Source organism: Streptomyces lateritius (genome assembly GCF_014649715.1).
GTDB classification, from domain to species: domain Bacteria; phylum Actinomycetota; class Actinomycetes; order Streptomycetales; family Streptomycetaceae; genus Streptomyces; species Streptomyces lateritius.
In genome coordinates this window covers 60,427-111,837 of record NZ_BMTO01000001.1, presented here as the reverse complement: position 1 = coordinate 111,837, position 51,411 = coordinate 60,427, and the positions used below count along the sequence as shown (strand labels likewise).

Here is a 51,411-nt window from a genome sequence, read left to right as displayed (position 1 = left end):
CCGCGGTCGCGGCGGCCGTCGTGCTGACGCCGGCCGCCGCCGCCCCCGCGCACGCCGCCGGCTACCGCTACTGGTCGTTTTGGGAGAGCGACGGCACCGGGAAGTGGGCGTACGCCACGCAGGGCCCGGCGACCGCCCGCCCCGCCGACGGGGACGTGATCGGCTTCCGCTTCGCCGTCAGCGAGGACGCGAACGACGCCGCCCAGCCCTCCGCCGCCCCCGACTTCGCGGCGATCTGCGCCGGTACGGAGAAGGCGGAGAAGAAGGCCGGCACCAAGCGGGTCGCGGTCGTCATCGACTTCGGCGGTCCGCTGGACGCCCCGCCGGGCGAGACACCGCCGGACAAGCTCCTCAAGGCGGGCTGCCCGCGGGTGCGGGAGGACGCGACCAGCGCGGAGGCGCTCGCGGCGGTGGCCGCGCCGCTGCGGTACGACAGCGCGGCGCTGCTGTGCGGCATCGCGGGCTACCCGGCGAAGGGCTGCGGCGACCAGGTCGCGGGGACATCGCCCCGGCCCTCGGGATCGGAGCGCTCCACCGGACAACCCACCGCGACCGTCACCACGAGGGCGGACGGCGAGTCCGGCGGGCCCTCCGTCGGCGCCCTCGCCGGTGGTGTCGCCGTGCTCGCGCTCGGGGGCGCCGCCGTCTGGAAGGCCCGCCGCCGCGGATGAGCCCGGCCCCCCGCATGATCCGCGCCCCCGAGGCGAACCGCTCCAACGCCCTGCACGCCGGCGCCTGGTGGCTCTGGGCCCTCGGCCTGGCCGTCGCCGCCTCCCGTACCACCGACCCGCTCCTCCTCGGCCTGATCGTGGGCGTCGCCGGCTATGTCGTCGCCGCCCGCCGTACGGACGCGCCCTGGGCGCGCTCGTACGGGGCGTTCGTGAAGCTGGGCCTGTTCGTCGTCTTCCTGCGCGTGGTCTTCTCGGTGGTCCTCGGCTCGTCCGTCCCGGGCACGCACGAGCTGTTCACCCTGCCCGAGGTGCCGTTGCCCGAGTGGGCGCAAGGGGTACGGATCGGGGGCCGGGTCACCGCCGAGCAGATCGTCTTCGCGGTGTACGACGGCGCCAAGCTGGCAACCCTGCTGATCTGCGTGGGCGCGGCGAACGCGCTCGCCAATCCGGCGCGGCTGCTCAAGTCGCTGCCGGGCGCCCTGTACGAGGTCGGGGTCGCCGTCGTCGTGGCGATGACCTTCGCGCCGAACATGGTGGCGGACGTGGTGCGGCTGCGAACGGCCCGGCGGCTGCGGGGGCGGCCGACGGGCGGGGTACGGGCGGTGCTCCAGATCGGACTGCCGGTTCTGGAGGGCGCGCTGGAGCGGTCGATCGCGGTGGCGGCGTCGATGGACGCGCGCGGTTACGGCCGTACGGCGTCGGTGCCGTCGGCCGTGCGGCGCACGACCGACGTGCTGACGCTCGGCGGGCTGCTCGGCGTGTGCGCGGGATCGTACGGTCTGCTGGCGGCGGAGGGCGCGGGGTACGGACTGCCGCTCGTCGCCGGTGGTCTGGCGGCGGCCGTGGCCGGGCTCCGGCTCGGCGGCCGCCGCGCGGTACGCAGCCGGTACCGGCCCGACCGGTGGGGCGCGCGGGCGTGGCTCGTGGCCGGGTCGGGCGTGGCGGTGGCGGCGCTGATGGTGTGGGCGAACGCCTACGCGTACGAGGCGCTGCACCCCGGGGTCGTCCCTCTGGTGGCGCCGGAACTGCCGTTGTGGCCCGCCCTGTCCGTCCTGGTGGGCCTGGTGCCCGCGTTCGTCGCCCCCGTCCCCGAGGAGTCCCGAGTCCCGTGATCCGCTTCGAGAACGTCTCGGTGACGTACGGGGACCCGGGCGGCGCGCCCACGCTCCGGGACGTGGACCTGACCGTCCCGGAGGGGGAACTGGTCCTGCTCGTCGGCCCGTCGGGCGTGGGCAAGTCGACGCTCCTGGGCGCGGTGTCGGGACTCGTCCCGCACTTCACGGGCGGGACGCTGAAGGGCCGGGTGACGGTCGCCGGCCGGGACACGCGGACGCACAAGCCGCGCGAACTGGCGGACGTGGTCGGCACGGTGGGGCAGGACCCGCGCGCGCACTTCGTCACGGACACGGTCGAGGACGAACTGGCGTACGGCATGGAGTCGCTGGGCCTGGCACCCGCGGTGATGCGGCGCCGGGTGGAGGAGACCCTGGACCTGCTGGGGCTCGCGGAGCTCCGCGACCGGCCGATCGCCACGCTGTCCGGCGGCCAGCAGCAGCGGGTGGCGATCGGCTCGGTCCTGACACCGCACCCCAAGGTCCTCGTCCTGGACGAACCGACGTCGGCACTGGACCCGGCGGCGGCGGAGGACGTCCTGGCGGTGCTCCAGCGCCTGGTCCACGACCTCGGCACGACGGTCCTGATGGCCGAGCACCGCCTGGAGCGGGTGGTGCAGTACGCGGACCAGGTGCTGCTCCTGCCGGAGGGCGTCATGGGCCCGCCGACGGACATCATGGCGATGTCCCCGGTCCACCCTCCGGTGGTGGCTCTGGGCCGCCTGGCGGGCTGGACCCCGCTCCCTCTGACGGTCCGCGACGCGAGGCGGGGGGCGGGTCCCCTGCGGGAGCGTCTTACGGGGCTCCGCCCCGAGCCCCGGCCCTCGAACGGCGGGCGGGCTGGGAATGCGGCCTCGCCGGCGTTCGAGGCGCGGGGGTCCGGGGGCGGAGCCGCCGGTTTCCGGTTCTGGCGGCGCCCGACCCGCGAGGCCCTCCTCTCGGACGCCCTCGTCGATGTCCGCGCCCTCGGCGTCCGCCGCGGCCGCGTCGAAGCGCTGCGGCGCGTCGAGCTGACCGTGCGGCCCGGCGAGACCGTCGCCCTCATGGGCCGTAACGGCGCCGGAAAGTCCACCCTCCTCGGCTCGCTCGTCGGCATGGTCGAGCCCACCTCCGGCAGCGTCCTCGTGAGCGGCCGGGTCCCCCACCGCACCGATCCGCGCGAGCTGATCCGGCAGGTCGCTCTCGTACCGCAGGAGCCGCGCGATCTGCTGTACGCGGACACGGTCGCCGCCGAGTGCGCCGCCGCCGACACCGACGCGGGCGCCGCGCCCGGGACCTGCCGGGCCGTCGTGTCCGAGCTGCTGCCGGGCGTGGCGGACGACACCCATCCGCGCGACCTGTCGGAAGGGCAGCGCCTCGCGCTTGCCCTGGCCGTCGTGCTCACCGGTCGACCGCCGCTGCTCCTCCTCGACGAGCCGACCCGAGGGCTCGACTACGCGGCCAAGACGCGTCTCGTGGCGCATCTGCGCGGCCTGGCCGCCGAGGGGCATGGCATCGTGCTGGCCACGCACGACGTGGAGCTGGCCGCCGAGCTGGCGCACCGGGTGGTGATCCTGGCGAGCGGCGAGGTCGTCGCGGACGGCCCGACGGCCGAGGTGGTCGTCTCCTCCCCCGCTTTCTCGCCGCAGGTCGCCAAGATCCTCGCCCCGCAGCCGTGGCTCACGGTCGAGCAGGTCAGGGAGGCCCTGTGACCCCCTCGCCGAGCACCTCACCGAACTCCTCACCGAGCACCTCCTCACGCGCCTCCGCGCGACCCATCCGGCTCGGACCGCGTGCGGTCGCCGCCCTCGTCCTCATCTCCCTGATCGGGGCCATGGCCTTCGGCTGGCCGCTGCTCGCGGACTCCTCCGCCGCCCTCACCTCGCACTCCGCCGACGCGCCCTGGCTCTTCGCCGCCCTGCTGCCGCTGCTCGTCGCGGTCGTCGTCGCGACGATCGCCGACAGCGGGATGGACGCGAAGGCGGTCGCGATGCTGGGCGTGCTGGCCGCCGTGGGGGCCGCCCTGCGGCCGCTCGGGGCCGGGACGGCCGGTCTGGAGCCGATGTTCTTCCTGATGGTGCTGAGCGGCCGGGTCCTCGGGCCGGGCTTCGGCTTCGTCCTCGGCGCGGTGACGATGTTCGCGTCGGCCCTACTCACCGGCGGTGTGGGGCCCTGGATGCCGTTCCAGATGCTGTCGATGGGCTGGTTCACCATGGGCGCGGGCCTGCTGCCCGGCCCGGAGCGGCTGCGGGGCCGCGCCGAGCTGCTGATGCTCTCCGCGTACGGCTTCCTGGCGGCCTTCGCGTACGGCACGATCATGAACCTGTACGGCTGGACGATCGTGCCCGGTCTGGCCTCCGGCGTCTCCTTCGTGTCCGGCGACCCGCTGCACGAGAACCTGCCGCGGTTCGCCGCGTACGTCGTCGCCACCTCCCTCGGCTGGGACCTCGGCCGCGCCGCGCTCACCGTCGTCCTCACCCTGACCGTCGGCGGCACTGTCCTGAAGGCGCTCCGGCGGGCGACACGGCGGGCGAACTTCGAGGCCCAGGTCACATTCGAGGGGCCTGGAGGGGCCCCTCGCGGTGAGGCGCCCCACAGGACGTAGGTCACGTACGAGCCGGAATAGGAGTGGGACAGGTCGGGTCAAATCGCCCCATAACCCACCGCCACCTGCGGGAACATCCGGCCGACGGTCGACCGTCTCCGGGACGTTCGCCCTGGATGCGAAAGTGCCTAGTACAGGGGGTCGTTGCGCCAGGCTTCCCGCCCTGCTTGTCTGGTGGACGTCGCCAGGCAGCCGCCGCTCGTCGCAGCGCCTCGGACAGGCCGAATCCCACGATCTCCGGGACCCCCCGGGCTCTGGTTCCGGCTTGCCGAAAACGTCTGGTGCGCCCCTTGCCCCCGACGTTAGGTCGCTTCGTGTTCCGCTCGCTCTCCACTCGTGTCTCGTCCCGCAAGAAGACCTTCGCCGCCTCCGCAGCCGTGCTGCTGGGCGCCTCGGGTGCGGTGCTCGGCACGACGTCCACGGCTTCGGCCGCGACTCCCCAGGAGATCGCCAAGCAGATCGTTCCGGCTTCGCAGTACCAGGCCTTCAGCAAGATCGTCTCCCACGAGTCCGGCTGGAACCCTGCCGCCACCAACTCGTCCAGCGGTGCCTACGGCCTCGTCCAGGCCCTCCCGGCCTCGAAGATGTCCTCGGCCGGCTCCGACTGGAAGACGAACCCGGCCACCCAGATCAAGTGGGGCCTGAACTACATGAACGAGCGCTACGGCAGCCCGAACGCCGCCTGGGCGTTCTGGCAGGCCAACGGCTGGTACTGAGCCGACAGCAGGTAGCCGGCGCGTAGCGGTCAGCCCGTGGCGGCCGGCAGCCACACGCGAGGTCCCGCCCTCCTTCCGGAGGGGCGGGGCCTGCCGCGTTTCAGGCCTAACCGGCCGCCGCGCCCAGCAGCCTCAGGGTGTGGGGCCACAGGTCGTCCATGACCCCGGGGTCGTTCTTGAGCTTGGCGAAGAGGACCATGCCCTCGAGCTGGGCGACCACCGCCCGGGCGGTGGCGACCGTGGCCCGCTCCGCCGGGACGGCGCCCTCGGCGGCCGCCTCGGCGAGGACGGCGGCGACGAGTTCGATCTGCTCGTCGAAGATCTCCTCCAGGCGGGCCCGGACGCCGGGCTCCTGGGTACTGAGCTCCAGAGCGAGGTTGCCCAGCAGGCAGCCGTCGACCGTTCCCGAGGTCTCCTTCGTGCGCCGCTGCACGGCCGCCATGGCGTCCAACAGGCGCCGCAGCCGGTCGAGGGCGGGCGCGGAGCGGGCGAACTCGCCGGTCCAGCAGGTGCGTTCACCCTGCCAGTAGGCGTCGACGACCTCGACGGTCAGGGCCTGCTTGGACTCGAAGAAGTGGTAGAAGCTGCCCTTCTTCACCTCCGCCCGGGCGCAGATCTCCGCGACGCCGAGGCTGCCGTAGCCACGGCTGCGCATGAGGTCGCCGGCGGCGTCGAGCAGTCGTTCGCGGGCCGTACTGGTCCTTCCCATGGCGTCACTATACGGGCGGTCAACTACTACCGGCCCGACCGGTGTGGTTTTTAGTTGACCGGTCGTCTAGTGTCCTCGGCATCGACGGGCGTCCGGCCCGCCGCGACGCAGGAGGCCACGCATGTCCGCCGTACCCATCACCGTCGCCGTCGTCCATCACAGCGGGTACGGGCACACCGCCCGCCAGGCCGCAGCCGTGGCCGAGGGCGTCGGCTCCGTGCCCGGAGTCCGCGCCGACCAGCGTGATGTGTCGGTGCTCGACGACGAGCTGTGGGCGGCCCTCGCCGCGGCGGAGGCGATCGTCTTCGGCTCCCCCACCTACATGGGCTCCACGTCGGCCGTCTTCCAGCGGTTCGCCGAGGCGAGCGCGCCGGTCTGGGCCGCGCGCGGCTGGCAGGACAAGCTCGCGGCCGGCTTCACCACCTCGGCCGGGGTGAACGGCAACAAGGACAACGCCCTGCTGTCCATGACCGTCTTCGCCGCCCAGCACGGCATGACGTGGGTGCCGCTGGGCCTCGCGCCCGGCTGGATCTACTCCTCCGGGGGCAGCCCCGAAGACCTCAACCGGCTCGGCGGCTTCGTTGGCGCCATGGCCCAGTCGCCCTCCGATCTCGGCCCGGAGCAGGCACCCGGCGCGTCCGACCTGCGCACGGCCCGGCACCTGGGCGAGCGCGTGGCGCGGGCGGCGCTGCGCCAGGCCCTGGGTCGCGAGGCCGAGAGCGCCCTGGCGGTGACCGCGTGAGGCCGGGGCGTCTCGGGGAGTCCCTCGGGATCGAGCTCCCCATCGTCCAGGGGCCTTTCGGGGGTGGGCTCTCCTCGGTCGAGCTGGCCGTCGCGGTGTCGGAGGGCGGTGGACTCGGCTCGTACGGGGCACACCTCCTCGCCCCGGAGGAGATCACCGACCTCGTGGCCCGCCTGAAGGCGGACACGGACCGGCCGTTCGCGGTGAACCTGTGGGTGCCGCTGGAGGACGGCACGGCGCTCCGGCCGTCCGAGGCCGAACTCGCCGCGCACGTGGCGCGGTTGAAGCCGTACTACGACGAGCTCGGCGTGACCGCGCCGACGGCCGCCGGCGTGGCGGCCCGGCCGGATTTCGACGCACAGCTGGACGCCCTGATCGCCGCAGCCCCGCCGGTGATCAGCCTGGTGATGGGGTTGCCGGCCCCGCGGCTCGTCGAGGAGACGAGGCGGCTCGGTATCGCGCTGATCGGTACGGCGACGACGGTGGACGAGGCCGTGGCCCTGGAACGTTCGGGCGTGGACGCGATCGTCGCGTCCGGCACCGACGCGGGCGGCCACCGGGGCGCCTTCCTGCGTCCGGTACGGGAGTCACTGGTCGGCACGTTCTCGCTGGTTCCGCAGGTGGTGGACGCCGTGACAGTGCCGGTGGTCGCGGCGGGCGGGATCGCCGACGGCCGCGGGATCGCGGCCGCGCTCGCCCTCGGCGCGGACGCGGTCCAGATCGGGACGGGCTTCCTCGTCTCCCGCGAGTCGGGTGCGAGCGCCGTCCACAAGCGGGCACTCGGCACGCCGGAGGCCCGCACGACGGTCCTGACCCGCCTCTTCTCGGGCCGTACCGCGCGCGGGATCCCGAACCGGTTCGTCCGCGACATGGCGGCCCACGAGGATCACGTACCGCCGTATCCCGTGCAGAACGCCCTGATGCAGCCGATCCGCCGAGCGGCGGGGGCGCAGGGGCGGCCCGAGTACGTGAACCTGTGGGCGGGCCAGGCGGCGGCGCTTGCCCAGGAGTCGCCCGCGGCGGGGGCGTACCTCGCCGATCTCGTCGAGGAGGCGGACCGGTTGCTGAAGCGCTGACGCGCTGACGCGCTGACGCGCTGACGCGCTGACGCGCGACGGGGGACGCGCGACGGAGAGAGCGGTTCCGGACGCGTCGGCCGTCCGGAACCACTCCCCCGACCCCGCGCCGGCTACAGCCGCTGGATGATGGTGCCGGTGGCCAGCGCCCCGCCCGCGCACATCGTGATCAGCGCGAACTCCTTGTCCGCACGCTCCAGTTCGTGCAGCGCGGTGGTGATCAGCCGTGCTCCGGTCGCGCCGACCGGGTGGCCGAGCGCGATGGCGCCGCCGTTGACGTTGACCTTCGTCAGACCGTCCAGGTCCCCTTCGAACTCCTGGGCCCAGCTCAGCACCACCGAGGCGAAGGCCTCGTTGATCTCGACGAGGTCGATGTCCCTCAGCGACATCCCGGCCTTGCCGAGCACCGCGCGGGTGGCGTCGATCGGCCCGTCGAGGTGGAAGTGCGGGTCGGAGCCGACCAGCGCCTGGGCGACGATCCGGGCGCGCGGGCGCAGCTTGAGGGCGCGCGCCGTGCGCTTGGAGGCCCACATCAGGGCGCAGGCGCCGTCGGAGATCTGGGACGAGTTGCCCGCGGTGTGGACGGCGGTCGGCATGACGGGCTTGAGCCGGGCGAGCGCCTCCATGCTGGTGTCCCGCAGCCCCTCGTCGCGGTCGACAAGCCGCCACATGCCCTGCCCGGCGGCCTGTTCCTCCTCGGTGGTCGGGACCTGGACGGCGAAGGTCTCGCGCTTGAAGCGCTCCTCGGACCAGGCGATCGCGGCCCGCTCCTGGGAGAGGAGGCCGAGGGAGTCGACCCGTTCGCGGGTGAGTCCCCGGCGCCGGGCGATGCGCTCGGCGGCCTCGAACTGGTTGGGAAGGTCGACGTTCCACTCGTCCGGCCAGGGCTTTCCGGGGCCGTGCTTGGAACCTGAGCCGAGCGGGACGCGCGACATGGCCTCCACGCCGCAGCTGATGCCGATGTCGACGACCCCGGCGGCGATCATGTTGGCGACCATGTGGCTCGCCTGCTGCGAGGAGCCGCACTGGCAGTCGACGGTGGTGGCGGCGGTCTCGTAGGGCAGGCCCATGGTGAGCCAGGCGTTGCGCGCCGGGTTCATGGACTGCTCGCCGGCGTGGGTGACCGTACCGCCGACGATCTGCTCGACGCAGTCGGCGGGGATGCCGGTGCGGCCGAGGAGCTCGCGGTAGGTCTCACCCAGGAGGTAGGCGGGGTGGAGATTGGCGAGCGCGCCTCCGCGCTTGCCGATGGGGGTGCGTACGGCTTCGACGATGACGGGTTCCGCGGCCATGAGCTCGTCCTCTCCTCGCCCCTGGCGGGGTGTCCCGGCACCTCGCCACAGGGAACTAGTACGCGTTCTAGTTCTCCGTGCAGTCTTATGACTGCTACCGCCGGTACGCAAGGGTCGTGCACACACCCGCGTGCACCGTCTCGCGACAACAGTTCCCGCTCCGGGCCTTGCGGCTTGTAGAACTCGTTACTACCTTTCGGACACCTCGCACCTTCTGATGGATCGTCAGACAAGCGCCTCCCGGACAAGCTCGTCTCAGACATGGAGTGTGTTGCCGATGCCCTGCCCTCACCTCCCCGAAGGGTTCGACGCCACCGACCCCGATCTGCTCCAGAGCCGCATCCCCTTCCCGGAGTTCGCGCAGCTGCGTCAGACCGCGCCTGTCTGGTGGTGCCCTCAGCCGCGCGGTGTCACCGGCTTCGACGACGAGGGCTACTGGGCCGTCACCCGCCACGCGGACGTCAAGTACGTCTCCACGCACCCGGAGTTGTTCTCCTCCACCGAGAACACGGCCGTCATCCGCTTCAACGAGCACATCACCCGGGACCAGATCGAGGTCCAGAAACTGATCATGCTCAACATGGACCCGCCGGAGCACACCCGGGTCCGCCAGATCGTCCAGCGCGGCTTCACCCCGCGCGCGATCCGGAACCTGGAGACGGCCCTGCGCGCGCGGGCGCGGGCGATCGTCGAGGAGGCGAAGCAGAACGCCGGCGCGCGGAGCTCGGGGAGCTCGGGGAGCTCGAACGGCCGGGGCGGCGCGGAGGGCGGGGGCGCGGACGGCGCGAACGACGCGGAGGGCGGGGACCGTGGGGACGGGTCCTTCGACTTCGTCACGCAGGTCGCCGTGGAGCTGCCGCTCCAGGCGATCGCCGAACTCATCGGCGTACCGCAGGAGGACCGCTCCCGGATCTTCGACTGGTCGAACAAGATGATCGGGTACGACGATCCCGAGTACGCCATCACGGAGGAGATCGGCGCCGAGGCCGCCATGGAGCTCATCGGCTACTCGATGAACATGGCCGCCGCCCGCAAGGAGTGCCCGGCCGGGGACATCGTGACCCAGCTGGTCGCGGCCGAGGGCCAGGGCAACCTCTCCTCGGACGAGTTCGGCTTCTTCGTGCTGCTGCTCGCGGTGGCCGGGAACGAGACGACCCGCAACGCCATCAGCCACGGCATGCACGCCTTCCTGACGCACCCCGACCAGTGGGAGCTGTTCAAGCGCGAGCGGCCCGCGACCGCGGCGGAGGAGATCGTGCGCTGGGCGACCCCCGTCGTCTCCTTCCAGCGGACGGCGACCCAGGACACCGAGCTCGGCGGCCAGAAGATCCGCAAGGGCGACCGGATCGGCCTGTTCTACTCCTCGGCCAACAACGACCCCGAGGTCTTCGGCAACCCGGAGGACTTCGACATCACCCGCGATCCGAACCCGCATCTCGGCTTCGGCGGCGGAGGCCCGCACTTCTGCCTCGGCAAGTCCCTCGCCATCAACGAGATCGAGCTGATCTTCAACGCGCTCGCGGACGTACTGCCCGATCTCACCCTCGTCGGCGAGCCGCGCCGGCTCCGCGCGGCCTGGCTGAACGGGATCAAGGAACTCCGGGTCCGCGTGGCCGGCTGACGTGGGAGGCGGGGGCACATCCCCCTACGCCCGGCCCCCGCCGCTCTCGCCGGATCTCCGTCCGGAACCGGATCTTCGTCGGCCGCGTCTGACCCCGCATGCGGGGGACACAGAGAATCCTGGCCATGCTCGTCGCGCTGCTCGCGCTGCAGTCGGTCTCGCTCGTCGCACCGGCCCACGCGTGCGGCTGCGGGGCCATGATCCCGGACCGGTCGCAGCGGATCGGCGTCGACCGGGAGACCTCGGCCGTGCGCTGGGACGGCCGTACGGAGCAGATCGTCATGCGCTTCACCGTGCGCGGGAACGCCCAGCGGGCCGCCTGGATCATGCCCGTGCCCGGGAGGGCGGACGTCGAGCTCGGCGACCCGGAGCTCTTCGACGCGCTCGAAGGCCTGACCCGGCCCGTCTACCGGGAACGGCACTATTTCTGGCCACGGGGCCGCGACTGGCCCTTCGCCGACGACGACACGGACGGCGCGGGCGCCGCGCCGCCCGGCAGGAGCCCGGCGGACGTCGCGGTCGTCGGACGCGAGCGGCTCGGTCCCTTCGACGTGGCGCGGCTGACGGCCACCGACCCCGAGGCGCTGAGCGGCTGGCTGGAGAAGAACGGCTTCGAGCTGCCGGACCGGCTGGCCGGCGAACTGGAGCCGTACGTCGAGCAGAAGTGGGAGTACGTCGCGATCCGCCTCGCACCCGCTGCCGAGAACGGGACCGACGGTGCCGTGCTGCGAGGCGAACTCGACCCGCTGAAGATCACCTTCGCGAGCGACCGGCTCGTCTACCCGATGCGGCTCTCGCGGCTGGCGCGGACCCCGCAGTCCCTCGGCCTGTACGTCCTCGCCGACCACCGCATGGAGCCGCGCGGCGACATCGGCGGAGCGAAGCCCGAGATCACGTACGCGGGCGCGATCGCCGGCCGTTCGGGTCCCGTCGCGGAGCTCACCGGCGGGCGGCCGGCTTTCCTCACCGCCCTCGACCAGGACTTCCCCGAGCCGTCACGCATCGACGGCGACCACGAACTGAGGACGGTCGCCGACGCCCCGTACCAAGAGGTCGTCCACACCGACCGGCTGCTCACCGTCGGCGGTGGCATCCCGGTCTGGATCCTGGCGGTGACCGGCGCGCTGGTGGCGGCGGTCGGCACCGTCGTGGCGGTACGGTTCCGGCGAGCGCGTGCTGGGGTACGTTCGGCCGCATGACCAACGATCAGTGGACCGCCGTCGACCGCTACATCACGGATCTGCTCGCCCCCGCCGACGACGCGCTCGCCGCCACCCTCGCCGACTCCACGGCCGCCGGACTCCCCGAGATCGCCGTGGCTCCCAACCAGGGCAAGCTGCTGAACCTGCTCGTCGCGACGCAGGGCGCCCGCAGCGTCCTGGAGATCGGCACGCTCGGCGGCTACAGCACGATCTGGATGGCCAGGGCGCTGCCCGCCGACGGCCGGTTGATCACGCTGGAGTACAACCCGGTCCACGCGGACGTGGCCCGCGCCAACATCGCCCGGGCAGGGCTCGACAAGATCGTCGAGGTCCGGACGGGCGCGGCCCTGGACACCCTGCCGCGGCTGGAGGAGGAGGGCGCGGGCCCGTTCGACCTCGTCTTCGTCGACGCCGACAAGGTCAACAACCCGCGCTACGTGGAGTGGGCGCTGAAACTCTCCCGCCCCGGCACGGTGATCATCGTGGACAACGTCGTGCGCGGCGGCGGGGTCGCCACCCCGCATCCGGACGACGCGGCGATCACCGGGACCCGCGCGATGTTCGAACTCGTCTCGCGCGAGCCCCGGTTGGACGCGACGGCGTTCCAGACGGTGGGGACGAAGGGCTACGACGGGCTGCTGCTCGCCCGCGTCGTGGAGTAGGCGGGGCCGGTGGAGTGGCCGGGGGCGCTCGACCGCCAGCCGACGAGGAGCGGCACCTCGCCGGAGGCGTCGAGCACGACCACTCCGAAGGGCCGGTCGAAGGCGATCCGCTCGACGACCCGGTGCCGGGGCGGGGCGGCGCCGCGGGTCATCGCGACGGCGGTGACGGCGGCGGCCTCCACTCCCTCCTCGGCGACCTCGACGAGGGCCTCCTGCGCGGCGGCGGAGATCCACAGCGGCCGCTCGGCCGAGAGCCCGGTGAAGTCGGCCTCCGGCCGGGTCGCCAGGCCGACGCCGAGTGCGCCGAGCCGGGCGTGCACATCGGTCTTCGTACGGAGCGAGAAGCGTGGCAGGGCGAGGTCGACGGCCTCGGCGGCGAGGTGTTCCCGCCGGGTGGGGGGCGCCCAGGCGGCGGCCAGCACCTCGGCGGCGCCCACCCCCGCACCCGCACCGGCGCCCTTCGGTCCGAGGACGAAACGGACCAGCGCTCCCCGCTCCCCCTCGCACGGCAGCTCCACCACGGTGACCGCGCCCACGCCGGCCGCACCCACGCCCGTCGCGCTCACCGTCCAGACCCACCGTGCGGGCAGCCGCTGATGCATCGTCGGTACGGCGACGGTGGCGCCTGCGGCGTCCGTGAAGGGCTCGTCCCGCGTGAGGGCCGGCGCGAACCGGGCCTGCCAGGAAGCCTTCAGGGCGAGGGCGTTGACGAGGACGAGCGCCTCGGACCCGTCCAGGGAGAGCGGTAGCCGGTCGATCCGGCCGGCGGTGGCCTCCCGTACCCAGGCGTCGAGCCGCGCCTGGGCGTCCCGGCCCAGCGGCCCGGATCCCACGTCCGGCAGTGCCCGGGTCCAGGAGGGGAGCAGCGGAATGCCGCTCCACACGCCGGTCGCCATGTCCAGCGCGTCCGTCCCGGCCAGCTCGCGCCCCACGGCCGTCACCGCGTCGGCCGCCTCCGCTCCCGCGACACCGAGCACCGCCCGCAACTCCTCGGCGGCGCCGTCCCGGGCTCCGGAGGCGACCGCGCCGAGCGCCAGCCACAGTCCGGCCGGCGAGCAGACGAAGTCCTCCGCACCACCCCCACCGCCACCGTCGCCGTCGCCGTCGCCGTCGCTCAGTAGCCGCAGCCAGCGCTCCGCGAGCGCGCGGACCGCGCCCGCGCGCGTGATCAGTTCCGTCCCACCCATATCCTGCCCTTCATGAGCATCGTGAAGATCAACGTACTGACCGTCCCGGCCGACCAGCGCGAGGTTCTCGAGCAGCGCTTCGCGTCCCGCGCCGGGGCCGTGGAGGGCTCCGACGGCTTCGAGTGGTTCGAGCTGCTGCGCCCGCTGGAGGGTACGGACCAGTACCTGGTCTACACCCGCTGGCGCAGCGAGGAGGACTTCCAGAACTGGATGAGCGGTTCCATGAAGGCCGCCCACCAGGGCACTTCGGGAGGCGCCGAGGGCGAGAGCGGTGGCCGGCCGAAGCCCGCCGCGACCGGCTCCACCCTGTGGTCGTTCGAGGTCGTGCAGCAGGCGTCGCCGAAGTGACCGCCTGGACCATGCACGCCGAGGGCCACGACGGCCCCGACGCCACCGCCCTGCGCCGTGAGTACTACGACGAGGTCGCGAGCCGGTACTGGAAGCGGCCCGCGACGGAGGCGGAGATCGACGAGGGGCTGACGAACGACGGGGTGGAGCTGCTGACCCCGCCGACAGGCCAGTTCCTCGTGGCCCGGTTCGAGGGCAGGCCGGCGGGCTGCGGCGGCGTCCTGCTCCTGGACGGGGAGCGGGCCGAGCTGACGCGCGTGTTCCTCCGCCCGTCCTTCCGCGGCCTCGGCGGCGCGGGCGCCCTCCTCCGCGCGCTGGAGGAGGCGGCGGCCGAACTGGGCGCGCGCCGCATGGTCCTCAACACCCGCCTGGACCTCATCGAGGCCCGCACGCTCTACACCCGCCATGGTTACGCGGAGATCCCGGCGTACTGCGAGGGCCCGTACATGGAGATCTGGTACGGCAAGGAACTCGGGGCCCGTCAGGGCGTTCCGGGGAACGGAGCCGCCGCCTAGGCGTGATGGTCGCGGGGCGGCTCGGGCAGGTGGGGTCGCTCCGCGTCCGATCCGCTCAGTTCGGCCGTGAGTTCCTCGACGAGCTTCACCAGGTCCGTCGGCCGGTCCGGGCCCCACCAGTCGCCGAGCAGTTCGGCGAGCGACTCCTCGCGCGCCTTCGCCAGGCGGGTCGCGGTCTCCACGCCCTCCTCGGTGAGGATCAGTTGCAGCCCCTCGCGGCGGGCGAGGTGCCGCTCCTCGACCTGCCGGGCCGCCTCCGTGATCGCCCGCAGTGGTACGGGGGCGGTCTCGGCGAGCCGGGCGGGTTCCACGGTCCCGTGGCGGCGGATCCGCAGCAACAGCCAGCTCGCGGCCGGCAGCAGGTCGAGCCCGGCCTTCGCGGTGATCTTCTCGTAGATCGCCTTGCGCCCCTCGCGCGAGCCCAGCACCGACAGGGCCCGCGCGCACTCGTCGTACGAGGAGCGTTCCACCGGGTTGGAGGCGAGCGTCTGGCTGGTGTCGGGGGCGGTGACCGAGCCGCGCAGCTTGTCCTCCTTGAGGAACCAGGCGACGACGAAGGCGAGGAGGACCACCGGTGCCGCGTAGAGGAAGACGTCGGTGATGGAGGTCGCGTAGGCGTGCAGGACCGGGGGGCGCAGCTCGGGCGGGAGGGCGCTGACGGTCCGTGGGTCCGCGGCGATCTGGTCGGGCCCGGTCCCGGGCGGCAGTGACTGTCCGGCGAGGGCGTCGTCCAGCTTGGCGTTGAGCCGGTTGGTGAAGATCGTGCCGAAGACGGCGACGCCGAAGGACGCGCCGATGGAGCGGAAGAACGTGGCCCCGGAGGTGGCGACGCCGAGGTCCTCGTACGAGACGGCGTTCTGGACCACCAGCACGAGCACCTGCATGACCAGGCCGAGGCCGGCTCCGAAGACGAAGAAGTAGACGCTCATCTGCCAGGTGGAACTGGTCTCGGTCAGCTCGTTGAGAAGCAGCAGCCCGAGGGCGGTGAGCGCGGTGCCCGCGAGGGGGAAGATCTTCCAGCGGCCGGTGCGGGAGACGATCTGGCCGGAGGCGGTCGAGGTGATGAGCATGCCGAGGACCATCGGCAGCATGTGGACGCCGGACATGGTCGGTGTCACGCCCTGCACGACCTGGAGGAAGGTCGGAAGGTAGGTCATGGCGCCGAACATCGCGAAGCCCACGACGAAGCTGATGACCGACACGAGGGTGAAGGTCCGGGTCCGGAACAGCTTCAGGGGCAGTACGGGTTCGGCCGCGCGTCGCTCCACGTACACGAACCAGACCAGCAGGACGACTCCGAGGACGGCCAGTCCGATGATCTGCGGGGAGCCCCACGCCCACGTCGTACCGCCGAGGGAGGCCACGAGAACCAGGCAGGTGGCGACCGAGGCGATGAGGAAGGTACCGAGGTAGTCGATGGTGTGCCGGGTGGAGCGGACCGGGATGTGCAGCACGGCGGCGATCACGAAGAGGGCGACGACTCCGATGGGCAGGTTGATGTAGAAGACCCAGCGCCAGGAGAGGTGCTCGGTGAAGACTCCGCCGAGCAGCGGGCCGAGGACGCTGGTGGCTCCGAAGACGGCGCCGAACAGGCCCTGGTACCTGCCGCGCTCCCGGGGCGAGACGAGGTCGCCGACGATCGCCATGGACAGGACCATGAGCCCGCCGCCGCCGAGGCCCTGGACGGCGCGGAAGGCGATGAGCTGGGGCATGTTCTGGGCGATGCCGCAGAGGGCGGAGCCGATGAGGAAGAGAACGATGGCGGTCTGGAAGAGCTTTTTACGGCCGTACTGGTCGCCGAGTTTGCCCCACAAGGGGGTCGCGGCCGTCGCGGCGAGCATGTAGGCGGTGACCACCCAGGAAAGGTGCTCCATGCCGCCGAGCTCGCTGACGATGGTCGGCAGGGCGGTGGAGACGATGGTCTGGTCGAGTGCCGCCAGCAGCATGCCGAGCAGCAGCGCCCCGATCGCCACGAGGACGGTGCGGTGGCTGTGTCCCTCCCCCGGCGCGGGGCCGCCGCCTACGTCCGGCGTACGTACTTCCTGGGCCATGGGCATCTCCTCCGGTCCGTACACCCCCATCCTGATCGTTATGTCCGCATATGGCCTGCCGAGCCACTGTGCATAATCACTGTCAGTTGACTTGGGAGGGGACCCACTGTGGTCGGACACGTCTGTCCTGAATGCGGTGTACACAGACCGGACTGCACCTGCGGCCAGGATTTCGATCCGCTGCGGATCCGCCCGTACGTGACGCTGGAAACGCCGGCATCGAACGCCGCACACGAGCCACCGCCGGCACCGCCCGCACCCCTCACGCCTACGGCTCCGATACCGACACCTCCGCCTGTCCCGGCTGCCGGCGAATCGCCGGCCGCCACCGACGCCCGTTCCGGCCGTCCCGAACATTTCGCGCACCCCCAGCACGTCGAGGACCTCGGACACGTCGAGGACTTCGGATACGTCGAGGACTTCGGGCGGGAGCGGCCGGTCACGCGGCGACGGGGCGGGCTGGTGGCGCTCGCGGCGGCCGTCGCGGTCGCCGTCGTCGGCACGGCGGCGCTCGCGGCCGGCCTGCTGGACGGCGAGGGCGACACGGACGACCGGGCGGCCGTACCCACGGTCACGACGAGCGCGTCCGAGAACGTCGCGGTGTCCGAGGCCCCGACGTCGACACCCTCCGCGTCGTCCACGGCGCCGCCGAGCTCCGCCCCGGCCGCCGCCTCGCCGTCCGAGTCACGCTCCACATCTCCTTCCCCCTCCCCTTCAGCGTCGGCCGTCCGGACCACGGCGGCCACCGCCGACGCCCCCGCCGGTCCGCCTTCGCCCTCGACCGGCACAAACGGTCCCGGACCGACCTCGACGCCCTCCCAGGACGCCGAGGAAGAACCCACCCTGCGGCGCGGCGACTCGGGTCCGGAGGTCACGGAGCTCCAGCGGCGGCTGAGAGAGATCGGACTGTACGAAGGCCCGATGAACGGGGAGTACAACCGGCGCGTCCAGGAGGGAGTCGCGCGCTACCAGTCGTACATGCACATCGAGGAGGACCCCGAGGGCGTGTACGGCCCGGAAACGCGCCGCGCGCTGGAGCAGGTGACGGACGGCTGAGGTCCGCCATCCGGAACGGGGTGGCGCGGCGGGCCCTCGTTTTGTATCGTGATGGAACAAAGTGGCCCCGCTCGCACTCCCTGACCGGTGAGCGGGTCCACTTCGTTCTCCTCCCACCCCTTCTGGAGACCGCTGATGTCTGCCACCACCCCGGCAACGCTCACCGCCCGCGCCCTTCTGCTCGACATGGACGGCACGCTCGTGAACTCCGACGCCGTCGTGGAGCGCTGCTGGCGCCGCTGGGCGGTGCGACACGGCCTCGATCCCGAGCAGGCGCTGAAGGTCGTCCACGGACGCCAGGGGTACGCGACGATGGCCGTCCTCCTCCCGGACCGGCCCATGGAGCAGAACTACGCGGACAACCGGGTGATGCTGGCCGAGGAGACGGCCGATCTCGACGGCGTCGTGCCCGTCCCGGGCGCCCCCGCCTTCATGGCCGCCATCGCGTACCTGCCGCACGCTCTGGTGACCTCCGCGAACGAGCCCCTCGCCCGGGCCCGTATGGGCGCGGCGGGGCTGCGGATGCCGGAGACCCGGGTCACGGCGGAGTGCGTCGGCGCGAGCAAGCCGGACCCCGAGGGCTTCCTCAAGGGCGCGGCCGAGCTGGGCTTCGACCCGGCCGACTGCGTGGTCTTCGAGGACAGCGAGGCCGGCATCCTGGCGGGTCGCGCCGCGGGCATGCGGGTGGTGGGCGTGGGCCCGAGGGCGGCTGCCTTCACCCCGGACGTCCACGTTCGGGACCTCACCTCTGTGAGCGCCGAGGCCGTCGCCGACACGATCCGCCTCACCTTCCACCCCTGACTCGAAGCCCTTGCCGCCACCACTCACCGGGCGGCGCCCGGGCCACGGCCCGACAAAGCCCATCCCCTCTCCCCGCCCCACCCTCCGGGCGACGGCGGGAACACGCCGTGACCGGTGGCCGGGGCCCCGGCCACCCCCCACGGTCCGGGTCGGCTCAACGCCCCCGCGCCAACCGTCCCCGCGCCACCAGTTCCAGCACCGCCGCCACCGCCACCGCCTGCACCACCAGCAGCGCCACCAGCACGAACAGCTGCACCGCGCCCGCCTCCCACGGTGACGCCCCGCCCAGCAGCATCCCCACGAACGCGCCCGGCAGCGTGACGAGGCCCACCGTCCTCGTCTGGTCGAGCCCCGGCAGCAGCGCGTCCGAGGCAGCCCTCCGCGCCACCTCCAGCCGCGCCTCCCGCACCGGCAGCCCGAGCGCGAGCCCCGCCTCCACCTCGCCCCGCCGCGTCTCCAGTTCATCGAGCGCGCGCCGCCCTCCGAGCACCGTGGCCGTCATCGCGCCGCCGATGAGGATGCCCGTCACGGGGATCAACGCGACTCCCCGCACCGGTACGAGCCCGGTGAGCACGAGCGCCCCGACGACCGGCGTCACGCCCGCCGCGATCGGCACCCCGGCCCACCACCGGCCGCGCCCCGGCGAGGGGATCACGCGCCGCCCGGCGGTCAGGACGGCCACCCCGTACATCAGGAGCAGAAACCCCAGCAGCAGCGGCAGCTGCCTCATCACCGCGCCGATGGCCAGCGACACGACGACGAGCTGAAGCGCCGCACGCCCACCGGCCACCAGGATGTCGCGGGCGCGGCCGAGCCGGGCGAGGGCGACCGCCCCGGCGGCTGCGGCGAGGAGAACGGCGAGAACCACCCCAAAGGTGACATTCACTTCCAGAAGCACACGGCAACCCTAGGTCGTGTCCGGAAGGCAGCGCCGTCTGCCCGCAGGGCAGGGCCCGCGGCGTCCGGTGCGTGCGATCGAGAAGGCGGAGGGTCGCCCTCGTACCGGGCGTACCCGGGGGACCCGGCAACGCGGCGAGCGTGCGTGCCAGGCGTCGCGGGCCAGGCGGGACATTACGGACACGGCCTAGCGAGGCACCGGAAGTGCCGCTCCGTCACATCACTCTCACGGTCCGACCTCTTGATGTGACGTGCCCATGTCGCCACTCTGTTACCTGGCGCACCCCCCACCGAAACCTGGCGCCGCCACGATGACCGGGCCGCCCGGCACCCGCTCAGGACGGCTCGGTCAAGGTCCCCCCACACCAAGGGAGTTCGCATGCTCACCGCAAGCGTCTACGCGCGTCGAATAGCCCGTCGCGCGACCGTGCTCGCCGCCTCCGCCGCCCTCACCGTCACCGGCCTCCTCGCCACCGCCCCGACCGCCCAGGCCGCGATGCCGACCCCGGTCAGCGCCGCCACCGCCCGTACCTACCTCGCCTCGCTCACGGTGAAGGCGGAAGGTTCCTCCACCGGCTACAGCCGCGACCTCTTCCCGCACTGGAGCACCCAGTCCGGCGCCTGCAACACCCGCGAGGTCGTCCTCAAGCGCGACGGCGTGAACGTCGTCCAGGACTCCAGCTGTGCGGCGGTCAGCGGCAGTTGGTACTCCGAGTACGACGGTGCCACCTGGACCGTCGCCTCCGACCTCGACATCGACCACGTCGTGGCACTCGCCGAGGCATGGCGCTCGGGCGCGAACTCCTGGACCACCGCCCAGCGCCAGCAGTTCGCCAACGACCTGACCCGCCCGCAGCTCATCGCCGTCACCGACAACGTCAACCAGGCCAAGGGCGACCTCGACCCGGCCGAGTGGCTGCCCTCGCGCACCGCGTACCGCTGCACGTACGCCCGGGCGTGGGTGCACGTGAAGTACCACTGGGGCCTGAGCGTCGACTCCGCCGAGAAGAGCGCGCTCCAGTCGGTCCTGAACGCCTGCTGACACCGGCGGACGAGCCCGGAACCGCCCTGATCCTCTCCGCGTTCCGTACCGTACGGACACTCGCACGGTACGGAAGTCGTGCGCACGGACTCGTACCGTACGGAATCCGCGCGCGCGGACTCCGTACCCACGCGTTCGAACGCACGGATCCGAAGGCACGGAACTCGCACCGCGCAGGCGGGACGACGGAGGGGGAGCACGATGGCGGCCGGACTCAGACTGGGACCGCTGCTGCGGTACGTCGACGGGGTGAGCGGCGACTCCGCGACGGTGTGGGTCGAGGCCGACCGCCCGTGCACGGCGGAAGTCCGGTGCGAGAACGGCGCCAACGGCCGGACCCGTACCTTCCAGATCGCCGGTCACCACTACGCGCTGATCCCGGTGACGGGCCTGACCCCCGGCACCTCGACCCCGTACGAGATACGGCTCGACGGCCGGGCGGTCTGGCCGCCGCCGGACTCGCGCTTCCCGCCGAGCACGATCCGCACCCCGGTGTCGCCGAACGGCGCCATCACCGTCGCCTTCGGCTCCTGCCGCTGGGCGGCGAAGCCGGCGGCCGGCCGGGACCCGGTCGGCCCCGACGCGCTCGACACCCTGGCGACGCACCTGACCGCCCGCGCGGAAAGCGAACGGCCGGACATCCTGCTGCTGTTGGGCGACCAGGTGTACGCGGACGAGACCTCGACCGCCACCCGGCGCTGGCTCTCCGCCCGCCGGGATCCGCGCGACCCGCCGGGCGCGGAGGTAGGGGACTACGAGGAGTACACCCGGCTGTACGACGAGTCCTGGCAGGACCCGGAGGTCCGCTGGTTGCTCTCCACCGTGCCCAGCTGCATGATCTTCGACGACCACGACGTCATCGACGACTGGAACACCAGCGCCGCCTGGCTGGCGGGCATGCGCGCCACGCCGTGGTGGGGCGAGCGGGTGCTGAGCGGACTGATGTCGTACTGGGTGTACCAGCACCTCGGCAATCTGTCCCCCGCGGAGCTGGCGGCCGACCCGCTGTACGCGAAGGTGTGCGCCGCGCCCGACGGTACGGAGCTGCTGCGGCGGTTCGCGGCGGAGGCGGACGCCGATCCGGCGTGCGTGCGCTGGAGTTACCGCAGGGACTTCGGCCGGACGCGGCTGGTGATGGTCGACACCCGGGCGGCGCGCCTGCTGCGGGAGGACGGGCGGGCGATGCTGGACGAGACCGAGGCGGCCTGGGTGCGCGAGCAGGCGCTGGCCGGCGGTCCGGGCGCGTACGACCATCTTCTCGTCGGCAGTTCGTTGCCGTGGCTGCTGCCGCCGCTGATCCACGACGCGGAGCGCTGGAACGCGGCGCTGTGCCGGGGCGAGCGGGGCGGCCCGGAGGGGCGCTGGGCGCGGTTCGCGGAGGTTCTGCGGCAGCGCGCGGACCTGGAGCACTGGGCGGCGTTCCCGTCGTCGTTCGACACCCTCACCCGGCTGCTGGCCGAGGCGGGCAGCGGCCCGCAGGCACCGGCGACGGTGTGCGTCCTGTCCGGGGACGTCCACCACGCGTACGTGGCGGAACCGGAATGGCCCGTCGCCGGCCCCCCGGACGCCGGCGACGGCACCCCCGAGGCCGGTGGGGGCGGCGGCAGCACCGAGGCCCGCTCCGGTGCCACGCCCGAGCCCCGCACCGGCGCCACTCCCCAGGCCCGCGTCGTCCAACTGACGTGCTCACCGCTCCACAACGCGGTCCCTGCGTCGATACGGCTCGGCTTTCGCTTCGGCTGGAGCCGGGCGGGCCGCGCGCTGGGCAGGGTCCTGGCCCGCCACGGCCGGCTGGGCCGGTCGCCGGTCTCCTGGCGCCGAACGGGCGGCCCGTGGTTCGGGAACCAGCTGATGACGCTGCACCTCGACGGCCGCCGGGCGCGCCTGAGACTCGATCAGGCGCGCCCGAACGGGCGGTTGATGACGGTCGACGAACGGGCGATCGACGGCGGCAACCGCCCGTGACGCTCGCCACAGACTTCACAATGACCGAATGTTGAACTTGCAAGTATTCCTGAGGGGTGCCTAATCTGACGGCCTCATCGGTTCCGTCCCCCACGTTCCGTTTCCCTCGGAAGCGGACACGACCGAAGGAGTCCCGTCCCCATGAGCAACCTGGCGAACCGCCTCACCCAGGCTCAGCCGTACGCCCTCGGCCTGTTCCGCATCGTGGTCGGCCTGCTCTTCGCCTGCCACGGCGCGGCCTCGCTCTTCGGCGTCCTCGGCGGCGCGATGGGCGGCACCGTGCCCGCCGGCACCTGGCCGGGCTGGTACGCGGCCGTGATCCAGCTCGTCGCGGGCGTCCTGGTGCTGGCCGGCCTGGGTACCCGTACCGCAGCCTTCATAGCCTCGGGCTCGATGGCTTACGCGTACTTCAAGGTGCACCAGCCGGAGGCGCTCTTCCCGCTGCAGAACAGCGGAGAAAGCGCGGCGCTCTTCTGCTGGGCGTTCCTGCTGCTCGTCTTCACCGGCCCGGGTGCGCTGGCGCTCGACCGCCTGTTCGGCGCGCGCGGCGCGGAGACGGGCAAGCGCGAGGAGCAGCGCGCGCCGGTCACGGCGTAGGTCGTGTCCGGAAAGCAGCGCCGTCTGCCCGCAGGGTTACGGACCCGGCCTAGGGATCGGGCGTAAGACGGAGGTCAGGGGCCGGAAAACCGCGGGAGCGGCTTTCCGGCCCCACCCCTCTCCCCCGCCCCGCCCCCGCGTACGCTCTAGCGCTGTGAACGTGCTCGACAGCATGGGGTCACTGAGGTCACTGACCGCGGGCCCGTGGATCTACGCGGCGGTGGCGACGTCGGTGCTTCTCGACGTCTTCCTGCCGGTGCTGCCGAGCGGCGTCCTGGTGATCACGGCCGCTACCGCGGCGGCGACCGCCACGGCGGCCTCCCCCGACGTGCCCTCCGTCCTCCCTCTGCTGCTGTGCGCGGCCACGGCCTCCGTCCTCGGCGACTTCGTGGCGTACCGGCTGGCCTGGCGCGGCGGAGCCCGGCTGGACCGGGCGATCGCCCGCTCGCGCCGCCTCACCCTGGCGCAGGAACGTCTCGGCACGGCGCTGGCGCGGGGCGGCGGCCTCCTCGTGGTGATCGCGCGCTTCGCTCCCGCGGGCCGCTCGGTGGTCTCGCTGGGCGCGGGCGCCGCCCGCCGCCGGATCGTGGAGTTCCTGCCGTGGTCGGCGCTCGCGGGGGTGGCCTGGGCGAGCTACAGCGTGGCGCTGGGCTGGTTCGGCGGGCTGTGGCTCGGGGCGACCTGGTTCGGCGCGGGGGTGTCGATCCTCGCGCTCTTCCTGGCGGGCGCCCTGGCGGCCTACGTCGTACGACGCCCGACTACCGCTGCGGCTGCGGCTCCGGCCTCCTGACCTGGTGCGCCGCGTCGGCGACGTCCGCGACCCGCGCACGGTGGCCCCCTCCGCGCACTTCGAGGCCGTCCAGGAGCCGTGCGGTCGCGGCCGCGATCTCGTCCACGGCCCGGTCGAACACCTCGCGGTTGTGCGCGGCGGGGTGATGGAAGCCGGAGACCTTGCGGACGTACTGCAGGGCGGCGGCGTGGATGTCGTCCTCGGTGGCCTCTTCGGGCAGGACGGGCGGTCGGAGGGTCTTGATACTGCGGCACATGCTCCCAGTGTGACGCGCCCCACCGACAGCGTCAGGTTCCCAGGCTCCGCCTGCTCCGCGCGTTGATCTCGGCGGCTCGCGCCCGCAGCTCCCGCAGGGGCGTGGCCGGCTGTACGTCCCCGGGGTCGGCCTCCCACGCGTGGCCGCCGTCGACCGACCGGATGAGGCACCGGCCGGCGACGCGGTCCACATAGAAGCCGACCCGCCCGGTGGCGGTGTCGCGTACGAGGTCACCGACCTCGGGCAGTGGCTGCACGAATCCCCTCCGTCCCGGAACCCCGGAGTCACAGGCGAGTCGGGGCCAGGCCCCGGATCTCTAGAGATACACCCAGACAAGCCGGGAGACCCCTCCCTGTCAACGTATCTCTAGAGATGTCCCCCGATGGACGGATCGACCGCACAGGTCGGCGCACACGCGTGCATCACCTCGCAGGAGGGCGCCGTAGGGTGTCCCGCAAACGAAGGGAGTGGTCCCCCCATGACTGACCAGGACAGCGGTCGTCGGCCCAAGTACCAGCGCATCGCCGACGAGTTGAGAACCGCCATCCAGTCAGGCGCCTTCGCCCCCGGCGACCGGCTCCCCGGCGAGAACGACCTCATGACGTCCTACGACGTGGCCCGGATGACGGCCCGCCAGGCGCTGTCCGTCCTGCGCAACGAGGGTCTGGCCGAGGCCCGTAAGGGCGCCGGCGTCTTCGTCCGCACGTTCCGGCCCCTGCGCCGACGCGGCATCCCGAGGCTGGCCCAGGGCCACTGGGGCACGGGCCACTCCGTGTGGTCGGCGGACGTCGAGGACCGCGCGCTGGTCGTGGACCAGATCGAGGTGGGCGAGACGGCGGCGACCGCCCGTGTCGCGGAGGCGCTGGGTCTGCCGCCGGACTCCCCCGTCTGCGTCCGCAGCCGCCGCTTCGTCCTGGACGGAAAACCGGTCCTGCTCTCCGTCTCGTACCTCCCCGCCACCCTCACCCAGGGCACCCCGATCACCACCCCGGACACGGGCCCGGGCGGCACCTACGCCCGCCTGACCGACCTGGGCCACGAACCGGCCCACTTCCGCGAAGAAATCCGCTGCCGCATGCCTACGGCAGCCGAATCGACCCGCCTGTCCCTCGAGCTCGGCACCCCGGTGATCCTGATCGCCCGCACGGCCTTCACGGCCAAGGGCACCCCGGTCGAACTCAACGAGATGACGCTGGACTCGTCGTCCTACGTCCTGGAATACGACTTCGACGCCTGACGCCGAAGACGCTGCCCGGCGAGGCGTACGCCACGTCCCCGTCGAACCACCGGGCCGCCCGGTCGACAGCGGTTTCGGGTTCGACCCCCGGCCCCACATGGGTGACCACGAGCCGCCCCACCCCGGCGTCGGCGGCGGTCCGCCCGGCCTGCTCGGCGGAGTGATGCCCGGCCCCCTCGCCATCGGCCTCACAGACGAACAGCTCGCAGCTCTCGGCCAGCTCGGTCAGCGCGGCACACGGCTCGGAGTCCCCCGAGTACGCGATCCGCCGCCCTTCGCCGTCCTCGACGCGCAGCCCGAAGGCGGGCATCCCCCCATGCTCGACGGCCCGGCTGCCCAGCACCAGCCCGCCGACCCGCGCCTCGTGCCCGTCGTACAACTCGGTCACGGCGAAGGCGTCCTCGACGGAACTGCGCCGGGGCCCATGGGTCAGGAACCCGGCCAGCCGCTCGGCGATCCCGGGCGGCCCGTACAGGGGCACGGGGGCATCGAGCCGGATGTCGGCGTAGAGGAGCCCGTAGTAGGCGGTCAGCAGGTCGGCGCAGTGATCGGCGTGCAGATGCGAGATCCACACGGCATCGACCTCCCCCAGCCCGACATACCGCTGCAGCTCCCCGAGCACCCCACTCCCGGCATCGACCCACACCCGAACCCCGCCCCCGTCGAGCAGATACCCGGAACAGGCGTTCCCCGGCCGCGGATAGGGCGTGGCGGACCCGAGCACAGCGATTCTCAACGCGTCACCGTCCATTCCCGAAGCCTAGTCCGGCGCCTCCGCGACCCATCCCCGGAACATCTCCAGAACGTCGGTCAGGTTGCCCGGGCCACACGAAGCGTCGAAACACCGGTCCCGGACCCGTGCGAAAACCCAGTCCTGACCGTCCCGCTCGAGGACGTACTCAAGATCCCCGCGCTCAGCGAGCGAAGTCCCCTCGAGATCGATCCTGACGTGCCACCCAGGGTTGTCGAGCGTCTCGATCGTGACCCCCCACTCGTGCTCCCAGTCACCATCGCACTGCCTGGCATACCACCCTTGCAGCCAGTCGAGCACAGACCCCGCGCCACCCATGGCGCCTGATCCTAGGCGCAGCTTCGTAGCTCCGGCGCATCAGCCTCAGAGGTGAGCCTTCGCTCGACGGGCAGGTCGCCCGGAGTCGCCCGACGCGCGAAGGGGGCGAACACCCGCACGTGCTTCGGGCGTTACCCCTCTAGCCTGGAGCTCGTGCAACTTCGAGACGTTCCCTCCCTCTGGCACCTGCGCATGGTCAACGGCGGCCTCGCCCACATCCGGGCAGACGGCTACGCGGAGGTCGACGGCTCCTACGTCTTCGATGTCATGGCCAGGGCACCCCTTGCCTACCAGGCTCACGTAGCCGTCACGTCGTCGACGCCGGCCGCCCCGGAAAGTGTGTGCGTCACCGTTGCCCGCATCCCCATGAGCGCAGTGGAAGAACTGCACACCGCCAAAATCGGCACGGACGAGCCCTACTGCGACTGCGACCGGAGGTGAACGTGTCCGGTGGGCCCAGCCACGCACCGCCAACCGACCCCAGGAAGCGGGTCCCCGCTCGACCCCGCTTGATCGAGCTTGATCCAGCTCGATCGAGCGCGTGCGGGTCGCACGTTGCCTCAGGCCCCGGGCCCAGTCGAATGGGCATGGGGCGCCTCGCTGCTGCGAATGATGCGCACCCCATCGGTCTCGGACGTGCGCTCGAACAGGTCGGGGAAACAAGCCCCGGGGGAGCTTCGCCAACCCATGGCCCCAGGGATCGCATGGCTACCGGCTGAGAATCTCGGCCAGGTCCAAGAACAGCGATACGCCGAAGACCGCCACCGCTCCGGCCGCGATCACAACGAGAATGACTACCGAGGCGAGCGCCATCATGATGCGTGTGCGTCGCACAGCCGACCTGTAGTCGCTGTCGTCGTCCCAGTTCTGATCAAGCATGGCAGCCCCCTCGGCAGGCACCGTACAGCGAAGGCCGACGGAGCGGCTTTGGGCGGGAGCTGCCATGGGGCGAGAGGCCCGGGGGCCCGTAAGCCAGGGCATCGAGCAGCGTGGGCGCGCAAACCTCCCCTGCATGCGTCGAGGCGTACGAGGAAGATCTCTTCAGGTCGCTGTCACGATGAACGCCTGCTGCCGCACAGCTCACCGGCCACCCCGCTGCGGTGTCCCCGACCTGGGAGTAAAGCTCGATTCGCGCCCACTGCGCGTCAGTCAACGGCACATACGAACAAAGACCGGCGGTACTGGTTGGAATGGCGCCGCTGTTTTTCAGGCGATCGGCCCAGTGCGCGGAGTGGCCCGAGGGCTCACCCGTGACCTGCGGAAAGATCCACGACGGGGGTTACCGCGGGTTCCGTCGCCGTGCACACAGGATCGTCACCGAACCGACATACCGAGCGGTCGGCAACCCTCTTACGCCGGGGCTATACCCATGAGTAACGTACGCGGACCACCAGCGCCACCCGCCCGTCCCCCGGGGCGGCAAGGAGCAAGATCGATGTCGTACCACCAGCCTTTCCCCGACCCACCGCCCATACCGCAGCACCGGAATGCCGGGCGGCACCGCCAAGAGGCGGCGTCGCAGTCCTGGGAGGGTGGATCGCCGTCCTGGGACACCGATCCACAGGCAGCCTGGGACTCGTCCCCGCGGGCGTGGGACTCCTCGCCGCAGCAGGGCTGGCACTCCGCGCAGCAGCCCTGGGACGCGTCCCCGCAGCCGCAACCGCCCGCCGCCACCGACGATCGTGATGATCTGCACCGGCTCGGATCGGCCTACCGCAGGCTCCGCCGCGTCGCCACCTTCACCGCGCTCGGCTATTTCGTCATCTTCCTTTTCCTGTCCGGCTACGCCCCCTCGATGATGACCGGCAACATCACCGGTGGTCTCACCACCGGTCTGGTCCTGGGGCTCCTCCAGCTGCCCGTGGCGCTGGCTGCGATCGCGCTGTACGAGCGGATCGCACGCAACCGCGTCGACCCGCTCGCCGCGGCGATCCGCGAACGCGCCGAGCAGGCGGCAGCGGCAGCCGCGCCCCGGCCAGAACGCCAGAGCGGCTCCGGACGTCCCGTGTGGCAGCAGCCCACCGGAGGTGCGCGCGCATGACCAGCTTCAGCTCCGGGGCCCAGACCATGTCGCTGATGGCGTTCATCGCGGTCATCACTGTCACGCTGCTGCTGTGCGTGATGACCGGCCCCGATCGTGATGACCTGGGCGAGTTCTACACCGGCTACCGCTCGCTCTCCCCCGTGCAGAGCGGCCTCGCGATCGCCGGCGACTACGTCTCCGCCGGCACCGTGCTCGGCACCATCGGCATCATCGCGCTCGTCGGCTACGACGGCGTCACGCTCGCCCTGAGCACCGTGCTCTCGCTGGTCCTGATGATGTTCCTGCTCGCCGAACCGCTGCGTAACGCCGGCCGGTTCACGATCGGCGACGTCTTCACCCGGCGTCTCCCCGGCCCCGCCGTGCGGATCACCACGGCCGCGGTCACCCTGACCGCACTGCTGCCGCTGGTGATCTTCCAGCTCGCGGGCGCCGGCGACCTCCTCTCCGTCGTCCTCGGCTTCGACGCCGACGGCTTCAAGACCGGCGCGATCGTGTTCCTGGGCCTGCTGATGATCGCGTACGCGGCGATCGGCGGCATGAAGGGCACCGCCTTCATCCAGATCGTCAAGACCGTCGTCCTCCTCGGCGCGTCCCTCGCGATCGCCGCGCTCATCCTCAACCGCTTCGACTTCAGCCTGCCCTCCCTGCTGGACGCCGCCAAGCGCGGCAGCGGGGCGGGAGACGCCTATCTCGCCTCCGGTCTGCAGTTCGGCGGCAACGAACTCGACATGATCAGTACTCAGTTGACAGTCGTGCTCGGCGCCGCGGTGCTGCCGCAGATCACCATGCGCATGTTCACCGCGCGCAGCGCGGCAGCCGTGCGGCGCTCGATGTCCTGGGCCGTGTCGACCGTCGTCGTGACCTGTCTGCTGATCACGGTCATCGGCTTCGGCGCGGCGGCGATCGTCGGCCACCAGGGGATCGTCGCCGGCGACCCGCAGGGCAAGACAGCGTTCCTCATGGTCAGCCAGGCCGTCATGGGCACGGACCAGACGACCGTCGAGACACTGCTGTTCACGGCCGTGGCGACAGCCATCTTCCTCACCCTGCTGGCCTCGGTCGCCGGGATCACCCTCGCCTGCGCCAACACCCTGGCGCACGACCTCATCACGCACGGGCTGCGCCGCAAGGCGCAACTGAAGGACTCCGTAGAGATGGCCATCGCCCGGACCGCCGCGGCGGGCGTCGGGCTCGTGGCGATCGCGATCGCCGCCGGTGCGCGGCATCTGAACCTTCAGGCACTGCTCACCCTGTCGTTCTGCATCGGCGCGTCCGCGGTCGCACCGGCCCTCATCTACAGCCTCTTCTGGCGCCGCTACTCCCGTGCGGGACTGCTCTGCACCCTCATCGTGGGCAGCGCCTCCGCGTTCATCCTCATGACCGGCAGCAACCTGGTGTCCGGATCGCCCCAGGCGATCTTCCCGGACCAGGACTTCAACTGGTTCCCGTTCACCACGTCGGGCATCCTCTCGGCCCCGCTGGGCTTCCTCGCGGGCTGGCTCGGCACGGTGCTCTACGAACGCGACCCGGCCGACCAGCGCATGCGGTACGAAGCGGTGGAGGAGACGATCCTGGCCGGCACACCCGCGGCGAACAGCCCCTCCGCGTCCTGACGCACACGCCCCGACGAAAGGCGCCCGGCCTGATGTTCCCGGCCGGGCGCCCTTTCGGCTGTGCCGAGGTGCCTAGGGCCTCTCGTTTGGACCGACTCACCCGCCGCAGCAGCTCGCACAAGGGCTCCCGCCCAGACACCCGCCCCACTTCATGGGCTTGGGCAGCCAAGTGCTTCACCGCACTCCTGTCGTCATCGCTCGTCATGGAGCTCATCGTTCCCGCAGATAGGGAGCTCCGTTGGCCGATGAAGGCTGGAAAGTTCCTCGACCACGCCCAGCCTGAGGACCCTTCGGACCACTGCCTTGTAAGCCTGGCGCACCCGGCGGACACGTCCTCCCTGGTCATCCGTCATCCGAGGAGCCAGGCCTGTCGATACAGCACCTGCACCGCCACGCCCCCCGGTTGACCGTGGCTGACCGCTCGATCTGGCACGGATCTGGCACGGCTGACCTTCTCGGGGCGAACTATGGGCATGTTGCTGGAGACCCCTGGGCTGCTGACGACCTCAAGGGGGTCGACGGCGGCAGGGACAGGTCGACAGGGCTGTGCGTCGCTGCCGTAGGGCAAGCGTCAGGGAGTGCGACCAAGTGGTGCGCAGGTGGTTCCAAGCCCACCAGCCGACAGCACCGGTCGACTATCTGAGGCAGTGTCAGAGGCTGATGCGATGCTGGGGTCGTCGTGTGTGTAGCCCAGACGCGGAGTCAGCAAGTGCCCAAGAAGAAGAACAAGCGGAAATCCACCCGCTCGCAGGCGCCCAAGGGGAAAGCGGTAATTCTTTATCATGACATGGCCGTATATGAAAATTTCGAACGCTGCGCGCCTCGGATTTTCGAGGTCATATCCAAGGCCCAGGAAATGAGACCAAACTCGCCGCGCATCCTGTATTTTCGCGTACAAGGCCATCGAAACAGTGCGAATGGATATGATCATGACGCCTGGGAGATGATCCGACACTTCTTGCCCGACGTAGCACTTCCCTATCTGACAGAACTGCACACGCCGCTCTACTCTGTGAAGGATAACCGTAGACAGAAAAACGATATACCTGACGAAATGCGAGTCGGTTACCCAAAGGGTGAAGAAAAATCGTTCTGGTACGACATTGAATCCCTACCCCTCCGCGTGAGGGAGACAGAGGCAAGCAACAGGAAGACCTACCCGACCAAACGAGCCATCATGGAGTACCTCGATATTGGAGAAGAGTGCTTGATCTGTTGGGGTTCCCCAGTCGAAAGAGCCCATGTCGTCCCTGCCTCGCTGGGCGGCTCCATGGACGTCCGCAACTTCGCTCTCTTGTGTGCAGATCACCATAAGCAGGCACCGGACATCGCCGATGCAGAGGCCTTCTGGGCTTGGGTAGACTATGCAGAATTGCGAGATTCCGGCAGCAAGTGGCAGCGAGCGCCAGAAGAAGTGAAGTTGTGGGTGAAGGAACATGGTGGCAGGACTGAACCCATCGATCATAGCGAAATGGAGTTCCTCGCTGCCGTCCAGTTCGAGCTGCGCCATTTGTACGGCTGGTCAGACAGAGAATTTTCAGCCATGTCGTGGGACTTGATGAACGAATATCACCGAGTCCTAGATTCAGCAACGGGACGTCACTTTGCCGTCGAAAAGAAGGTGTCCACCCACGCATGGGCTTACCATGTGGCTCGGCTGAGGCTGGCCTCCCGCTCCAAATAGGCGCGGCCTGCCACATTCGGCCGTCACGCACCCCGCTCACCTTCGTCACCACTCACCCCAACTTCCATCCCGTCTGCCGTCGACCCACACACCGTGGAGCGGGCGCGGTGCCGGGCGTCCAGGTGGAGCGCGCCACTGTACGAACGACCTGGACGCCCGGTGCCGTGTCTGCTCGGCTTGTCCTGGGTCGATGGCGGACGGGATGGGAGTTCCCCACCGCCACACCCCACCGGCCGGCACCCGCGTACGGCGCCCCCGCCATCCCGGAGTCGGAGCGCCCCCGCCGGAGGCATGTCGGTGACGGGGAGGGACCGCGGCGCCGGTTGGGGGCTCGGCTCATGCCCTTGGGCCTGTCCCACTCGCAGGGGCGGGCGTCGGCGCAGCGCGCGCGGAGCGGGCCGAAGGCAGGAGCGTCGCGCGGAGCGGAGCCGGGAAGCCCGCCCGGCGGAGCGGAACGCGGAGCCGGGTGCTTGATGAGGTAGAGAAACCTGTAACAGCTCGCCTTAGAAGCGGGCGAAGATCACCGTTGCATCGTCGTGCGTCTTGGAGCGGGGCCATCGCTCAAGGTCGATGTCGCTGCGCTCCGCGTCGCGGACCTGGCCGATGAGGTTGGCTGTGCCGTGGTGCTCCAACACGTCGAGACACGTGGGCCATGTGCCAAGGGCGAAGGTGTCCACGAAACGGGCGGCGCCGTCGGTGAGGAGGGCTGCTCGCTCCAACTGCGCAATGGGCATCCGACCCATGAGGGCTTCGTTCGCGGCCTCGGGCTCCGCAGCAGCCACCCAGTACCCGCCCGGCCGGTTCCGTATCGCCCTCTCGGCTTCCACCAACGCTGTGTGCGCCGCCAGCTCCCCCCTCGACCCCCGCCCCGCCGTACGAAGGGCGGCCCGCTCCTCGCTCGCCACGCGTGCCAAGCGTTGATCCGTGACGACCTCGGGGTCTCGGCCGTCATCGAGGACGAGAACGGCGTCCCCCAGCACCAGCCACTCCACGTCCTGCCCGCGGCTTCGGAGCGCGGCGACCGTCGCTGACGGGGAGAACGGACTTCCCACATCACACGTCGCCCGGTGCAGCTGCGCCGTGCCCTCGATGGCGGTGGCGAGACAGCGGGCCAAGTCCCGTCCGCTCTGGACGGCTTCGCGGTGCAGCATGGTTCCGAGCCTACGGGCGAACCAGGCCACGCCGTGGACGCACCCAGTGGGCAGTCCGTTCGGGGTGCCGGCGCCGTCCAGCACCACTGCGCACTCGGGGCTGGCGATCGCGAAGTCCTCGTTGCGGCCGCCGGGGCGGGGAAGGCTGGTGAGGGAGACGTGCACGTCAGATCACCTCGTGCGACAGCACCTCGCTGGCCGCACGGCTGGCCGTGATCGTCTTGGTTCCCTGCTCGTAGTCGCACTCGATGACCATCGAGAACTCGGCCGTTCCGGCTCGGCTGTAGAGGTCGGCGAGATTCTCTGCCAGGAAGTGCGCCACCCCGAGCGAGCCGACCGCGTGGACACCGGCGATCAGCAGGAAGGTGCCCTGGCCGTCGGGCCTCGGGAGCCTGCCGAGGTAGGCAACATCCGACAGGGCGGGGTCGTCCGGGTCGTCGCTCGGTGAGGTGTACGTCTTGCCACTGTCCCGCTCGATGAGGGCCCACCGGCCGTCCAGCAGCATCTCGTACGAGAGGCGTGGGTCGGCCTGAAGGGCTGCTGCCGTCACGGGGGAGGTCTTGGGGCCGCAGACGACGATGAGGTCGTCACGGTCGAGGTCGATCTCGCCCGACGTCGGGATGTACCCCAGGTCGCCCTCCAGCTGGAGGTGATGCGCGAGAGCCAACAGCTTCTGGCCCGTCGAGCTGTCCTCGAGGGCCACGTAGTCCCGCTCTCCCGGCCGCATCGGTACGAGCACCTGCGCATGCTGGGTCCCGAGAAATGCGCGCTCCGGCGGCGGGCCGGCGTCTCGGAGCTGGGCAACGCGCGCTCTGCTCACACCCATGAGCTTTGCTACGTCGGCCATCGAGTGTCCGTGGTCGCGGAGCCACGCAATGCTCTCTTTGCGCATGCGCGAGGTCTCGACGACGGCCGCTTGCAGCTCCGTCATCAGTTCCACGGCGGCCTTCGCGCGGAGCGCGTGATCTTGCATGGCGGCGACGCGCCGCACTTCTTCAATCACGGCGAACACCTCGCGGAACCGGACGGGGATCTGACTTCATACCCGACATGCTAAGGGGGGCTTGACACCTCGCACCAGTCGCGTGCATCTTGGGTGGTAACCCCCCCTTAACGCAGTGGGGGAACGACGCTCGGGCTGTTAAGCCCCCCTTACCGGGAGAGTGGACATGTCGTCCTTCAAGATCGATCTTTCGACTGCCGTGGTGTTCGTCGCGACCGCTCCGACGCCCAAGCTCGTGAGCAAGCAGACCGGTGAGCGCGCGATGGACCGGGAGACCGGTGCGGGCCTTTCGACTGTGGGTCTGCTGATCTCGGACGAAGGTGAGGGCAACCTCTACCAGGTGACCGTCCCGGAGACCGGCCTCCCCGACAACCTGATGCCGGGGACCCCGGTGTCGGTGATCGGCCTGAAGGCCCGGGACTGGGAGAACACGTTCAACGGCCAGACCCGGCACGGGATCTCGTTCCGGGCCGTCGCGGTCACGCCGATGGGGGCCTGATCATGACGGACCTGTCGCCCTTATGGGAGGTCGGCCTCCCGCTCGCCGGAACGGCCGGCGGTCTCGGGTACGCGAAGGTGCGGGCGCCTCGCGTGTTCTGGTCGCTGGTCGGACTGCCCGTCACGCAGGTGCGGTTGGCGATGACGTACCGCTCGACGATGGACGTGTGCGGGCTGACGGTGCAGCCCTCCCGCCTGCGGGCGTTCATGGTCCGCAGCGTGGCTCGTCGCAGTGACGTGCAGCCGGTGCCGCCGAAGATCCGCCGGGTGCGGGGCACGTCGACCGGGATGCGGGTGACGCTTCGCCTTCCGGCCGGTCTGGAGCCCGCTGATGTGATGGCCGCCTCCGAACGGCTCCGGCACGCCTGGGGCGTCCACTCGGTCAACGTGATCGAGACCAAGCCCGGCTTCGTCGAGCTGCGGATGACCGGCTACGACGTCCTGCGGCGGGTGAAGATGCCGCGCCGCTCGCGCTGCGGGCCGATGACGGTCCCGGTGGCACTGCGGGAGGACGGCACCGCGTTCGTCCGGGACTACCTGAAAGTCCCGCACGCGCTGACGCTCGGCGCGAACCAGTCGGGCAAGTCCATGTATCAGCGCAACCTCATCGCCGGGCTCGCCCGGCTCGATGTCGCGCTGGTGGGGATCGACTGCAAGCGGGGCGTCGAACAGCGCGGCTACTCGCCACGCCTGTCGGCTCTCGCGGTCACGCCCGAGGAAGCCTGCGGGCTTCTGGACGCGCTCGTGGAGGAGATGGAAGCCCGCTTCGACCTGCTCAGCGAGCATGGTGCCGCCGATGTGTGGGCTCTGCCGGAGAAGGTGCGGCCGGTGCCGGTCGTGGTCCTGGTGGACGAGGTCGCCGAGCTGTTCCTCGTGGCGGGAAAGAAGGACGAAGAACGGCGGGACCGGATGGTCATGCAGATGATCCGCCTTGGGCAGATGGCCCGCGCGGCCGGCATCTTCCTGGAGGTCTGCGGCCAGCGTTTCGGCTCCGACCTCGGCAAAGGCGCCACCACACTCCGCGCCCAGCTCACCGGCCGCGTGGTCCACCGTGTCAACGACAAGCAGACCGCCGACATGGGCCTGGGCGACATCGCCCCGGACGCGGTGGTCGCGGTGACGACGATCCCGCCCGACCGGCCCGGTGTCGCGGTGGCCGGCGACTCCTCCGGCGGCTGGTCCCGCATCCGCACCCCCGAGCTCACCGCCGCCGACGCGGCCACCATCTGTGCCGAGTACGCGCATCTGACCCCGGCCCTTCAGCGCCTGGCCGCCTACCGGCCGGTGCAGCTCATCGCGGGCAAGCCCGTCCCGCCGATGCCGCTGTTCAAGCCGCTTCCGGCAACCGACTGACCCTCCCTTCCCGCCGGTTGGCGTGACCGTCTCGCGCCAGGTCCCTACCCGACCCACGCCTGAAAGGAGGTGAACCGTGTTCCGAACCCTCCGCTTCGACGCCGTACTCATCCAGGCCGTCATCGCCGGTGCCCTGTCCTTCGCCCACCTGCACGACCTGGCCGCCGCAGCTGGACAGGACGGCTGGAAAGCGTGGGCCTACCCGGTCAGCGTCGACCTGCTGATGGTCGCCGCCTGGCGCCGAATGCGCACCGACACGAGCAACCGCGACGCCTGGCTCTGGTTCACCATCGCCCTCACCGCATCCCTCGGCGCCAACGTCGCCACCGCCGGAATGCTCGACATGAACAACGTCCCGGCCTGGCTGCGCATCCTCGTCGCCGGATGGCCCGCACTCGCCTTCCTCGGCGGCACACTCCTCGCCCACACACCGGCACCGAAGCAGGAACCGGAGCCCATGGAACAGGCCGACCACGAACCTGTGCCAGATCTGACCGTGGAACGGGCTCCGGAACCGGCTCCCGAACTCCCGCCGGCCAATCCCGATCCCGAGAAAGCCCCGCCCGAGCCTGTTCCCTCGGCGCCTGCCGTCGCTGTGCCGCCCGCGCTGCTCGACCACGCCCGGAAGATCGCGGACGCCCACCACGCCCAGACCGGCGCCCCGATCGACTCGGAAACCCTCCGCGCTCGCCTCGGTGTCCCGCCCGCGCTGGCGGACTCGATCGCCCTCCAACTCGCCTGATCCGAAAGGAGACAGACCCCGTGCGCCCGAACCGCTTCTACAACGTCGCCCGCTTCGGCCCGGTGCGCGTCGGCACGCATCACGACGGCCGCGGCCGTACCAAGCACACCGCCGTGTGCTCCGGCCCCGGCTGCGACTTCTCCGCCGACTACTTCACCCGCGCCGCCGCCGAACTCGCCGCCCGCACACACCGCTGCAAAGCCTGAGAGGAGCAAGCCCCGTGTTCACACCGAAATACCCGACACCCGACACCTACACCCCGACCCATCACACGGTGCCCGAGCACACTCCCCTCGTGGCCGGCGGTGGGGCCGTGGTCCTGGTCGTCGGCGCCGTTCTGGTCTCGATGCTCCTGGCCGTCGCCATCACCGCCGCCTCGGTCGCCGTGTGCGCCGTCGTCCTCAAGTCCCTGCTCAACCAGGAAAGGAAGCACTGACATGGGCCTCTTCAGCCGCAAGACCAACGACACCCCGTCCAACCCGCAGATGGCGGAGCTGGGACGCGAGTTCGCCATCGCCAAGCGCCACGGCGACCGCAAGACCATGCGCCGCATCGGCCGCGAGTACACCAACAACGCCATCAGCGACGCCGACGCCGCCTCCTTCCAGCAGGGCCAGAACGCCTACGACTCCATCCCGCCCATCAAGCCCGTCCCCAACCGGCGCCGGGGCCGGTGACCGCCATGGACACCTACACGATCGCCGCCGCCGGGTTACCGGCCCTCGGCTGGGCCCTGCACGGCAGCATGCTCGCCCGCCGCCTGGCCACCGCCCGCCGCGACCCGCTGACCGGCCTGCACACCCGCGCCGGATGGACCACCCGCGCCGAACACCTCATCACCCGCCACGCGAACGCGCTCGTGGTCCTGGTCGACCTGGACGACTTCAAGGCCATCAACGACACCCACGGCCACGCCGCCGGCGACCAAGTGCTCACCGCGACCGCCGACCGCCTGACCACCTGGTGCGGGCGCCACGGCATCGCCGCCCGCCTCGGCGGGGACGAGTTCGCCGCCATCGTCACCCACCCCGACCACACCGCCGGCCTCCCCGCCCTCCGCGCCGCCCTGGACCAGCCGGTCACACACGAAGGCCACACCTTGCGGGTCTCTGCGTCGGTCGGTCACTGCCACCGCGAACACCTGCCGGTCCCGGCCCTCACCGACGCCCTGTCCGCCGCCGACATGGCGATGTACGCGGCCAAGGGCCACGGCAGGCGCAACACACACTGAGCGGCCCCCGGAGCGGCATCCGTCGCCAAACTTCCGCCGCCCCGGGCGCCTGAATCCCCATTCCAGATCCAACGGACCCGAAAGGGAAAGCCCATGATGCCCCAGCCCTCGACCACGCGCGTCTGCTCCCACTGTGACGGCTTCCCCGTTGTTCACATCACCACCGGAAGCGTCACCCCGGACGGCCGGCGCCGCACCCTCCCGGCCACCTGCCCGGCCTGCAAGGGCACCGGCACCCGCACCACCCCCGCCGTTCTCGTGCGCGCCGGGAAGTGACCGCCTTGACCGACACCGCCACCGCGGCGGGCCTGGACCCGGCCACCCTGAGCGATCTGCTCCGGGTCGCCGGGTCCCCCGGCTTCGACCGCCTCACCGATCAGATCCGCCGCACCCAGGGATGCGCCGCACCCGTCCGCCTGTCCGGAGGGACCAAGCTCCTGGACCCGTCGACGCGGACCGTCCTCCACGCCTACACCACCGACAACGAGCCGGGCGGGGTCCTGCGGGTCGCCTGCGGCAACCGGCGGGCCTCCCGCTGCCCCGCCTGCGCCTGGACCTACGCGGGGGACACCTACCACCTGATCCGCGCCGGACTCGTCGGCAACCCCGACAAGGGCACCCCGGAGACCATCCGCGACCACCCCCGCGTCTTCGCCACCCTCACCGCCCCGTCCTTCGGCCCCGTCCACAACCGCCCCGGCACCCGCCCGTGCCGCTGCGGGAAGCAGCACCAGGAGGACGCGCCCGAGCTCGGCACCCCGCTCGACCCGTACACGTACGACTACGCGAGTGCGGTGCTGTGGAACAACCACGCCTCCGAGCTGTGGCGGTACTTCACCATCTACCTCCGCCGCGAGATCGCCGCCCGCGCCGGCCTCACCCAGAAAGCCGCCCGCGAACAGTCCCGCGTCTCCTTCGGCAAGGTCGCCGAATACCAAAAGCGCGGCGCCGTCCACTTCCACGCCGTCATCCGCTTCGACGGACCAGACGGCCCCGACACCCCGCCCCCGGCCTGGGCCACCCTCGACCTCCTGACCGACGCCATCCGCGCCGCAGCCGGCCGCGTCCAAGTCGTCGTCCCGGCCGCACCAGAGCACGGCGTCGACCAGGACCTCACGCTCACCTGGGGCGACCAGCTCGATGTCCAGCCCATCGGCGCCTTCGGCCAGGGCGAAGACCTCACCGAACAGGCCGTCGCCGCCTACGTCGCCAAGTACGCCACCAAAGCCGCCGAGACCACGGGGTCCGTCGACCACCGAGTGGGCAACAAGGAAGCCCTAATTCTCCTCGACGTCCCGGACCACCCCCGGCGCCTCATGGAAGCCTGCATGGACCTCGATCCGGCCTACCCCGACCGACGACTCCGTGCCTGGGCCCACATGCTCGGCTTCCGCGGCCACTTCTCCACCAAATCCCGCCGCTACTCCACCACCCTCGGCGCCTTACGCCAGGTCCGCGCCGACTACCGCGCCCACCAGCAACGCGCATCCCTCGGCCTGCCCGACCCCGACGACAACCCCGAAGCCACCGTCCTCGTCGTCGCCCACTGGACCTACGCCGGCCACGGCTCCACACCCGGCGAATCCTGGCTCGCCGCCAACACCCGCCGCGACATCCAACACAACCGCGAACAAGCCCGCGAACTCCGCGCCGAACTCGACCTGGAAGGGACGACTGCATGACAGACCGACTGCTGACCGTGGGCCAGGCCGCCGAACTCCTTGGCACGACAGAGAGGTTTCCTCGTCGGCTCATCGCCGAGCGCCGGATCGTGTTCGTCAAGGTGGGGCGCCATGTCCGCATCCCTGAGCGGGCCTTGGAAGAATTCGTGACTGCCCACACCGTCCAGCCGATCACCGCTCGTCGCCGATTCGGGGTGGTGGCCTGATGGCGAACACCAAGGGCAAACGGCGCCGCTTCGGTGCGGTGCGCAAGCTGCCGTCGGGGAGGTTCCAGGCTCGCTATCAGGGGCCGGACGGACTGCTGCGATCGGCGCCCGAGACGTTCTCGTCGCAGACCGATGCTGACCGGTGGCTCGTCCGCAAGGAAGCGGAGATCCTCGACGGCCGATGGAAGAACCCGGACGACAAGGTCCTCTTCGGGGTGTACGCCGATGCCTGGTTCAAGGAACGTGACTACGCGGCGACCACTCGCGAACGCAACGGCAGCGCGCTGCGCCTCCACATCCTGCCGACCTTCGCGGACGTGGTCCTGAGTGAGATCACCACGCCCCAGATCCGCCGCTGGCGTGCCGGCCTCCTGGACTCTGGTGTCGGTGAGCCCACGGTCGCCAAGGCGTACCAAATCCTCCGCGCCATCATGAACACCGCGGTCGACGACGAGCTGATCCAGCGCAACCCCTGCCGTATCAAGGGCGCCGGGGCGGCCAAGACAGCCGAGCGGCCGTTCCTCGACGTCGCCGAGGTCTTCCAGATCGCCGACGCCGTGCCAGCGCGCTTCCGGGTGTTCATCCTGCTGGCGGCCTTCACCGGCCTCCGCTTCGGGGAGCTCGCCGCGCTCCAGCGCCATGACGTCGACCTCGACCGGCGAACCGTCGCCGTACGGCGTTCTCTGGCCGAGACCCGTACCGACGGCATCCTGGTCAAGACACCCAAGAGCGCGGCCGGTGTGCGGACCGTCGCCTTCCCGGCCTCGCTGGCGGAGAGCCTGGCCACTCATCTCGCCATCTACGCCGAGCCGGGTCGGACCGGGCTGGTCTTCACCGGAGCCCGCGGCGGCCAGCTGCGCCGGAACAACTTCCGCCGCCTGTGGCTGCGGGCCCTGAAGGCCACCGGCCTCGGAGACGTCCACTTCCACGATCTGCGCCACACCGGGAACACCCTCGCCGCGACCGGCGGCGCCACGACGCGTGAGCTGATGCAGCGGATGGGGCACTCGTCGGTGCGGGCCGCACTGATCTATCAGCACCTGGTGAACGGGCGTGACCACGCCATCGCTGCCCACGTCGACGAGCAGATCAAGAAGGTTCGGCCGGCCGAGCCCGGCGACGCATCTGGCACGTAAGTGGCACGGCGCCTCTCCCCCGCCCTCGCGGCTGAGGAACGAACAAGGCCCAGGTTCCCCGTTCAGTACCGGTGACCTGGGCCTTTGCCGTGCTACCTGCTGGTGGGCGCGGACGGTTTCGAACCGCCGACATCTGCTTTGTAAGTTCGACCAGCCAAGCGCGGCGCCAGGGCAACAACCCGTCAGGCTAGGAAGGGAATAGTGTCGCGGTCCGGGCAGGCGCTCCGATGTGCGTTGGCGTTGCCGTCAACGGTTGCCGTCACCGGGCAGCCCGTGGGACACGGCTCCGCAGGCCCTGTGAGCTCGCGACATAACAGCAGTTCAGAGACTTACGGGGACCTCGAAGGGGCCGCCCCGTCCACGAATAGGCCGCGCGCTGCCGGGATGCCTACTCCAGCAGGATCTCCTCCGGTCGACGGTTGGTGACCGCGGTCTCGCGGACCCGCAGTATGTGCTCGATGCAGGCTTCGAGGTCTCCGCCGTGATCGTCCCTGGCCATGCCCCTGAGCTCCCGCGTCAGGTCCAGTCCGTTGACCAGAACGATCGGGTACTGGTCCTCGACCATCTCGGTCTGCGCCGGCACGGAGTAGGCGCCGGTCGTGACGTAGACACCGATCCAGCCGCGGCGGAGACGAGCCACCACACGAGCGATCTGGTCGGCGGACACGACATGGTCGAGTCGCACGCACTTCGCCTGTCCGAGGACGACGAGGCTGGTGCCGGCCAGCCCACTGCCGATGTCGAGCCTGCCGACGAAGTCAGCCCCTCCATCGCCGGACCGCTGGGTCAGCCACCCCTCTACGTAGCTGTTCCCGGCACCCCGCAAAACGCGCGCCGCGACGGCGGAGGCCACTGCCTCGAAGTCGTGCTTGCGTCCGTCGAAGTACTTGTAGATCAGCTCCAGGTCCTTGGCCTCGGCGGTGCCCGGCTTCGGCCGCTGCTCGGGCACCTTGGTCACCTTGGCTCGCGCAACGCGCCGGCGGAGCCGCGGAAGCTCCGAACTACCGCTCTTGACCCACTCCCGCCACGCCCGCGGAGCCAGTTCGAGCGTCTCTGCGTCGCTCAGGTCCTTGTTCCTGCGTGAGTGGATCCACTCCCAAGAGACCTTGTCGTCCTCATCGGTGAGGTCGAGCAGGGCGATGTCGTACACGTAGTTGGTGAACGTGGTGTGGTCACTGCCGCCCCACTGCACCAGCCGCTCGGCCCGCTCGATGATGCCCAGCCCACAGAACTCGACGTGACCCTTCACCTTCCCGCTGCGCGACACCGCCCGGAACAGCAACAAGGGGACGGCGCCGGCGCGTTCATCAGGCGTGTGCCCCTGGTGCCCAGCGAAGGCGTCCAGCAGAGCGGCGTTTCCGATGGTCTTCCCTGGGGCGACCGTCGTGCTGGCCTTGTGGTCGCCGAAGTAGCGAACGTGCCCGTTGTCCATGTCGAACACGTCGTGCCAGGGCGTCTGCTCGGTGCCGGCCTTCCAAGGACTCGACCGTACGAGGATCAACGGCCGCCGCTCTCCACCTGGAGTGCGCACCTTCGCCATGCCATTGATGCCAGCCTCCAGCAAAGCCCGCGGAAGCTCTGGGGAGTGGGTGACGTGGTGAAAGTTGGGGTACCCCTCCAGCTCCGCTGGCCCCGGATCCTTACCCGTGGCGTATCGGTAGACCTGGCCAACGCGTAACTGACCACCCATGTGTCCCCCTCGGCAATACTGACCTGGCGATCTTCGACACGGTAGTGGCTGCCACTGACAAGAGTGCGGCGCCAGCCATGCCAACTACTGCCGATCCTTGGAGGAGTCGAGGTGGTCGCACCGGGCTGCTGTAAAACTACCCAGCAGTGCTTCACCACAACTGTTCCTGTGTGGCACCACCTCCGGGTTGAGCGGCGTCGCTCGCCTCCACAATCCGCCGTGCCAGCTCCATGAAGTTCGAGATCGACGGCGCCTCGATGACGATGAGCTGGCCCCGATCACTTCCGTCATCGAACCCACAGCCGCTGTCCCTCACCAAAGGTGTCAGCCAATGAACTGTCGGGCGCTCTGCCGCGAAGAAAACCACGGGTCGATCAGACCAGCGTTGGTCCGACAGATGGCCTCGACAGCTGGCAGCAGTGATGCAGCCCACTGAGGAGAGCGCATAGGAGAGTCCTGCCACGCCGATCTCCAAGCAATCAAGAACCGGATCCGCGCTGTGGCCGTCACCAACGATCTCGATGATTTCGCGGTTCTCTGGATGCCTGAGAGTGAACCCATCTGGGAAATATCCCGGGTCGTTGTACTCGACTGCCCGCGCAATGGCCTCGAACTCCATATGGGTCAGCGACAAAGCATCGATGAGGTTGGCCAGACGTCGCTCCTCCGTGATGACGCTCAAAGCCTCCTCGTGACTGACACTGCCGAGGTACCAGACGTCGCGGAACCATCCGAAGCCCTCCTCGGTGATTTCGTCCACATCGGGCAGCCCAAACGTCGCATATGCCGGAAAGTCCGGCATAACTTCCAATTCAATCGAGGGGATCACGAACGACTCCTCACGTCGTCGGCCAGTCCATCCTGGGAACGAGTCTGGCACCCGACAGCGACAGTGGGGGCCAAGGAGGAGGGCGGTGGCAAGTCCTCAGTTCCACAAGAGTGATGCGGGGCCTCGCTGACCCGGGGCCTCCTGGGTGACCAACGCTGTGACCTACGACTTAGCCGCCGACGGTTGTCAACGTTGGTCGCCTTCGGCTGCCCTCGGACGGCCCGGGTATCGTTCGGACCCTTCGCAGCGCTGGGTTTCCAGCGCTTCACCGTCGAGGGAGAGACATGGCGTTGGGCCGCAAAGGAGCGCGGTGCATTGTCGTCGGCGACACGACCTACCGCTGGCGACTGCGACGCAGACCGACCTATAGCCAAGGCCTCGGCTGGTCCCCATGCACGTACGCCGTGGAGCATGCGGATCGTCCTGGGACGACCCTCGTCGTAACCACGGACCAAGTCCACCCCGGTAACTGGCTCGAAGCTCCGGGCGGCTCTGTCCTGCCCTCCGATGCCGCAGAGGCCATCACGTCCGCCCTGCGGCAGGGCTGGGTGCCCACACGAAATGGCTCACCCTTCCAGCTCGACCGGTCCGCCGGCTTCTCTCCCTTGCTCTGAAGGCACTGGAAGGGCACCGCGTTACAAGAGCGGGAGGATGGCCCTGCGCCTGAGCTGCACGGTTGGGGGCTGTACTGATCCCTTGCGCTGGCATCGACAGCACCCCTCATTCACCGTGGTTCCCCGCCCTATCTGGCACGGGTGTGGCACGACGGTGAAGCCGTCGATGGAAGCGTCTACCAATCGCGCCACTTGTCCGTGAGCTCATATCGCCCGAGCCCGTGCCGGGCGGTCAGCGCGGCCACGTCGACGCCGTGCTCAGTCAGGGCCGTGTCGATGTAGTCGCACAACGCCTCGCGTTCGTCCGTCTCATAGCCGCTGTGGACGTCGTCCACAGCGTTCAGGGCCAGGACGGCGCGCTCGACCACGGCGAAGACCTGGGCGTCCTCTGCACCATCCAGCTCGGCCACCTCCGCGTCGAAGGAGTCGAGCACTGCATCGGTCGCCACCAAGAGCGCATCCGGGTACAAGTCGGCCATGCAAGCGCAGCCGGGATCCAGGGTGCCGGCAGCCAGTTGCTCGGCCTCACGGGCTATGCCCTCGCGCCAACTCGTTGTAGGTCTCTCAGCCATGACGCAGACCGTACAGTGCGCTTCTGACAGCGGGTGCTGCGCTACCGACATGAGCTTCGATGAATCACGGAGCTTTGACACCTGGCAGGTGTTGTGAAGTGCGGAAACGGGTGCCGAGTCGAGCCGTGCGACCCTTCTCGGCACCCGTCGTATTCCCGGGTCCCCGTCCCACCTGGCACGGCGACCTCTTCGTCCCGAAGCAACTTATGTGCGAGCTCTACCTTGGACCGGTGTGTCTCTCACCTGCACTGATGGTCCGCAGACGTTCGCGCTTGTTCGCCGCTGTTCGTCGGCGTTGTCACGCAGTTAGACACTCACTTGTGTACCTGGGCCAACCACCGAGCAACTGCGGCTTTAGGCCTGGCCGGGGGGCCAGCGACGGTCCTACCGGCTGCCAGGAGGTCCCCACGGGCACTATCGGACGGAGCGGGTTGCGGTACCGCACTGCTGTACTGCGTAGGTGCAGAGCAGTGTTGGGCGTACGCCTGCACGCTCACCGAAGCGCTGATCATTGCGGCGCATCCGGTGAGGAGCGTTCCAGCTCCCAGCATGAGCGCTGTGGTCCTCGTGGCCTTGCTAGTGGTTGCTTGAGTAGGCTCTGCCTCAGCAGGGGTGTGTGGGCTATCCATTTCATCCTTCCTGGTGCTGCTCTGTTGAGTAGCGCTGGCCGACCCCATCCGTCACGTCTCCCCAGACCCGGATGGGGTCTTCTTCAGGCCACGAAGCTAGCAGTGGACGTATCCGTCCCCGCTGCTTTCGAGAAGCGCTCTGGCTCGGCGCTGTCCACACCCAGAAACTGCACACCACGTCCGCCTGTAGTGCTGTCTACAGATGTCTGACCAGGGGTTATGCCTGTTTGTGGTCATCGCAAGAGGTTGCGGTCATCGCAGCTCTTCCACGATCCCCGCAGATTGGGTCGCATAAGCGGCAAAACGTGCACTCTGACTTGGCCAAATATGAACGGTCATCGTGCATCTCCACCGAGCATCAGCCACCCCAACTCCCATCCCGTCTGCCGTCGACCCACACGTATGTGGAGCGGGCACGGTGCCGGGCGTCCAGGTGGAGCGCGCCACTGTACGAACGACCTGGACGCCCGGTGCCGTGTCTGCTCGGCTTGTCCTGGGTCGATGGCAGACGGGATGGGAGTTCCCCGCCTCAGCACCCCACCGGCTGGCACCCGCGTACGGCGCCCCCGCCATCCCGGAGCCTGAGCGCCCCCGCCGGAGGCACTCCCTGACCCGCACGTCGCGTACTCGCCCGGGCCGCATCGTGGTTCCCCACCATCAACCCGAGCCGTCAGGCGCGCGGACGGCGGCCGGGCTGGAGCGGGGCGTAGACAGGAGCGCAGGCCCGGGCGACGGGCCGCGCGCACCGCGCCGTGCGCGGTGGGTGCCTTGATGTCGTAGAGAAACTCTCACCCCGTGCCTAGCGGGTGCCCGGTTACGGAGTAGCGGCGAGGCGGCTCGTGAACCCTTCGGCGCGGAGGCGGTCGTAGGCGGCAGTGACGGCCTCAGGAACCTGCTGGCTGATCATGAATCCCTGCTCCGGATAGATCAGCAGGCGCTGCTGCGCTCCAACGAGCATGTCGAGGACTAGACGGGCGTCCCCGATTGAGTCGACGTACTCCGCGAGCGTCATCGGGGCGGATGCACTGACGATCTCGACGTCCGGCCAGAGCTTGCGGGCCGTCGCGTAGGCCCGGCGCTCCTCGTACGGCTTGCTGACAAGCAGGATGGACGACACGCCAACGCCCTGCTCCGCGAGCAGGGCGCGGGAGAAGCGGATGTTCTCGCCCGTGTTCTGTGCCTTCGGCTCGACGAGGACGGCAGACGCCGGCACCCCCAGCTCTATCGCCCGCTCCCGGTAGTGCTCAGCTTCCCCGCGAGGCATCCGATCGCGCGTCGTGCGGCTCGTGGCGCCAGTGAAGACGATCAGCGGGAACATTCCGCGTTGGTAAAGGTCGGCCGTCACCTCGGCCACGCCCAGGTCGTGGCTGCCCAGTCCGATGCCGACCGAGCAGGGGCGCGGCTCGTGGTGCATTTGCTGGAAGTCCCATAGCAGTTGTGCGTCGGACCACGCCTGTGGCGAAATCACTGCTTCGCCTCCTGTGCCGAGTCGGGGACCTTGAAGTCGTATGCCCACGCGAAGCGGCTGGCCGCGTGGATGCCGATGGCGAATTCAACAACGGTGCCGTCCGCCGTGTACGTGGTGCGGTGGAGCTCGACCACCCACTCGCCGGGTGCCAGCTGGAGCAGCGTCGCCTCCTCGGTTGTCGGGATCCGGGCGAACAGCTCCTCGCGCATGTGGTCGATGTCGTACCCGGCGTCGTAGAGCACGCGGAAGCCGCCGCCCCGGCCAGCGGGCCCTGGCGCCGGGTCGACAATGCGTGTTCCCTCAACGTGCTCGGGCCGGTAGTAGCTGGTCAGCGTGTGCGTCGGCTGGTCACCCTCCTTCACGAGGCGGGCACGCGCGTACACCTCTGCTCCCTCGGGCAGCCCGTGAGCCGCTGCCACCATGGCTGGCGCAGGCACGCGACTGACGCTCTGCGTCTGCTCGCCCCGCTTGTACGCCCGACCCGACGCCACACGGTCCGCGATGAACGCGACCTCATCGCCGTCTCGCCACTTTGCCTTGTCGTATCGGGCGATGCCGAGTCGCTTCAACGGCGCCTGCTGCCGTACGACAGTGCCGTGGCCCCGTGATGAGGTCACGAGCCCTTCGGCCTCCAGAGCCTTGTACGCCGCGTGAACCGTGGACTTCGATCCTTCACCGGCCTCCACCAGGTCTCGGATGTGCGGTAGCTGCTGACCCGGGGCGTATTCGCCGCTCCTGATCCGCTCAGCGAGCTTGTCTGCCAGTTCTCGCCACTTGGGTGCCACGCAGAACTCCTCTCGACAGGACCAGTCAAACACAGTCCCAGGACTGTTGACAGTCCTGGGACTGTGCGCCATTCTCATCCCAGACGCCCGCAGTCCTAGGACAGCGGGCGGGGGACGGCCTTCTTTGGGCTGCTCCCGGCGCCCGGAGGGCCCGTGAAACGGCTCCAAGGAAGCGACCGTGCTTTGAGAACTCAACAGCGTGACGAGGTCGCCACCTCCTCAGAAAGGTGGCCAGCGCGGCCCAAGGCCGCGCACTCAGGCCTTCCGCAGCTTCGACGGCTGCGGCCGGTTGCCTCCTCCGCCCGTCTCGTACGGGCGGGGTCGAGGGGAGCCGGATTGGTTCCAACGGCGAGAGGCCCCGGAGGTGCAACTCCGGGGCCTCGGTTCGGGCCGTTCCTGCGAGAGAGGAACACACCCAATGAAGTCCATCGCTGCACTTCAGGCCGTTGTTACGGCCACCCCGTTCGACGGTGAGCCGTCGGCGGCGGAGCTGGACGCGATCGAGCAGGAGATGCCGCTGATCCTGGCGGAGGTCGACCTGCTCGACGCGCAGATCGCGACCCTTGACCGCACCCCGTCGATGCTCGACAAGCGGCGCATCCGCCGGGCTCGCCGGCGCGTCCTCGCGGCCCGTACCGCGCTCACCAACCAGGCCGCCGCCACGGGCGCCCCGGAGGTGGCGTGATGGCCACGACGATCATCGCGCACCTGTCCAGCCGGCGCGATCGCTGGCGGCTGTATGTGGTGCTGCCGCGGCCTGTCTCGGCGTGGCCCGAGGCGGACCTCGGCAGCGGTGAGGTGCCGACTGTTCGGGAGCGTTCACGGGCGCTGAACGCGCTCGGCTACACGTTCACGGACGGCGCCGAGTGGCAGTGGACCGAGACCACGCTCTGGCCGGACGACCCGACCGCCCGGGCATACCTGATCGCCTCGATCGAGGTGCGGGAGGCGCCGGAATGAACAGTGTTCAGATCCGTTCAGCCGAGCGCGCCCTGTCGGTCGGCACGTGGCTGATCGTGGCCGGCGCCATGCTCTACTCCATCCTCACCGTCACCCCGCTCATGGCGGCTCACACCCCGGACGAGTGGGACTGGACCGCGCCGATCCTGCCGCTCGTCGTGGACGCGGCGGTCGTGATCGTGGTCCGCCTGGACGCGGTCCTCGCCCGGCTGGGCGGGCACGGCGGCGGGTGGCCGGTCGCGCTGCGCTGGATGACCGGCTGCATGACCCTCGCCCTCAACGTCGCGGACTCCGCGCTGAGGAAAGACCTGGTCGGCGTGGCCGTGCACGCGGTCGCACCGCTCCTCCTGATCGTCACAGCCGAGACCGGACTCGCCTACCGGCGGGCCATCACCGCCGCTCTGACGGCACAGGAAGCGCAGCGCAGGGCCGAGCAGGCCGAGCGCGAGCGAGAAGCCCGGGAGCGCCGTGAGGCGGACGAGCGGCGGGCCCGCGAGGAGCGCGAGCACGCCGAGGTCCAGGCGCGTGAACAGCGCGAGCATGAGGCCCGCCTCGCCCGTGAACAGGCCGAGCGGGAGGAAGCCGCGCGCCGTGCCGAACGCGAGCAGACGGAGGCGCGGGAGCGGGCCGAGCGAGAGGCCCGTGAACGCCGTGAACGCGAGCGTGAACAGCAGCAGCGTGAGCGTGAACGCCTGGAGCGTGAGGCCGCTCAGCGCCGGGAGGCGGAGCGTCTGGAGCGGGAAGCCGCGGCCCGTCGTGAGCGTGCGGAGCGGGAGGAGCGGGCGGCTCGTGAACGGGCCGCGCTGCTCTCTGGTGGTCCGGTGAAGGAGAAGCGGCCCGAGGACCGCGCCCGCCAGATCGTCGCCGCCGCGTTCGCGGAGGGGCTGCCGGTCCGGTCGGCCGCGGAGCTGTGTGGCTGGTCGGTCGGCTGGGTCTCCACCCGCTACCAGGAGCACCGCGACACGACCGCCGGCCGGATGCTCGAAGGCGCTGCGTCGTGAGCGCGCTGCCGGTCTACCGGTGGCGTCTGGCCCCGGACGGCTACGCCACCTACCGCCAGCTCCGGGCCCTCGGCCTGCGGCCCGGCGGTCAGGACGTCGCCGCCGAGCTGCAGCGCCCCCGCAGGCGACGGGGACCGCTGGTCGCCTACCTCTACCGCATCGACCGGGCCAAGCCCGTCCGCCCGATGACGCCCGCTCGCCGTGCGGCCCTGGAGCGGGCGAACACGGCCCAGCGGATCTGCCCCAACTGCCGCCGCGACGCGGGATATCGCATCCCGCGGTCGCTCGGCATGTGCACCCCGTGCGCCGACTCACCCACCACCTGACGCGAGGAGACACCGCGTGAGCAGCCAGACCGAACAGAACACCATGGCGACCGCCCAGCAGCACGGCTCGCACCACTACGTGCTCACCCTCGACATGCCCGGCCGGATCGCCGGCACCTGGCACGGCACCGTCACCCCGGGCCCGACTAGCACCCGCAACGACATGTTCCTGTGGCTGCGCGAGCGCATCAGCTCGGAGAACCCCGAGTTCGCCCGGGCCAACGTCGTCTTCTTCTCCCTGGAGCCGAACCGGCTCTGACCTGCAACACCTCGCTTAGCAGAGCCCGTACGCCGCGCCGTAGGAAGCCTTGCGTGCGGGCTCTGCTGTTCTCCGCGAAGGAGTGCACACCAGCATGACTGACACCACCCTCGCTCCGGTAGCAGGCCCCGACGCCCCTCCGGACAGCGTCCCTACCCCGACACCCGAACCCACCCCGGCACCGGCCGCCGTCGTGGAGCACACGCCCGGCGGGTGGCCAGTCGTCCCGCTCGCCGTGACCGGCACCAACACCACCGCATCTCTCCTGGCAGCTGCCGCCCTGGTCGGAGGACCTGCCGCGCTCGCGGTCGCAGCGACCGGCGCGGTCGTCCTCGGCACCGCCGCCGCAGCCACCCGCCACCGTCGCGACAACAGGAACAAGGCCAATGCCAAGGCGGCGCAGGGCCGTACCGCCCCCACGGGCGCCAGGGCCCGTACCGGCAGCGCCACGGGCGGGACGGGATCGGCCAGTCGACGCAGTACGGGCCGGGTGCCGACGCAGGCCCGCAGCGGGAAGGACGGGACCACTAAAGCCGCTGGGCGCGGTCGCGGCACCGGCACCGGATCCCGGACCACTGGCGGCCCCTCCCCGGCCGGGAAGAAGTCTGCCCGGCTGAACCGCTTGCGGAAGTCACCCGCGAACAATCTGTCCTCGTCGGGTACTTCCGCCTCTCCGCGCCGGTCTGCGGGCCGGGTGGGGCAGGTCAAGGCCCTGCGGGACGCGGCCCGGCAGACGTCTCCGTCACGGGCTGCTCGCCGCAACGACACCAAGGGCGCCCGCCGTTCGGTGGCGGACGCCCGCCGCCAGGCCAAGGCCGAGCAGCGGGCAGCGTCGCTGCCGAAGAAGGGGCCGATCGGCCGCGCCGTGGGCAAAGCCGCCGGCCGCATCGGCAAGGCCCGTGGTGCGGCGATAGAGCGCGCCCGTAAGGCGCGGGACCGGAGGGCTGCCGGGCAGGTCGACGGCCAGCGTGACCGGGTCCGCAAGGCACCCGCCCGCAAGCAGGCCCGAAAGGCTCTGCGCAGGTCGGCGGCCCGGTTCCAGCGCCGCCGCCTGCTCGCAGCGCTGCTCGCCGGGGCGCTCGGCATCGTCGGCTTCGTGACGTCGCCGATCGGGCGGAAGCTCAACCTGCCGTGGCTGATCCACCCCGGCCGCCACCTCTACGCCCGCCTCAAGCGCACCGCCGCCGAGCAGCGCGAGAGCCGGGACGAGGAGATCCGGGCGGCCCTGGAGGACGCCGAGGCCGCCATCGACGCCGAGGCATCCGACGAGGCATCCGAGCAGATCGGCGACCAGGTCGAGCGTCCCGGCGGGCTTGTCCCGGCAACACCCACCACCAGCGAGAACACCGAAGGAGAGATCGTGTCGGGTTTCCGGTTCGAGGAGTACGCGGCGGAGATGGAAGCCGCGGCCAACAGCTACGACCCCGAGAACGCCATGGAGATCCTGGCCATGGTCGAAGGACTGCCCGCCGCGCTGACCAGCGTGGCGAACGTGATGAAGATCCTCGCCGAGCGATCGGATTCGGAGTTCCCGCTGGAGAAGGAAGTCGCGGGCGGCTTCAACGACATCTTCGGCGCCCTCATGAGCGCGGTCGCGGTCGCGGAGGACATGGGGCCGCTGTTCCGCACCGCCCACGAGCAGGACATCGCCCGCCACGAGGACCCGCGCAACGGGACCCAGGCCGAGAAGGGATGGAACGTCTGACCATGGCCAACAACACCGCCACCACGACGGGG

Annotated in this window: 57 protein-coding genes; 40 read left to right on the top strand and 17 right to left on the bottom strand. The window is 70.6% G+C overall.

Features of this window, described 5'->3' with window-relative positions:
- The 5 genes from IE136_RS00565 to IE136_RS00545 form a co-directional block, all read left to right on the top strand.
- A partial coding sequence (locus tag IE136_RS00565; protein ID WP_189599129.1) for an SCO2322 family protein occupies window positions 1-671 on the top strand: 671 nt, incomplete at its 5' end.
- The gene (locus IE136_RS00560) at window positions 668-1,783 is read left to right on the top strand and encodes an energy-coupling factor transporter transmembrane component T (RefSeq protein ID WP_189599128.1); all 1,116 of its coding nucleotides are present in this window, start codon (window positions 668-670) and stop codon (window positions 1,781-1,783) included. The genes IE136_RS00565 and IE136_RS00560, both read left to right, overlap by 4 nt.
- Window positions 1,780-3,474 (top strand): ABC transporter ATP-binding protein, encoded by a 1,695-nt coding sequence (locus IE136_RS00555; RefSeq protein ID WP_189599127.1) that lies wholly within the window; start codon window positions 1,780-1,782, stop codon window positions 3,472-3,474. Before IE136_RS00560 ends, IE136_RS00555 begins: the two co-directional genes overlap by 4 nt.
- Window positions 3,471-4,367, top strand: coding sequence for an ECF transporter S component (locus IE136_RS00550; RefSeq protein WP_189599126.1), 897 nt, complete (start codon window positions 3,471-3,473; stop codon window positions 4,365-4,367). The genes IE136_RS00555 and IE136_RS00550 overlap by 4 nt, the downstream gene beginning before the upstream one ends.
- Window positions 4,368-4,681: 314 nt before the next feature.
- Window positions 4,682-5,083 carry an aggregation-promoting factor C-terminal-like domain-containing protein gene (locus IE136_RS00545; RefSeq protein WP_189599125.1) on the top strand — a complete coding sequence of 134 codons (402 nt, stop codon included), beginning with the start codon at window positions 4,682-4,684 and terminating at the stop codon, window positions 5,081-5,083.
- Between the two features lie 106 nt (window positions 5,084-5,189).
- Here the strand turns inward: IE136_RS00545 and IE136_RS00540 are convergent, their stop codons facing one another.
- Window positions 5,190-5,792, bottom strand: coding sequence for a TetR/AcrR family transcriptional regulator (locus IE136_RS00540; protein ID WP_189599124.1), 603 nt, complete (start codon window positions 5,790-5,792; stop codon window positions 5,190-5,192).
- A 121-nt stretch (window positions 5,793-5,913) separates the two neighbouring features.
- On the opposite strand from IE136_RS00540, the gene IE136_RS00535 reads away from it, so the two are divergent.
- Window positions 5,914-6,534 (top strand): flavodoxin family protein, encoded by a 621-nt coding sequence (locus IE136_RS00535; RefSeq protein WP_189599123.1) that lies wholly within the window; start codon window positions 5,914-5,916, stop codon window positions 6,532-6,534.
- Complete coding sequence (locus tag IE136_RS00530) at window positions 6,531-7,610, top strand: NAD(P)H-dependent flavin oxidoreductase (RefSeq protein ID WP_189599122.1); 1,080 nt, start codon at window positions 6,531-6,533, stop codon at window positions 7,608-7,610. Before IE136_RS00535 ends, IE136_RS00530 begins: the two co-directional genes overlap by 4 nt.
- 113 nt (window positions 7,611-7,723) lie before the next feature.
- Here IE136_RS00530 and IE136_RS00525 read toward each other — a convergent pair whose 3' ends face one another.
- Entirely contained in the window at window positions 7,724-8,902 is a 1,179-nt protein-coding gene (locus IE136_RS00525) for a steroid 3-ketoacyl-CoA thiolase (RefSeq protein WP_158986891.1), read from the bottom strand.
- A 277-nt stretch (window positions 8,903-9,179) separates the two neighbouring features.
- Between IE136_RS00525 and IE136_RS00520 the strand changes: the two genes are divergently transcribed.
- The 3 genes from IE136_RS00520 (at window position 9,180) to IE136_RS00510 (ending at window position 12,387) form a co-directional block, all read left to right on the top strand.
- Window positions 9,180-10,523, top strand: coding sequence for a cytochrome P450 (locus IE136_RS00520; protein WP_158986893.1), 1,344 nt, complete (start codon window positions 9,180-9,182; stop codon window positions 10,521-10,523).
- 125 nt (window positions 10,524-10,648) lie between these two features.
- Window positions 10,649-11,722, top strand: coding sequence for a DUF2330 domain-containing protein (locus tag IE136_RS00515; RefSeq protein WP_229818576.1), 1,074 nt, complete (start codon window positions 10,649-10,651; stop codon window positions 11,720-11,722).
- Window positions 11,719-12,387: an O-methyltransferase gene (locus IE136_RS00510; protein WP_158986897.1), complete on the top strand. Its 669-nt coding sequence runs from the start codon at window positions 11,719-11,721 to the stop codon at window positions 12,385-12,387. The genes IE136_RS00515 and IE136_RS00510 overlap by 4 nt, the downstream gene beginning before the upstream one ends.
- Here the strand turns inward: IE136_RS00510 and IE136_RS00505 are convergent.
- Window positions 12,351-13,574 carry a serpin family protein gene (locus tag IE136_RS00505; RefSeq protein WP_189599121.1) on the bottom strand — a complete coding sequence of 408 codons (1,224 nt, stop codon included), beginning with the start codon at window positions 13,572-13,574 and terminating at the stop codon, window positions 12,351-12,353. The genes IE136_RS00510 and IE136_RS00505 overlap by 37 nt on opposite strands.
- A 12-nt stretch (window positions 13,575-13,586) precedes the next feature.
- Between IE136_RS00505 and IE136_RS00500 the strand changes: the two genes are divergently transcribed.
- Both IE136_RS00500 and IE136_RS00495 read left to right on the top strand, forming a co-directional pair.
- Window positions 13,587-13,922 (top strand): antibiotic biosynthesis monooxygenase family protein, encoded by a 336-nt coding sequence (locus tag IE136_RS00500; RefSeq protein ID WP_189599120.1) that lies wholly within the window; start codon window positions 13,587-13,589, stop codon window positions 13,920-13,922.
- 11 nt (window positions 13,923-13,933) lie between these two features.
- Window positions 13,934-14,437 carry a GNAT family N-acetyltransferase gene (locus IE136_RS00495; RefSeq protein ID WP_189599325.1) on the top strand — a complete coding sequence of 168 codons (504 nt, stop codon included), beginning with the start codon at window positions 13,934-13,936 and terminating at the stop codon, window positions 14,435-14,437.
- Here IE136_RS00495 and IE136_RS00490 read toward each other — a convergent pair.
- On the bottom strand, window positions 14,434-16,488 hold the full coding sequence (locus tag IE136_RS00490) for an MDR family MFS transporter (protein WP_189599119.1): 2,055 nt from the start codon (window positions 16,486-16,488) through the stop codon (window positions 14,434-14,436). The genes IE136_RS00495 and IE136_RS00490 overlap by 4 nt on opposite strands.
- A 198-nt stretch (window positions 16,489-16,686) precedes the next feature.
- On the opposite strand from IE136_RS00490, the gene IE136_RS00485 reads away from it, so the two are divergent.
- Both IE136_RS00485 and IE136_RS00480 read left to right on the top strand, forming a co-directional pair.
- A complete protein-coding gene (locus IE136_RS00485) occupies window positions 16,687-17,544 on the top strand; it encodes a peptidoglycan-binding domain-containing protein (RefSeq protein WP_158986903.1) in 858 nt (285 codons plus the stop codon).
- A 135-nt stretch (window positions 17,545-17,679) separates the two neighbouring features.
- Window positions 17,680-18,345 (top strand): HAD-IA family hydrolase, encoded by a 666-nt coding sequence (locus IE136_RS00480; protein ID WP_189599118.1) that lies wholly within the window; start codon window positions 17,680-17,682, stop codon window positions 18,343-18,345.
- A gap of 154 nt (window positions 18,346-18,499) precedes the next feature.
- Here IE136_RS00480 and IE136_RS00475 read toward each other — a convergent pair whose 3' ends face one another.
- Window positions 18,500-19,243, bottom strand: coding sequence for an ABC transporter permease (locus IE136_RS00475; RefSeq protein ID WP_189599117.1), 744 nt, complete (start codon window positions 19,241-19,243; stop codon window positions 18,500-18,502).
- A 378-nt stretch (window positions 19,244-19,621) separates the two neighbouring features.
- Here IE136_RS00475 and IE136_RS00470 point away from each other — a divergent pair, with 378 nt between their 5' ends.
- The 4 genes from IE136_RS00470 to IE136_RS00455 all read left to right on the top strand — a co-directional run bounded on the left by IE136_RS00470 (window position 19,622) and on the right by IE136_RS00455 (window position 23,636).
- On the top strand, window positions 19,622-20,284 hold the full coding sequence (locus IE136_RS00470) for an HNH endonuclease family protein (RefSeq protein WP_189599116.1): 663 nt from the start codon (window positions 19,622-19,624) through the stop codon (window positions 20,282-20,284).
- A 201-nt stretch (window positions 20,285-20,485) separates the two neighbouring features.
- Window positions 20,486-22,249, top strand: coding sequence for an alkaline phosphatase D family protein (locus IE136_RS00465; RefSeq protein WP_189599115.1), 1,764 nt, complete (start codon window positions 20,486-20,488; stop codon window positions 22,247-22,249).
- 141 nt (window positions 22,250-22,390) lie between these two features.
- Complete coding sequence (locus IE136_RS00460) at window positions 22,391-22,846, top strand: DoxX family protein (protein WP_373308960.1); 456 nt, start codon at window positions 22,391-22,393, stop codon at window positions 22,844-22,846.
- Window positions 22,847-23,018: 172 nt separating this feature from the next.
- Window positions 23,019-23,636 (top strand): DedA family protein, encoded by a 618-nt coding sequence (locus IE136_RS00455; RefSeq protein WP_373308986.1) that lies wholly within the window; start codon window positions 23,019-23,021, stop codon window positions 23,634-23,636.
- On the opposite strand, the gene IE136_RS00450 is transcribed toward IE136_RS00455, so the two are convergent.
- Both IE136_RS00450 and IE136_RS00445 read right to left on the bottom strand, forming a co-directional pair.
- Window positions 23,605-23,892 (bottom strand): DUF2277 domain-containing protein, encoded by a 288-nt coding sequence (locus IE136_RS00450; RefSeq protein WP_229818575.1) that lies wholly within the window; start codon window positions 23,890-23,892, stop codon window positions 23,605-23,607. The two genes, IE136_RS00455 and IE136_RS00450, sit on opposite strands and share 32 nt — an antisense overlap.
- A 31-nt stretch (window positions 23,893-23,923) precedes the next feature.
- Entirely contained in the window at window positions 23,924-24,148 is a 225-nt protein-coding gene (locus tag IE136_RS00445) for a hypothetical protein (protein WP_158986913.1), read from the bottom strand.
- A gap of 222 nt (window positions 24,149-24,370) precedes the next feature.
- On the opposite strand from IE136_RS00445, the gene IE136_RS00440 reads away from it, so the two are divergent.
- Window positions 24,371-25,129: a GntR family transcriptional regulator gene (locus tag IE136_RS00440; protein WP_189599114.1), complete on the top strand. Its 759-nt coding sequence runs from the start codon at window positions 24,371-24,373 to the stop codon at window positions 25,127-25,129.
- Here IE136_RS00440 and IE136_RS00435 read toward each other — a convergent pair.
- The gene (locus IE136_RS00435; RefSeq protein ID WP_189599113.1) at window positions 25,071-25,880 is read right to left on the bottom strand and encodes an MBL fold metallo-hydrolase; all 810 of its coding nucleotides are present in this window, start codon (window positions 25,878-25,880) and stop codon (window positions 25,071-25,073) included. The two genes, IE136_RS00440 and IE136_RS00435, sit on opposite strands and share 59 nt — an antisense overlap.
- Before the next feature lie 9 nt (window positions 25,881-25,889).
- The gene (locus tag IE136_RS00430; RefSeq protein ID WP_189599112.1) at window positions 25,890-26,198 is read right to left on the bottom strand and encodes an immunity 53 family protein; all 309 of its coding nucleotides are present in this window, start codon (window positions 26,196-26,198) and stop codon (window positions 25,890-25,892) included.
- Between the two features lie 153 nt (window positions 26,199-26,351).
- Here IE136_RS00430 and IE136_RS00425 point away from each other — a divergent pair, with 153 nt between their 5' ends.
- The gene (locus IE136_RS00425; protein ID WP_189599111.1) at window positions 26,352-26,639 is read left to right on the top strand and encodes a hypothetical protein; all 288 of its coding nucleotides are present in this window, start codon (window positions 26,352-26,354) and stop codon (window positions 26,637-26,639) included.
- Between the two features lie 267 nt (window positions 26,640-26,906).
- Here IE136_RS00425 and IE136_RS00420 read toward each other — a convergent pair whose 3' ends face one another.
- Window positions 26,907-27,077: a hypothetical protein gene (locus tag IE136_RS00420; protein WP_158986923.1), complete on the bottom strand. Its 171-nt coding sequence runs from the start codon at window positions 27,075-27,077 to the stop codon at window positions 26,907-26,909.
- A 556-nt stretch (window positions 27,078-27,633) separates the two neighbouring features.
- On the opposite strand from IE136_RS00420, the gene IE136_RS00415 reads away from it, so the two are divergent.
- The 3 genes from IE136_RS00415 to IE136_RS35280 all read left to right on the top strand — a co-directional run bounded on the left by IE136_RS00415 (window position 27,634) and on the right by IE136_RS35280 (window position 31,539).
- Window positions 27,634-28,239, top strand: a complete 606-nt coding sequence (locus tag IE136_RS00415; RefSeq protein WP_189599110.1) for a DUF485 domain-containing protein — start codon at window positions 27,634-27,636, stop codon at window positions 28,237-28,239.
- Window positions 28,236-29,855, top strand: coding sequence for a sodium/solute symporter (locus tag IE136_RS00410; RefSeq protein ID WP_189599109.1), 1,620 nt, complete (start codon window positions 28,236-28,238; stop codon window positions 29,853-29,855). Before IE136_RS00415 ends, IE136_RS00410 begins: the two co-directional genes overlap by 4 nt.
- A 709-nt stretch (window positions 29,856-30,564) precedes the next feature.
- Entirely contained in the window at window positions 30,565-31,539 is a 975-nt protein-coding gene (locus tag IE136_RS35280; protein WP_229818574.1) for an HNH endonuclease, read from the top strand.
- 503 nt (window positions 31,540-32,042) lie between these two features.
- Here the strand turns inward: IE136_RS35280 and IE136_RS00400 are convergent.
- Window positions 32,043-32,855 (bottom strand): protein phosphatase 2C domain-containing protein, encoded by an 813-nt coding sequence (locus IE136_RS00400; RefSeq protein WP_189599108.1) that lies wholly within the window; start codon window positions 32,853-32,855, stop codon window positions 32,043-32,045.
- A gap of 1 nt (window position 32,856) precedes the next feature.
- The gene (locus IE136_RS00395; protein WP_189599107.1) at window positions 32,857-33,693 is read right to left on the bottom strand and encodes a sigma-70 family RNA polymerase sigma factor; all 837 of its coding nucleotides are present in this window, start codon (window positions 33,691-33,693) and stop codon (window positions 32,857-32,859) included.
- Window positions 33,694-33,859: 166 nt separating this feature from the next.
- Here IE136_RS00395 and IE136_RS00390 point away from each other — a divergent pair, with 166 nt between their 5' ends.
- The 11 genes from IE136_RS00390 (at window position 33,860) to IE136_RS00340 (ending at window position 40,541) form a co-directional block, all read left to right on the top strand.
- Window positions 33,860-34,192 (top strand): SCO3933 family regulatory protein, encoded by a 333-nt coding sequence (locus IE136_RS00390; protein WP_189599106.1) that lies wholly within the window; start codon window positions 33,860-33,862, stop codon window positions 34,190-34,192.
- A gap of 2 nt (window positions 34,193-34,194) precedes the next feature.
- Window positions 34,195-35,544 carry an FtsK/SpoIIIE domain-containing protein gene (locus IE136_RS00385; RefSeq protein ID WP_189599105.1) on the top strand — a complete coding sequence of 450 codons (1,350 nt, stop codon included), beginning with the start codon at window positions 34,195-34,197 and terminating at the stop codon, window positions 35,542-35,544.
- A 76-nt stretch (window positions 35,545-35,620) separates the two neighbouring features.
- The gene (locus tag IE136_RS00380; protein ID WP_189599104.1) at window positions 35,621-36,286 is read left to right on the top strand and encodes a DUF2637 domain-containing protein; all 666 of its coding nucleotides are present in this window, start codon (window positions 35,621-35,623) and stop codon (window positions 36,284-36,286) included.
- A 20-nt stretch (window positions 36,287-36,306) separates the two neighbouring features.
- The gene (locus tag IE136_RS00375; RefSeq protein WP_189599103.1) at window positions 36,307-36,492 is read left to right on the top strand and encodes a mobile element transfer protein; all 186 of its coding nucleotides are present in this window, start codon (window positions 36,307-36,309) and stop codon (window positions 36,490-36,492) included.
- A 14-nt stretch (window positions 36,493-36,506) separates the two neighbouring features.
- A complete protein-coding gene (locus IE136_RS00370) occupies window positions 36,507-36,722 on the top strand; it encodes a SpdD protein (RefSeq protein ID WP_373308959.1) in 216 nt (71 codons plus the stop codon).
- Window position 36,723: 1 nt separating this feature from the next.
- The gene (locus IE136_RS00365; protein WP_189599102.1) at window positions 36,724-36,963 is read left to right on the top strand and encodes a hypothetical protein; all 240 of its coding nucleotides are present in this window, start codon (window positions 36,724-36,726) and stop codon (window positions 36,961-36,963) included.
- 5 nt (window positions 36,964-36,968) lie between these two features.
- Window positions 36,969-37,517 carry a GGDEF domain-containing protein gene (locus IE136_RS00360; protein WP_189599101.1) on the top strand — a complete coding sequence of 183 codons (549 nt, stop codon included), beginning with the start codon at window positions 36,969-36,971 and terminating at the stop codon, window positions 37,515-37,517.
- A gap of 93 nt (window positions 37,518-37,610) precedes the next feature.
- Window positions 37,611-37,793 carry a hypothetical protein gene (locus tag IE136_RS00355; RefSeq protein WP_189599100.1) on the top strand — a complete coding sequence of 61 codons (183 nt, stop codon included), beginning with the start codon at window positions 37,611-37,613 and terminating at the stop codon, window positions 37,791-37,793.
- Between the two features lie 5 nt (window positions 37,794-37,798).
- A complete protein-coding gene (gene repSA / locus IE136_RS00350; protein WP_189599099.1) occupies window positions 37,799-39,199 on the top strand; it encodes a replication initiator protein RepSA in 1,401 nt (466 codons plus the stop codon).
- Window positions 39,196-39,405, top strand: coding sequence for an excisionase family DNA-binding protein (locus tag IE136_RS00345; protein WP_189599098.1), 210 nt, complete (start codon window positions 39,196-39,198; stop codon window positions 39,403-39,405). Before repSA ends, IE136_RS00345 begins: the two co-directional genes overlap by 4 nt.
- Complete coding sequence (locus IE136_RS00340; protein WP_189599097.1) at window positions 39,405-40,541, top strand: tyrosine-type recombinase/integrase; 1,137 nt, start codon at window positions 39,405-39,407, stop codon at window positions 40,539-40,541. The genes IE136_RS00345 and IE136_RS00340 overlap by 1 nt, the downstream gene beginning before the upstream one ends.
- Before the next feature lie 388 nt (window positions 40,542-40,929).
- On the opposite strand, the gene IE136_RS00335 is transcribed toward IE136_RS00340, so the two are convergent.
- From IE136_RS00335 to IE136_RS00315, 5 genes are all read right to left on the bottom strand, one after another.
- Window positions 40,930-42,081 carry a restriction endonuclease gene (locus IE136_RS00335; protein WP_189599096.1) on the bottom strand — a complete coding sequence of 384 codons (1,152 nt, stop codon included), beginning with the start codon at window positions 42,079-42,081 and terminating at the stop codon, window positions 40,930-40,932.
- A 301-nt stretch (window positions 42,082-42,382) separates the two neighbouring features.
- The gene (locus IE136_RS00330; RefSeq protein ID WP_189599095.1) at window positions 42,383-43,060 is read right to left on the bottom strand and encodes a hypothetical protein; all 678 of its coding nucleotides are present in this window, start codon (window positions 43,058-43,060) and stop codon (window positions 42,383-42,385) included.
- Window positions 43,061-43,850: 790 nt separating this feature from the next.
- Window positions 43,851-44,246: a hypothetical protein gene (locus tag IE136_RS00325; protein ID WP_189599094.1), complete on the bottom strand. Its 396-nt coding sequence runs from the start codon at window positions 44,244-44,246 to the stop codon at window positions 43,851-43,853.
- Window positions 44,247-45,689: 1,443 nt separating this feature from the next.
- Window positions 45,690-46,343, bottom strand: coding sequence for a YdcF family protein (locus IE136_RS00320; RefSeq protein WP_189599093.1), 654 nt, complete (start codon window positions 46,341-46,343; stop codon window positions 45,690-45,692).
- Complete coding sequence (locus IE136_RS00315) at window positions 46,340-47,128, bottom strand: GntR family transcriptional regulator (RefSeq protein WP_189599323.1); 789 nt, start codon at window positions 47,126-47,128, stop codon at window positions 46,340-46,342. Before IE136_RS00315 ends, IE136_RS00320 begins: the two co-directional genes overlap by 4 nt.
- Window positions 47,129-47,546: 418 nt before the next feature.
- Between IE136_RS00315 and IE136_RS00310 the strand changes: the two genes are divergently transcribed.
- The 6 genes from IE136_RS00310 (at window position 47,547) to IE136_RS35270 (ending at window position 51,379) form a co-directional block, all read left to right on the top strand.
- Window positions 47,547-47,813 carry a DUF6284 family protein gene (locus IE136_RS00310; protein WP_189599092.1) on the top strand — a complete coding sequence of 89 codons (267 nt, stop codon included), beginning with the start codon at window positions 47,547-47,549 and terminating at the stop codon, window positions 47,811-47,813.
- Window positions 47,813-48,088, top strand: a complete 276-nt coding sequence (locus IE136_RS00305; protein ID WP_189599091.1) for a DUF6303 family protein — start codon at window positions 47,813-47,815, stop codon at window positions 48,086-48,088. The genes IE136_RS00310 and IE136_RS00305 overlap by 1 nt, the downstream gene beginning before the upstream one ends.
- Window positions 48,085-49,089 carry a DUF2637 domain-containing protein gene (locus tag IE136_RS00300; RefSeq protein WP_189599090.1) on the top strand — a complete coding sequence of 335 codons (1,005 nt, stop codon included), beginning with the start codon at window positions 48,085-48,087 and terminating at the stop codon, window positions 49,087-49,089. Before IE136_RS00305 ends, IE136_RS00300 begins: the two co-directional genes overlap by 4 nt.
- The gene (locus IE136_RS00295; RefSeq protein ID WP_189599089.1) at window positions 49,086-49,415 is read left to right on the top strand and encodes an RRQRL motif-containing zinc-binding protein; all 330 of its coding nucleotides are present in this window, start codon (window positions 49,086-49,088) and stop codon (window positions 49,413-49,415) included. Before IE136_RS00300 ends, IE136_RS00295 begins: the two co-directional genes overlap by 4 nt.
- 16 nt (window positions 49,416-49,431) lie before the next feature.
- Complete coding sequence (locus tag IE136_RS00290) at window positions 49,432-49,674, top strand: hypothetical protein (RefSeq protein ID WP_229818572.1); 243 nt, start codon at window positions 49,432-49,434, stop codon at window positions 49,672-49,674.
- Between the two features lie 694 nt (window positions 49,675-50,368).
- Complete coding sequence (locus IE136_RS35270) at window positions 50,369-51,379, top strand: hypothetical protein (RefSeq protein WP_229818571.1); 1,011 nt, start codon at window positions 50,369-50,371, stop codon at window positions 51,377-51,379.
- Window positions 51,380-51,411: the final 32 nt, after the last annotated feature.

What these genes read in the sequence shown, in the direction of transcription:
- IE136_RS00305 (WP_189599091.1), top strand. Translation starts at nt 47,813, where the DNA reads ATGGCCACGACGATCATCGCGCACCTGTCCAGCCGGCGCGATCGCTGG.
- IE136_RS00385 (WP_189599105.1), top strand. Translation starts at nt 34,195, where the DNA reads ATGACGGACCTGTCGCCCTTATGGGAGGTCGGCCTCCCGCTCGCCGGA.
- IE136_RS00310 (WP_189599092.1), top strand. Translation starts at nt 47,547, where the DNA reads ATGAAGTCCATCGCTGCACTTCAGGCCGTTGTTACGGCCACCCCGTTC.
- IE136_RS00435 (WP_189599113.1), bottom strand. Translation starts at nt 25,880, where the DNA reads ATGGACGGTGACGCGTTGAGAATCGCTGTGCTCGGGTCCGCCACGCCC.
- IE136_RS00500 (WP_189599120.1), top strand. Translation starts at nt 13,587, where the DNA reads ATGAGCATCGTGAAGATCAACGTACTGACCGTCCCGGCCGACCAGCGC.
- IE136_RS00430 (WP_189599112.1), bottom strand. Translation starts at nt 26,198, where the DNA reads ATGGGTGGCGCGGGGTCTGTGCTCGACTGGCTGCAAGGGTGGTATGCC.
- IE136_RS00465 (WP_189599115.1), top strand. Translation starts at nt 20,486, where the DNA reads ATGGCGGCCGGACTCAGACTGGGACCGCTGCTGCGGTACGTCGACGGG.
- IE136_RS00335 (WP_189599096.1), bottom strand. Translation starts at nt 42,081, where the DNA reads ATGGCGAAGGTGCGCACTCCAGGTGGAGAGCGGCGGCCGTTGATCCTC.
- IE136_RS00525 (WP_158986891.1), bottom strand. Translation starts at nt 8,902, where the DNA reads ATGGCCGCGGAACCCGTCATCGTCGAAGCCGTACGCACCCCCATCGGC.
- IE136_RS00360 (WP_189599101.1), top strand. Translation starts at nt 36,969, where the DNA reads ATGGACACCTACACGATCGCCGCCGCCGGGTTACCGGCCCTCGGCTGG.
- IE136_RS00520 (WP_158986893.1), top strand. Translation starts at nt 9,180, where the DNA reads ATGCCCTGCCCTCACCTCCCCGAAGGGTTCGACGCCACCGACCCCGAT.
- IE136_RS00365 (WP_189599102.1), top strand. Translation starts at nt 36,724, where the DNA reads ATGGGCCTCTTCAGCCGCAAGACCAACGACACCCCGTCCAACCCGCAG.
- IE136_RS00450 (WP_229818575.1), bottom strand. Translation starts at nt 23,892, where the DNA reads ATGTGCCGCAGTATCAAGACCCTCCGACCGCCCGTCCTGCCCGAAGAG.
- IE136_RS00300 (WP_189599090.1), top strand. Translation starts at nt 48,085, where the DNA reads ATGAACAGTGTTCAGATCCGTTCAGCCGAGCGCGCCCTGTCGGTCGGC.
- IE136_RS00325 (WP_189599094.1), bottom strand. Translation starts at nt 44,246, where the DNA reads ATGGCTGAGAGACCTACAACGAGTTGGCGCGAGGGCATAGCCCGTGAG.
- IE136_RS00410 (WP_189599109.1), top strand. Translation starts at nt 28,236, where the DNA reads ATGACCAGCTTCAGCTCCGGGGCCCAGACCATGTCGCTGATGGCGTTC.
- IE136_RS00470 (WP_189599116.1), top strand. Translation starts at nt 19,622, where the DNA reads ATGCTCACCGCAAGCGTCTACGCGCGTCGAATAGCCCGTCGCGCGACC.
- IE136_RS00505 (WP_189599121.1), bottom strand. Translation starts at nt 13,574, where the DNA reads ATGGGTGGGACGGAACTGATCACGCGCGCGGGCGCGGTCCGCGCGCTC.
- IE136_RS00515 (WP_229818576.1), top strand. Translation starts at nt 10,649, where the DNA reads ATGCTCGTCGCGCTGCTCGCGCTGCAGTCGGTCTCGCTCGTCGCACCG.
- IE136_RS00345 (WP_189599098.1), top strand. Translation starts at nt 39,196, where the DNA reads ATGACAGACCGACTGCTGACCGTGGGCCAGGCCGCCGAACTCCTTGGC.
- IE136_RS00510 (WP_158986897.1), top strand. Translation starts at nt 11,719, where the DNA reads ATGACCAACGATCAGTGGACCGCCGTCGACCGCTACATCACGGATCTG.
- IE136_RS00455 (WP_373308986.1), top strand. Translation starts at nt 23,019, where the DNA reads ATGGGGTCACTGAGGTCACTGACCGCGGGCCCGTGGATCTACGCGGCG.
- IE136_RS00480 (WP_189599118.1), top strand. Translation starts at nt 17,680, where the DNA reads ATGTCTGCCACCACCCCGGCAACGCTCACCGCCCGCGCCCTTCTGCTC.
- IE136_RS00390 (WP_189599106.1), top strand. Translation starts at nt 33,860, where the DNA reads ATGTCGTCCTTCAAGATCGATCTTTCGACTGCCGTGGTGTTCGTCGCG.
- IE136_RS00355 (WP_189599100.1), top strand. Translation starts at nt 37,611, where the DNA reads ATGATGCCCCAGCCCTCGACCACGCGCGTCTGCTCCCACTGTGACGGC.
- IE136_RS00460 (WP_373308960.1), top strand. Translation starts at nt 22,391, where the DNA reads ATGAGCAACCTGGCGAACCGCCTCACCCAGGCTCAGCCGTACGCCCTC.
- IE136_RS00490 (WP_189599119.1), bottom strand. Translation starts at nt 16,488, where the DNA reads ATGGCCCAGGAAGTACGTACGCCGGACGTAGGCGGCGGCCCCGCGCCG.
- IE136_RS00440 (WP_189599114.1), top strand. Translation starts at nt 24,371, where the DNA reads ATGACTGACCAGGACAGCGGTCGTCGGCCCAAGTACCAGCGCATCGCC.
- IE136_RS00420 (WP_158986923.1), bottom strand. Translation starts at nt 27,077, where the DNA reads ATGCTTGATCAGAACTGGGACGACGACAGCGACTACAGGTCGGCTGTG.
- IE136_RS00495 (WP_189599325.1), top strand. Translation starts at nt 13,934, where the DNA reads ATGCACGCCGAGGGCCACGACGGCCCCGACGCCACCGCCCTGCGCCGT.
- IE136_RS00415 (WP_189599110.1), top strand. Translation starts at nt 27,634, where the DNA reads ATGTCGTACCACCAGCCTTTCCCCGACCCACCGCCCATACCGCAGCAC.
- IE136_RS00340 (WP_189599097.1), top strand. Translation starts at nt 39,405, where the DNA reads ATGGCGAACACCAAGGGCAAACGGCGCCGCTTCGGTGCGGTGCGCAAG.
- IE136_RS00540 (WP_189599124.1), bottom strand. Translation starts at nt 5,792, where the DNA reads ATGGGAAGGACCAGTACGGCCCGCGAACGACTGCTCGACGCCGCCGGC.
- IE136_RS00535 (WP_189599123.1), top strand. Translation starts at nt 5,914, where the DNA reads ATGTCCGCCGTACCCATCACCGTCGCCGTCGTCCATCACAGCGGGTAC.
- IE136_RS00560 (WP_189599128.1), top strand. Translation starts at nt 668, where the DNA reads ATGAGCCCGGCCCCCCGCATGATCCGCGCCCCCGAGGCGAACCGCTCC.